Source organism: Anabaena sp. CCY 9613 (assembly GCF_963920895.1).
Lineage (GTDB): Bacteria > Cyanobacteriota > Cyanobacteriia > Cyanobacteriales > Nostocaceae > Cyanocohniella.
On the sequence record NZ_CAWUDE010000015.1, the window covers coordinates 1 to 57,671 of the forward strand.

Annotated in this window: 53 protein-coding genes, 2 tRNA genes and 1 pseudogene (1 of these 56 running past the window's edge); 24 read left to right on the forward strand and 32 right to left on the reverse strand. The window is 39.6% G+C overall.

Features of this window, described 5'->3' with window-relative positions; genetic code table 11:
• Positions 1-70 precede the first annotated feature (70 nt).
• Positions 71-619, reverse strand: a complete 549-nt coding sequence (locus ACM0OT_RS17230) for a transposase (protein ID WP_414565648.1) — start codon at positions 617-619, stop codon at positions 71-73.
• Positions 616-924 (reverse strand): transposase, encoded by a 309-nt coding sequence (locus tag ACM0OT_RS17235; RefSeq protein ID WP_414565649.1) that lies wholly within the window; start codon positions 922-924, stop codon positions 616-618. The genes ACM0OT_RS17230 and ACM0OT_RS17235 overlap by 4 nt, the downstream gene beginning before the upstream one ends.
• 616 nt (positions 925-1,540) lie before the next feature.
• On the opposite strand from ACM0OT_RS17235, the gene ACM0OT_RS17240 reads away from it, so the two are divergent.
• Complete coding sequence (locus ACM0OT_RS17240) at positions 1,541-2,272, forward strand: DUF6817 domain-containing protein (protein ID WP_414565650.1); 732 nt, start codon at positions 1,541-1,543, stop codon at positions 2,270-2,272.
• 88 nt (positions 2,273-2,360) lie between these two features.
• On the opposite strand, the pseudogene ACM0OT_RS17245 reads toward ACM0OT_RS17240, so the two are convergent.
• A pseudogene (locus tag ACM0OT_RS17245) lies at positions 2,361-2,549 on the reverse strand (transposase); the annotation flags it as partial.
• Between ACM0OT_RS17245 and ACM0OT_RS17250 the strand changes: the two are divergent.
• Positions 2,518-3,072, forward strand: a complete 555-nt coding sequence (locus ACM0OT_RS17250) for an RNA-guided endonuclease InsQ/TnpB family protein (RefSeq protein WP_414565651.1) — start codon at positions 2,518-2,520, stop codon at positions 3,070-3,072. The pseudogene ACM0OT_RS17245 and the gene ACM0OT_RS17250 sit on opposite strands and share 32 nt — an antisense overlap.
• 226 nt (positions 3,073-3,298) lie before the next feature.
• Here the strand turns inward: ACM0OT_RS17250 and topA are convergent, their stop codons facing one another.
• The 4 genes from topA to ACM0OT_RS17270 all read right to left on the reverse strand — a co-directional run bounded on the left by topA (position 3,299) and on the right by ACM0OT_RS17270 (position 8,715).
• Positions 3,299-5,473 (reverse strand): type I DNA topoisomerase, encoded by a 2,175-nt coding sequence (topA, locus tag ACM0OT_RS17255; protein ID WP_414565652.1) that lies wholly within the window; start codon positions 5,471-5,473, stop codon positions 3,299-3,301.
• A gap of 63 nt (positions 5,474-5,536) precedes the next feature.
• Positions 5,537-5,758, reverse strand: coding sequence for a hypothetical protein (locus ACM0OT_RS17260; protein ID WP_414565653.1), 222 nt, complete (start codon positions 5,756-5,758; stop codon positions 5,537-5,539).
• Between the two features lie 125 nt (positions 5,759-5,883).
• Positions 5,884-8,148: a GumC family protein gene (locus ACM0OT_RS17265; protein ID WP_414565654.1), complete on the reverse strand. Its 2,265-nt coding sequence runs from the start codon at positions 8,146-8,148 to the stop codon at positions 5,884-5,886.
• 495 nt (positions 8,149-8,643) lie between these two features.
• A tRNA-Gln gene (locus ACM0OT_RS17270) sits at positions 8,644-8,715 on the reverse strand.
• Between the two features lie 570 nt (positions 8,716-9,285).
• On the opposite strand from ACM0OT_RS17270, the gene ACM0OT_RS17275 reads away from it, so the two are divergent.
• From ACM0OT_RS17275 to ACM0OT_RS17315, 9 genes are all read left to right on the forward strand, one after another.
• The gene (locus ACM0OT_RS17275) at positions 9,286-9,600 is read left to right on the forward strand and encodes a PqqD family peptide modification chaperone (protein ID WP_414565655.1); all 315 of its coding nucleotides are present in this window, start codon (positions 9,286-9,288) and stop codon (positions 9,598-9,600) included.
• Entirely contained in the window at positions 9,584-10,027 is a 444-nt protein-coding gene (locus tag ACM0OT_RS17280; protein ID WP_414565656.1) for a lasso peptide biosynthesis B2 protein, read from the forward strand. Before ACM0OT_RS17275 ends, ACM0OT_RS17280 begins: the two co-directional genes overlap by 17 nt.
• A complete protein-coding gene (locus ACM0OT_RS17285; RefSeq protein WP_414565657.1) occupies positions 10,024-11,883 on the forward strand; it encodes a lasso peptide isopeptide bond-forming cyclase in 1,860 nt (619 codons plus the stop codon). Before ACM0OT_RS17280 ends, ACM0OT_RS17285 begins: the two co-directional genes overlap by 4 nt.
• 3 nt (positions 11,884-11,886) lie before the next feature.
• Entirely contained in the window at positions 11,887-12,057 is a 171-nt protein-coding gene (locus tag ACM0OT_RS17290) for a hypothetical protein (RefSeq protein ID WP_414565658.1), read from the forward strand.
• A gap of 107 nt (positions 12,058-12,164) precedes the next feature.
• The gene (locus ACM0OT_RS17295; RefSeq protein ID WP_414565659.1) at positions 12,165-12,335 is read left to right on the forward strand and encodes a lasso peptide; all 171 of its coding nucleotides are present in this window, start codon (positions 12,165-12,167) and stop codon (positions 12,333-12,335) included.
• A 498-nt stretch (positions 12,336-12,833) separates the two neighbouring features.
• The gene (locus tag ACM0OT_RS17300; RefSeq protein ID WP_414565660.1) at positions 12,834-13,724 is read left to right on the forward strand and encodes a hypothetical protein; all 891 of its coding nucleotides are present in this window, start codon (positions 12,834-12,836) and stop codon (positions 13,722-13,724) included.
• A 17-nt stretch (positions 13,725-13,741) separates the two neighbouring features.
• On the forward strand, positions 13,742-15,577 hold the full coding sequence (locus tag ACM0OT_RS17305; protein WP_414565661.1) for an ABC transporter ATP-binding protein: 1,836 nt from the start codon (positions 13,742-13,744) through the stop codon (positions 15,575-15,577).
• A gap of 578 nt (positions 15,578-16,155) precedes the next feature.
• Positions 16,156-17,286: a nucleotidyltransferase family protein gene (locus ACM0OT_RS17310; protein ID WP_414565662.1), complete on the forward strand. Its 1,131-nt coding sequence runs from the start codon at positions 16,156-16,158 to the stop codon at positions 17,284-17,286.
• A gap of 755 nt (positions 17,287-18,041) precedes the next feature.
• Complete coding sequence (locus ACM0OT_RS17315; protein ID WP_414565663.1) at positions 18,042-19,484, forward strand: hypothetical protein; 1,443 nt, start codon at positions 18,042-18,044, stop codon at positions 19,482-19,484.
• Between the two features lie 82 nt (positions 19,485-19,566).
• Here the strand turns inward: ACM0OT_RS17315 and ACM0OT_RS17320 are convergent, their stop codons facing one another.
• The 16 genes from ACM0OT_RS17320 to ACM0OT_RS17395 form a co-directional block, all read right to left on the reverse strand.
• Positions 19,567-20,754: a glycosyltransferase family 4 protein gene (locus ACM0OT_RS17320; protein ID WP_414565664.1), complete on the reverse strand. Its 1,188-nt coding sequence runs from the start codon at positions 20,752-20,754 to the stop codon at positions 19,567-19,569.
• Positions 20,755-20,903: 149 nt separating this feature from the next.
• Positions 20,904-22,142: a glycosyltransferase family 4 protein gene (locus ACM0OT_RS17325; RefSeq protein ID WP_414565665.1), complete on the reverse strand. Its 1,239-nt coding sequence runs from the start codon at positions 22,140-22,142 to the stop codon at positions 20,904-20,906.
• Positions 22,139-23,434: an O-antigen ligase family protein gene (locus ACM0OT_RS17330; protein ID WP_414565666.1), complete on the reverse strand. Its 1,296-nt coding sequence runs from the start codon at positions 23,432-23,434 to the stop codon at positions 22,139-22,141. Before ACM0OT_RS17330 ends, ACM0OT_RS17325 begins: the two co-directional genes overlap by 4 nt.
• A 165-nt stretch (positions 23,435-23,599) precedes the next feature.
• Positions 23,600-24,778 (reverse strand): glycosyltransferase family 4 protein, encoded by a 1,179-nt coding sequence (locus ACM0OT_RS17335; RefSeq protein WP_414565667.1) that lies wholly within the window; start codon positions 24,776-24,778, stop codon positions 23,600-23,602.
• 259 nt (positions 24,779-25,037) lie between these two features.
• A complete protein-coding gene (locus tag ACM0OT_RS17340) occupies positions 25,038-26,177 on the reverse strand; it encodes a glycosyltransferase (RefSeq protein ID WP_414565668.1) in 1,140 nt (379 codons plus the stop codon).
• A gap of 15 nt (positions 26,178-26,192) precedes the next feature.
• Positions 26,193-27,152: a glycosyltransferase family 2 protein gene (locus tag ACM0OT_RS17345; protein ID WP_414565669.1), complete on the reverse strand. Its 960-nt coding sequence runs from the start codon at positions 27,150-27,152 to the stop codon at positions 26,193-26,195.
• A gap of 80 nt (positions 27,153-27,232) precedes the next feature.
• A complete protein-coding gene (locus ACM0OT_RS17350; RefSeq protein WP_414565670.1) occupies positions 27,233-28,141 on the reverse strand; it encodes a glycosyltransferase in 909 nt (302 codons plus the stop codon).
• Positions 28,142-28,238: 97 nt separating this feature from the next.
• Positions 28,239-29,357 (reverse strand): polysaccharide pyruvyl transferase family protein, encoded by a 1,119-nt coding sequence (locus ACM0OT_RS17355; RefSeq protein WP_414565671.1) that lies wholly within the window; start codon positions 29,355-29,357, stop codon positions 28,239-28,241.
• A gap of 32 nt (positions 29,358-29,389) precedes the next feature.
• Positions 29,390-30,871, reverse strand: a complete 1,482-nt coding sequence (locus ACM0OT_RS17360; RefSeq protein WP_414565672.1) for an MOP flippase family protein — start codon at positions 30,869-30,871, stop codon at positions 29,390-29,392.
• A 139-nt stretch (positions 30,872-31,010) separates the two neighbouring features.
• Positions 31,011-31,856: an FAD-binding protein gene (locus ACM0OT_RS17365; RefSeq protein WP_414565673.1), complete on the reverse strand. Its 846-nt coding sequence runs from the start codon at positions 31,854-31,856 to the stop codon at positions 31,011-31,013.
• Between the two features lie 325 nt (positions 31,857-32,181).
• On the reverse strand, positions 32,182-32,979 hold the full coding sequence (locus ACM0OT_RS17370) for a WecB/TagA/CpsF family glycosyltransferase (RefSeq protein ID WP_414565674.1): 798 nt from the start codon (positions 32,977-32,979) through the stop codon (positions 32,182-32,184).
• Positions 32,980-33,789: 810 nt separating this feature from the next.
• Positions 33,790-34,014: a hypothetical protein gene (locus ACM0OT_RS17375; protein ID WP_414565675.1), complete on the reverse strand. Its 225-nt coding sequence runs from the start codon at positions 34,012-34,014 to the stop codon at positions 33,790-33,792.
• Between the two features lie 59 nt (positions 34,015-34,073).
• Positions 34,074-34,157, reverse strand: a tRNA-Leu gene (locus tag ACM0OT_RS17380).
• Positions 34,158-34,308: 151 nt separating this feature from the next.
• The gene (gene obgE, locus ACM0OT_RS17385; RefSeq protein ID WP_414565676.1) at positions 34,309-35,337 is read right to left on the reverse strand and encodes a GTPase ObgE; all 1,029 of its coding nucleotides are present in this window, start codon (positions 35,335-35,337) and stop codon (positions 34,309-34,311) included.
• Between the two features lie 500 nt (positions 35,338-35,837).
• Positions 35,838-36,290, reverse strand: coding sequence for a hypothetical protein (locus ACM0OT_RS17390; RefSeq protein ID WP_414565677.1), 453 nt, complete (start codon positions 36,288-36,290; stop codon positions 35,838-35,840).
• Between the two features lie 282 nt (positions 36,291-36,572).
• Complete coding sequence (locus ACM0OT_RS17395; protein WP_414565678.1) at positions 36,573-37,232, reverse strand: Mo-dependent nitrogenase C-terminal domain-containing protein; 660 nt, start codon at positions 37,230-37,232, stop codon at positions 36,573-36,575.
• Positions 37,233-37,675: 443 nt separating this feature from the next.
• Here ACM0OT_RS17395 and ACM0OT_RS17400 point away from each other — a divergent pair, with 443 nt between their 5' ends.
• The gene (locus ACM0OT_RS17400) at positions 37,676-38,779 is read left to right on the forward strand and encodes a glutamate--cysteine ligase (protein ID WP_414565679.1); all 1,104 of its coding nucleotides are present in this window, start codon (positions 37,676-37,678) and stop codon (positions 38,777-38,779) included.
• Positions 38,780-38,803: 24 nt separating this feature from the next.
• Positions 38,804-39,655, forward strand: coding sequence for a class I SAM-dependent methyltransferase (locus ACM0OT_RS17405; RefSeq protein ID WP_414565680.1), 852 nt, complete (start codon positions 38,804-38,806; stop codon positions 39,653-39,655).
• A gap of 48 nt (positions 39,656-39,703) precedes the next feature.
• Here ACM0OT_RS17405 and ACM0OT_RS17410 read toward each other — a convergent pair whose 3' ends face one another.
• Together ACM0OT_RS17410 and ACM0OT_RS17415 are read right to left on the reverse strand one after the other, a co-directional pair.
• Positions 39,704-41,362: a peptidoglycan D,D-transpeptidase FtsI family protein gene (locus tag ACM0OT_RS17410; protein WP_414565767.1), complete on the reverse strand. Its 1,659-nt coding sequence runs from the start codon at positions 41,360-41,362 to the stop codon at positions 39,704-39,706.
• A 245-nt stretch (positions 41,363-41,607) separates the two neighbouring features.
• Positions 41,608-42,261: a hypothetical protein gene (locus ACM0OT_RS17415; RefSeq protein WP_414565681.1), complete on the reverse strand. Its 654-nt coding sequence runs from the start codon at positions 42,259-42,261 to the stop codon at positions 41,608-41,610.
• Between the two features lie 447 nt (positions 42,262-42,708).
• Here ACM0OT_RS17415 and ACM0OT_RS17420 point away from each other — a divergent pair, with 447 nt between their 5' ends.
• The 7 genes from ACM0OT_RS17420 (at position 42,709) to ACM0OT_RS17450 (ending at position 49,685) form a co-directional block, all read left to right on the forward strand.
• Positions 42,709-42,876 carry a hypothetical protein gene (locus ACM0OT_RS17420; RefSeq protein ID WP_414565682.1) on the forward strand — a complete coding sequence of 56 codons (168 nt, stop codon included), beginning with the start codon at positions 42,709-42,711 and terminating at the stop codon, positions 42,874-42,876.
• A gap of 399 nt (positions 42,877-43,275) precedes the next feature.
• A complete protein-coding gene (locus tag ACM0OT_RS17425) occupies positions 43,276-43,968 on the forward strand; it encodes a glutathione S-transferase family protein (RefSeq protein ID WP_414565683.1) in 693 nt (230 codons plus the stop codon).
• A gap of 10 nt (positions 43,969-43,978) precedes the next feature.
• A complete protein-coding gene (locus ACM0OT_RS17430) occupies positions 43,979-44,305 on the forward strand; it encodes a hypothetical protein (RefSeq protein ID WP_414565684.1) in 327 nt (108 codons plus the stop codon).
• Positions 44,306-44,472: 167 nt separating this feature from the next.
• The gene (gene glgB, locus ACM0OT_RS17435; protein ID WP_414565685.1) at positions 44,473-46,767 is read left to right on the forward strand and encodes a 1,4-alpha-glucan branching enzyme; all 2,295 of its coding nucleotides are present in this window, start codon (positions 44,473-44,475) and stop codon (positions 46,765-46,767) included.
• A gap of 335 nt (positions 46,768-47,102) precedes the next feature.
• The gene (locus ACM0OT_RS17440) at positions 47,103-47,333 is read left to right on the forward strand and encodes an EF-hand domain-containing protein (protein ID WP_414565686.1); all 231 of its coding nucleotides are present in this window, start codon (positions 47,103-47,105) and stop codon (positions 47,331-47,333) included.
• A gap of 595 nt (positions 47,334-47,928) precedes the next feature.
• Positions 47,929-48,765 carry a DUF874 family protein gene (locus ACM0OT_RS17445; RefSeq protein WP_414565687.1) on the forward strand — a complete coding sequence of 279 codons (837 nt, stop codon included), beginning with the start codon at positions 47,929-47,931 and terminating at the stop codon, positions 48,763-48,765.
• Positions 48,766-48,902: 137 nt separating this feature from the next.
• Positions 48,903-49,685: a Uma2 family endonuclease gene (locus tag ACM0OT_RS17450; RefSeq protein ID WP_414565688.1), complete on the forward strand. Its 783-nt coding sequence runs from the start codon at positions 48,903-48,905 to the stop codon at positions 49,683-49,685.
• Here ACM0OT_RS17450 and ACM0OT_RS17455 read toward each other — a convergent pair whose 3' ends face one another.
• On the reverse strand, positions 49,686-50,570 hold the full coding sequence (locus ACM0OT_RS17455) for an alpha/beta fold hydrolase (protein ID WP_414565689.1): 885 nt from the start codon (positions 50,568-50,570) through the stop codon (positions 49,686-49,688).
• 57 nt (positions 50,571-50,627) lie between these two features.
• Entirely contained in the window at positions 50,628-51,122 is a 495-nt protein-coding gene (locus tag ACM0OT_RS17460) for a HugZ family protein (RefSeq protein ID WP_414565690.1), read from the reverse strand.
• Positions 51,123-51,307: 185 nt separating this feature from the next.
• On the opposite strand from ACM0OT_RS17460, the gene ACM0OT_RS17465 reads away from it, so the two are divergent.
• From ACM0OT_RS17465 to ACM0OT_RS17480, 4 genes are read left to right on the forward strand one after another with little or no spacing between them, the layout of a single operon-like run.
• Entirely contained in the window at positions 51,308-52,792 is a 1,485-nt protein-coding gene (locus ACM0OT_RS17465) for a CIA30 family protein (protein ID WP_414565691.1), read from the forward strand.
• Positions 52,793-52,827: 35 nt separating this feature from the next.
• On the forward strand, positions 52,828-53,172 hold the full coding sequence (locus ACM0OT_RS17470; protein WP_414565692.1) for a hypothetical protein: 345 nt from the start codon (positions 52,828-52,830) through the stop codon (positions 53,170-53,172).
• A gap of 25 nt (positions 53,173-53,197) precedes the next feature.
• Positions 53,198-53,761 (forward strand): Uma2 family endonuclease, encoded by a 564-nt coding sequence (locus ACM0OT_RS17475; RefSeq protein WP_414565693.1) that lies wholly within the window; start codon positions 53,198-53,200, stop codon positions 53,759-53,761.
• A 12-nt stretch (positions 53,762-53,773) separates the two neighbouring features.
• Entirely contained in the window at positions 53,774-54,166 is a 393-nt protein-coding gene (locus ACM0OT_RS17480) for a GFA family protein (RefSeq protein WP_414565694.1), read from the forward strand.
• A gap of 182 nt (positions 54,167-54,348) precedes the next feature.
• Here ACM0OT_RS17480 and petE read toward each other — a convergent pair whose 3' ends face one another.
• The 5 genes from petE to ACM0OT_RS17505 all read right to left on the reverse strand — a co-directional run.
• On the reverse strand, positions 54,349-54,765 hold the full coding sequence (gene petE / locus ACM0OT_RS17485; RefSeq protein ID WP_414565695.1) for a plastocyanin: 417 nt from the start codon (positions 54,763-54,765) through the stop codon (positions 54,349-54,351).
• 367 nt (positions 54,766-55,132) lie between these two features.
• Positions 55,133-55,624, reverse strand: a complete 492-nt coding sequence (gene psbV, locus ACM0OT_RS17490) for a photosystem II cytochrome c-550 (protein ID WP_414565696.1) — start codon at positions 55,622-55,624, stop codon at positions 55,133-55,135.
• Positions 55,625-55,755: 131 nt separating this feature from the next.
• Positions 55,756-55,962 (reverse strand): hypothetical protein, encoded by a 207-nt coding sequence (locus ACM0OT_RS17495; RefSeq protein ID WP_414565697.1) that lies wholly within the window; start codon positions 55,960-55,962, stop codon positions 55,756-55,758.
• A gap of 227 nt (positions 55,963-56,189) precedes the next feature.
• Positions 56,190-57,026, reverse strand: a complete 837-nt coding sequence (locus ACM0OT_RS17500; RefSeq protein ID WP_414565698.1) for a carbohydrate ABC transporter permease — start codon at positions 57,024-57,026, stop codon at positions 56,190-56,192.
• Positions 57,023-57,671, reverse strand: partial view of a carbohydrate ABC transporter permease gene (locus ACM0OT_RS17505; protein WP_414565699.1) — the 3' portion only. Its footprint extends 188 nt past the window's final position; 649 of the gene's 837 nt are visible here — the last part of the coding sequence; the start codon falls outside the window, past its right edge — the gene reads right to left on this strand; the stop codon is at positions 57,023-57,025. Before ACM0OT_RS17505 ends, ACM0OT_RS17500 begins: the two co-directional genes overlap by 4 nt.

Consider the following 57,671-nt stretch of genomic DNA (forward strand, 5'->3'; position numbering starts at 1 on the left):
GATGTGGGAATGCTTTGTGCTTATACTTTGGTGAGTTTGGGGCGATATCCTTATAGAACTCATTTGACATCTAAGAAGAGGCTGCAAGCCTCTTAACCATCAACCGAATAAAACAAAGATTAACCTTGGCAGTTGCATTAACTAGAGTTCTCTCAAAGTTCTTGACAAGAATTTTGCATCTCTCCATCCAGGCATTTGAGCGTTCAATTACCCACCTCGCAGCCACCGGAATAAACCCAGACTGCCCTAATTCTTTCTTTTCGTGTTTTGATGGTTTTGGCGAAAGTTCAAACCTGATTTTCGTCATCATCTGGGGATAAACCTTTTCTAACTCCTGCCTGAGATGTTCAGGGTGATAACCGTGGTCTAGCAGAATGGTGATTTTGGCAAGATTAACGGGCTTTGACTGGAAATAATCGATGTTTTTAGTCAACATCTCAATTAAACCCATATCGTCAGACACATTTGCTTTGGTGCAATGAGTAAAGAAGGGAAACCCCAGGGTATCAACAGCTAGATGTCTTTTAATGCCATTAGTCGATTTGTAGAAACAATATCCTTTCGATGTAATACTCGCATTACAGGTATTTTTCACCGCTTGAGAGTCGATAATTATCAACGTTGTCCACTTGGCTTTTTTTTTACCTGTTCACGCACAAGTCCATGTAAAACTCTCATTAGTTCTTCTATCAATCCTTGGGCCCGCCACTGCTTGTAATGCCAATATACAGTTGAGTAAGGGGGCAAGTCCTTGGGTAAGTCTTCCCAATTGCAGCCATTCTTTAGTTGATAGAAGATGCCATCTAGGAGTTCTCTTTTTGTCCAGTTCGAGGGTCTAGTCTGTTTCTTGGCAGGCAATATAGTCGGCAGTAGGGGTTCTAGAATTTCCCATTCTTCATCTGTTAGGCTGCTAGAGTACGGCATGGTTGCTGGATATGGCTTTTGCCGCCACTTTACTTCAATACCCTAAAAGATGTCAAATGGGTTCTATAGCATAAAAGTATTGATGCCGAAGTTCCTTTATCTAATGTTTGTTGCATAATTGATGCATACAGGTATCTTGTTTGATAGCCATTTGCTACTATTTACGATATCGAGCTGATCGCTTATTGAGAAGACAAAATTATTGTTGCACTAAAATTGCATGTGCCTAGCAATTATCTTAAAACTAGCATAAAGTAACTATTAATCGAATCATTTAAGTTATGAGACTTGATGATTTGAAAATTTTCAGTAGTGCATTCAAGAAAGTTTCTCAAAGTAAGGATATGAGCAATAGATCTTGATAAGTGGATTAATCTAAAGTTTGTGAATCATTTTCTAGTCTCTAGGGCTAAATACCAAGAGACTATCCCACTAATAAGATTTAGTTAATGCAGATGTGAATTGTGGCTATACAAAGAAAAGTATTGAAGCAGGCTGCAATTCTTTCCCCTATAACAACGAGTCTGCGATGATTTCGTTGAAATCATGAGGAACAACACTTCTTTTTTTAAACCGTCATTATTCTATCCACACAAACTTCTTTTACACTAGAATTATGCATTTGTGCGCCCAAACGAACATTCAGCTGTATGCTCAAGCGAATAAGCTAGGCTACAAAACTGAGGACATATACCTTATATCTAAAGCATATACCCTGACAATAGAGGCTTTTAGCGGATGGTTTAGACCTTCTGGGAAGACATTTATCTCTCACCTAGTAGGCACAGCTAGTATTCTGATTAATTTGAAAGCTCCAGTGGATTTAGTTTGTGCAGGGCTATTACATGCCATATATGCTCAAGGAAACTTGAGTAGCATTAAGTCACAACATTTAAGGCAAAGGATTTATCTTGCTTTTGGTGCAAAAACTGAAGAGTATATCCATAAGTACACACTGCTAAAATGGAACCATGCAACATTAGCTAGAGTGCATGAGCAGTTTTCTATCTTGGATAACATTGATAAGGATGTGCTACTGATTCGTTTAGTCAACGAGCTAGAGGAGTGTGGTGAATCTAAGTATCTAAAGTACTCTTCCCATGAAATTGCAATGATGGCGAGTATGGCAGAACAGCTAGGGTTTTCAGAATTTGCCTCTGAAATTAGAGTCGCCTTCAGTAAAGAACACAGTGATGATGATTGTTCAACCATAGGGCAAGATTTATATGCTAAAAGGGAATCAGGGTCTTATCTTGTGGTTCCCATAACATGCATGAAAAAGCCTTGGCTTCAAGGTAAAAATTTCCTGTACAGAAAACTTAAGCCTCTACTCAACTTGGGGGTATGACGAAATATGGATGCCGTTGGCGAAATATTTTGAACATATTGCGCTATCCTTCCCCACCCTCAGAAACGCGGGGTGGGGAAGGATAGCGCTATTCGGGACTATCTTGGTTTTGGATATATTGCTTCAACGTTTCAATTGGTGCGCCACCAGCGGAAGCAACATAATAAGAGTTAGACCAAAAAGATACTTGACCCCAATAATATTTTTTCACTTCTTCGGGGAACTCTTTTTTTAACATACGCGCTGTGGAACTTTTTAAGCTTCCTGCAACAGCAGATGTAGCTAAAATTCAATCTAAAGTCGCAAGACAAAGACAAGATTGGCAGCATAAAGTCTCTACACAGATAGTTAGCTGTAATAGCCTGGTAGCGACTGAGAAATTAAACCTTAAGGGGATGATCCGTAAATCTAAAAAAGGCAGTAAAAGAAAACATCAGAAGACAGGACTAAATAGGTCTTTATTAGACGTGGGGATTGGCAATCTCAAAGACTTAATTAAGTACAAAGTCAGTGAGGCTGGAGGGTTTTACATTAAGATTCCAACGACTAAAGTTAAGCCATCTCAAACCTGCCCTAATTGCGGTCATCAAAAGAAAAAATCATTAGCAGATAGAGTTCATCATTGCGAAAAGTGCGAATACCAATGTGATAGAGATGTCGCCGCAGCAATGGTTATGCTTAACTATGCAAGGGGTATGGAACGTGCCTCTACAGATGCAGATGAGTCAGCCTCTACTTGGTGCGGAAGCTTTAAGCAAGTTGCTCAAATGAAGCATCGGAAACGTGCATCTCAGGCGTAGCCGGATGCACGTAGTTCATAAGAATCGGTTTAAGCTCCAATTCTTACTCAGGGGTGTGATTGGAGCAACGCCAAAAAGTGAGATCATCGTGAAATGAGCAGGGGAAGCGGGGGGAAAAATTAGTAAGTTTTGCTACTGAGTAATTACGGTCTAACGGTATAGCTCACCCGCCGCGAGTCAGTGTTGTCAGAGGTCATCAGAAATTCCTTCAAAGTGAACCGTTAATTTACCTCCTTCCTAACTCCCCAAACTTCGGACTCCACCACCCTTTCGCTGTACTAAAATAAGCCACATCCTTGTGTTTTTTATCCTGACGAGACTGAGGATCTGAACACCGGAGCATTGTCTTCTGCTGCCCATCCTTGGTATAGCTGTACTCCTCCAAAGGCTTTTGGCATACAGGGCAAGGATACGAAGTTATCTTAGCGGGTGGTTTTGGTTCGCTGTCTTGAGTGCGAGGGGCTTCCCAGGTCTTAGAGCGATTGCCTCCGGCACTGCGCTCCGCGCAATCGCTCCAAAACAGCACCACATTTTCGCAACCACTGGTACACTTGAGAAAATACTTTTTCTTGACCTTGGTGCTGGGTATTTTGGACATCAAGCTATTGCACTGAGGACAGTGAGTTTTAGAAATTTCAAACTGTCGTGGTGCAGAAGCTGTACCCTTTGATGCACCCGCAACTAGGGTTTTTGCCTTAGAAAGTGCAGGTACAAAGTAGTCCTGATTCCAACCACTAAGATATTGCTGCCAACCTTGTTTACCTTCTGCGATCGCATCTAGGGCATCTTCCATTTTGGCGGTAAATTCAGCCTCCAGTAAATCGGGTAACGCCTTCTGCAAAAACTCATCCACCTCCAACCCCAAAGCTGTTGGTTGTAGATTATCTTTTTTCAACTCCACATAAGCCCGTTTTTTTAGGGTGGCAACAGTGGGAGCATAGGTGCTGGGGCGACCAATGCCTTTGCGTTCCATCAACTGTACAAGTTTAGGTTCGCTGTAACGTGGCGGCGGCTGGGTTTGCTTCTGCTCATTAGCTACATTCGCCACAGTGAGTGCCTGTCCCTGTTGTAACGAAGGTAACACTGAATCCTTGCTGAGATTGTTCCAGTAACGAGCGTACCCGTAGAACTCAATCACCTGACCCCTGGCTTGCCACAGCAGATTTCCTGATTGGGTAATTATCTGAGTTTTTCTCAGTTGAGCAGCTTTACACTGGGATGCAATGGCACGTTTCCAAATCATCACGTACAGGTTAAACTCATCCAGTGGCAATTCTTCCCGTAATTGTGCTGAAGGGCGGAATATATCTGTGGGACGGATAGCCTCATGCGCTTCTTGAGCAGACTTACTACTACGGTGTTTGGCTACTTGCTGGGGTACATTCGAGGGGTCGTTTTGCTCTAACCATTGCCGGGCGCTGGCACAAAATTCAGGACTCAACATCACCGAATCTGTTCGCATATATGTAATCAACCCAGCTTCATACAGTTTTTGGGCAACCTGCATGGTTTTATCGGGAGAAAACCTCAGTTTGGAACCGGCTGCTTGCTGAAGTGTGGAAGTGGTGAATGGCGGAGGTGTTTGACGATTGACGGTTTTCCCTTCGATTTGGATAATTTTGTGAGGATGCTGCTTTGCTTCTTCTACTAATCTTGTAGCCTCAGCTTCAGATAACACACGCTTAGATTCGGGTGATTTTGTAGCATTTGGGTTGGCATCATCATTTGTATCAGTTTCTTCCTGTTGTGCGGAGGAACGAGATTCTGACGTACCTTTGTAAAATGCCCGAAACCCTTCGGCGTAATCAACAAAAACGTTCCAGTAGTCCTGGGGGACAAATGTTTGAATTTCTCTTTCTCGCTGACAAATTAAATGTAATGTGGCGCTTTGGACTCTGCCAACACTTTTAGCCCCGTTGTTCAATGCCCAAACCAAGGGACTACCTTTGTACCCTACCAACTTATCTAAACAATCTCGGCACAGTCCCGCACCCACTAAGTTGAAATCAAGTTTTCTGGAGTTAGCTATTGCATTTCTGACTGCTGCTGCTGTAATTTCTGTGTAGACCACTCGTTTGGGTTCTTTCAATCCCAAAACTTCCTTGAGATGCCAAGCGATCGTTTCACCTTCTCGGTCGGGGTCTGTTGCCAAGACGACTTCATCCACCTGTTTGACAGCAGACTTGAGTTTCTGGATGGTTTCTTTGGCTCGTTGGTCGCGGGGAATGTAATTGCACTTTACACGACCGCCATCTATGCTGAAACCCAGTGAATCATCGCCCTCGTTGCTCAGTTCCCTGATGTGACCACAACTAGCGCGGACGATCCAATCTGCACCCAAGATTTGGCTGAGTTTTTTGACTTTACCGGGGGATTCGACTACAAGAAGACGCTTTGGCATGGCAGATGCGGTGTGATTACTTTATATTGGAATGGCACTAAGAAAAGCGGAAACCCTTATTGATTAAGCAGTCTGCAATTGTTTACGTAATTCTTGCCGGGGTTTGGTCAATCTGGGGTAGGCTTTGGGGCGGCGTTTGGTAACTCGTGGTTCGCTGCGTGCAGGACGGTCGAGGACAACCTTGTGAACGATAATTTTCAGCAAACTACTTATGATGCTGCATTTCCATAGCACAGCAATTAGCTTCTCTACTAGACGCTGCGCCGTCAGCACAGGGCTTTTCATTAGTGCTGAAAGCTTTCGCCTCACCCTTCCCTTCATTGTTCAATAGCTTTAAAAGCTGTAGTCCTTATCCTGCATACCTTTCCGCTTTTCTTAGTGCCATTCGACTAAAGTCCTCTCTACAAACCCTAACGGTGTCCGTTACCTCTCAATGCAGAGGCACGACGTGATTCTACATCTCTACTAGATAGTTGCGCTACCATGTTTTGCTGATAGTACTGGTGATAATAGTTATGAGATACAGGTGTAGCGTCTTTAGATCTATTAGCTATCATTCCTAATAGGGGAGTACCGGAGATCTGAATTTCTTCCAATACTTGCTGTAGTGCAGTACGCTTTAGCTTACCTAAACCAGCTACTAGCACAATACCATCGGTATTAGAAGCCATTAAGTAGGCATCTGCAAACCCTAAAAGTGGCGGAGTGTCATAAATAACTAAATCGAAACTGGCTTGTAGGTTGTCCATCAAATCATGCATTTTTTGAGAAGCCAGCAACCTGACCGAATCAGGGGGAATTGGCCCTGCTGTCATGACAAACAAGTTGTCTTCTAGTGGCGATCGCTCGATGACATTGTGCCAATCTAGATCTTGGGAAATGACATCTGTCAATCCTTGAATATTCATCAGTCCTACTCGATTATGTAGGGTAGGACAACGTAGATTAGCATCTACTAGTAATACTCTTTGCCCCATAGCTGCGGCCGCTTGTGCTAATTGTATAGCAACTGTAGATTTACCATCACCCTGCACGGGTGAACTGATTACTAAAGAACGAATTGGTGTATCTGAACCTAAAAGCAATATGTTGGTGTAAAGCGAACGAAAAACCTCGAAAAATGAGGCGCTATTTGGTTGTTGTATTGCTCTAGATAATTGTGTAGGGTTGGTTGTTTCCAGATCTTTTCTTAAAGGAACTATCCCTAAAAGTGGTAGTCGAGTATTATCTTTCAGTTCTTGGGCACTATAGTATATATTACTGAGCTTATCTACAATTAAGGCTGCTCCTATGCCTAGTAATAGGCCTAAAGCACCACCTACTGCTAAGTTTCTCGTAGCACTATCAGAAATAGCCCCAGGATTATTAACTCTAGATAATTTCGGATCAAGTAATAGCCAAGGTTGTTGCTTTTGAGCTTTATCTATTTGTAAGGCTTGTTGTTTAGCTGTAAACTGATTCAGCCCCTCGGTGGCAATTTGTAATTCCCGCTGAATATTATCGTAATTACGGCTAATGCTAGCCAAAATTCTGACTTGATTATAGAGTTCTTTAATGTTCTCAGTTAAAGAAATTTCCCGAGCTGATAGTGCGCGGATACGGCTTTGAAAATCTCTTTGTACTCGCTCTTCTTCTCCAGCCAGCAAAGGAAGTAAATAAGCTTTCCTCTCTCTTAATGTCACCATTATAGGATTATCATCCGTTAATACGGCTGACTGTCTGGAGAGTTCAATATCCGCAGCTTGCAGTTGATCCAGTATTGCTTGATATCTACTATTTTCACTCAACAAAGAATTACCAGCTCTCTCTCCTGGCTGTTGTGCTAACTCACTTTGTAAGTCCTGATATCTAGCTATAGATTCTTCTAATTGCACCCGGTTTTCTAGTTGTTGTCTAGTCAATGTAGAAATTTGATTTGACAACTCCTGACTTTTTTGGGTGGGGTCAATTAAACTATTTTCTAATCGCAGGTTCCGTAGTTGATTTTGCCAATATTTTACCCGCTCATCTAAAGGCTTTCTTTGTTCGTTGACAAAGTTAATTGCCTGAACTACTTCTGATTGCCTATCCTCCAGACTATACTCCAAATAAGCATCAGCTAGTAAATTGGAAAAATCTCTGACTATTTGTCTATCTGGGTTAATAAATTGAACATTAATGATGTTTGGCTCTTGGGATGTAACGATTAAGTTACTCACAAACATTTCATATAACAAATTGGGAGTAATTTCTGAATGTTGAGCCTTAAGTCTGTCAATAAACTCTGGGTATTGAGCCTGGAGTCTGTCAATAAAGTTCGGGTCTTGAGCCTGAAGTTGAGCAATAATAGGTTCGATGACTCTAGGACTCTGTAAAACCTTAATTGTTGTTTGCAACTGTTGCTGAGGGGTAGCTGTATTTCCTGGAGAATCTATGGATTGAGGGAAATTAGCTACCACTTGACTTTCGCCAGTCCCCCGTCTGGTCAAAATGTCGAACGTCCCTTGATAGACTGGGGGATCTGATTTAGCCTTCAGTACAGATGCGGTTGCTAATACGCCTGTTATGCCCACAATTAACCACAATCGACGACGTAAGACTGCTGCAATTTGACCTAGATTCAATTCATCATCACTATTTGACTGAGCAATCTTAGTTTGTGATAACAGGTAGGGATTTTTCTCTGACTGAAGCATAGTATTTGTAATTGAAACTACTGAAACTTCTTAAACAGACTTGGCGTAGTTTAATTAAACTTGTTCAAAATTGTCTTAGCTTGAACTTTAGCAGAAAAATTACTGAATTAACTGACTAGCTTTATGAAGCAAATAACTTCAGAGGGTATAGGTTTTTTCCACAATGTGGCTATTATACCCAATGATTTTAACTACTCTGTTGAGGATACAACCGAACTGGGGTCAATTTATTTAATATATCTACAGTAACATTGCGTAGACCATATCGGTTGCCTCACTTAGGTATTGAGTCACCAAGAAGAAAAGGGGCAGGGAACAAGGGGGAAAACCGTGACGATGCTTGGACTTTGCCCCATATGAGCGTCCTAGAAAGAAGGGGCTTATACCCTGTTCCGCTCCGCTCCACGCAGGGGTAAAGGGCTTGTTCCCCCTGCACCCCTGCTTCTTCCGGTTAGACAAAAAAAAGAGGAGCAAACTTAATTACTCCTCATTTCACTGGGGCGCTAGGATTCGAACCTAGGAATGGCGGGACCAAAACCCGCTGCCTTACCACTTGGCTACGCCCCATCAGTTGACTAAGACACTATAACATTCACTAACCAGGTTTTGTCAAGTACCGGGAGAAAAATTTAGGGATGCTATTTTCTGTTGCTTTACAAGATTTGGTCAGTTGGTCAAAAATCAACAAAGTTAAATTGGGTGCTTTAAATGCTTAATCGTATTCTTGTTGTATGTTTTGTGACTCTGCAATCGAATATGCCAAGTCTTAGGCAAAATTCGCTATAAAACCACATTTTAAATGTCAATTAGCTGCCATTTATCTAGGAAAAATAACAGTATTGTATTTTTTCATAAACCTGATTTGACAATTAACTACACGTATGTATAGTATTTTGATGAATAATATACGTAAGTATAACTTTGTGTGAATCCTTAATAAATAAAGGATAAGAGATGAAAATACAGTGTTTAATACTAAGAATTAAGGCTGTTTCACTATAAATTTTATTTTAGAAAACTAGACTAAAACTGACACCTAGCATAACTGTCATTTCTCTAAAATAGTCCATAATCAAGAGTATTGAGATGTTTTGCTATGTCTTGGGTGAAAAAGCCACACAAAAGAAGGAAAATAAAATGAAAATTACGGAATTAGATGCTCATATTTGCGATTCTTCGATGGTAGTAGCAGTTCCTGAACAGATTGTTTCCGATATCGGCGGTGAAGCAGTTATTTTGCATTTCAAAACGGGAATTTACCACGGACTGAATGAGGTGGGGGCAAGGATATGGACTTTGATTCAAGAACCAAAAGTGGTAAAAGAGATCAAGCAGGTGATTTTAGAAGAATATGAAGTTGCTTCTGATGAGTGCGATCGCGACCTGATAGCATTGTTGAAAGACTTTCTCACGGCTGAATTAATTGAGGTTAAAAATGAAACGACTGCGTAAGTTTCTGTGTTTAAGTGCAGGCGATCGCAATTTTTTAATCGTCACCTTCTTTTTACTGGCAGCCATCAGGCTAGGACTGGTGTTAATCCAGTTTAATCAATTACTAAAACTCCTAACTAAAATTAGTCACTCCCGTGAACCACTGCCCAGTACCAACCAAGTGTCTGTGGGCAAAATTGTTTGGACTGTCGATAAAGTAACGCCTTATGTCCCCGGCACTAAATGTCTCGCACGTGCCTTGACTACTCAAGTACTGATGCGTCGCTACGGACATTCTGGGGAATTGCGCCTAGGCGTTGCTAAGGCAGAAACAGGAAAGTTAGAAGCTCATGCTTGGATTGAATATCAAGGACTGGTAATTATAGGTAATATCCCAGACCTTTCCCGCTATATACCCCTACCATCTCTGGAAGGAGTGAAATTATGAGCGGGATTGTGGGTGTGCAGTATCTCAACAATCGTGCGGTAGTTCCTCAAGATCTCCAACGAATGGTTGATATTATCGCCCACCGTGGCCCTGATGGTGCAGATACCTGGGTCGAAGAGTCTGTTGGGTTGGGGCACAGAATGTTATGGACAACCCCCGAATCTTTAATAGAGAAACTGCCTTTAGTTAATCAAGCAGCAAAACTGGTAATTACTGCGGATGCCAGGATAGATAATCGTGATGAATTGATGTCGGTGTTGGAATTAGCAGATCGTCCTTTAGAAAAAATTACAGATAGTGAATTTATCTTAGCTGCCTATCAAAAGTGGGGTGAGTCTTGCCCAGAACGTCTTTTAGGGGATTTCGCCTTTGCCATTTGGGATCAAAATAAACAATCTCTTTTTTGTGCGCGGGATCACTTAGGGGTCAAGCCGTTCTATTACTTTTACCAACCAGGCACAATGTTTGTGTTGGCCTCAGAAATCAAAGCCATCTTCAGTTTACCACAAATACCACGCCGACTAAACGAGGTGAGAATTGCCGATTATTTGGCATTGATGATGGAAGATCAAGTCATCACCACTTACCAAGATATTCTGCGACTGCCCCCGGCTCATAGTATGGTCATCAACCAATCTGTCATGAGAATTTGGCCATATTGGCAACTTGACAAACAGCGGGAATTACGGTTATATTCTAACGAAGAGTATGCTAAGGAATTTAAAAATATTTTTACTGAAGCAGTACGCTGTCGTTTACGTAGTGCTTTTGCGATCGCCAGCCACTTGAGCGGCGGATTAGATTCTTCTGCTATTACTTGTGTGGCGCGGCATTTACTTCACCAAGCCGCAAAACCTCAAGAATTACATACTATATCCAATATTTTTGATGAAATTACCGAGTGTGACGAGCGTCCATTCATCAATGCAGTGTTGGAACAAGGAGGTTTAATTCCTCACTATATTCACGGTGATCAGTGTAATCCTTTATCGAACCTAGACAGCATATTTCAGTATGAAGACGAAGCTTTATTAGGCCCGAGTCACTTTTATCCTTGGAACTTAAACCGTGTTGCCAATGAACTAGGAATTAGAATTTGCCTGGACGGGTTTGATGGCGACACTGTGGTTTGCCACGGTTCCGCTAGACTTACCGAACTAGCACGCCAAGGTAAATGGCAAATATTAATATCAGAATTAAAAACTGTTTCTGTCCACTTTAACCTCCCCCCCCTGGGCATATTGCAAAACTATGGTTTGCCTTATCTCCAGGACTTAATTAAGCAATTCCGGTGGGTAGAATTTGCTCAAGCTGTGCAACTAATTCACCAACATTTCGGGATTCCCCGCCAAGTATTAATTATTAAGTTTGGGTTGAAACCTTTAATTCCTCAATCAATGCGACGACTGTGGCGGCGGTTACGAAAAAAACCGATTACTTGTATGACTGCTGCCTCAAAAGCACCCCTAGTTAACAGTAAATTTGCTGAGGATATTCACTTAGAAGAACGAATTCACAAGTTTAATGCCTATCCTCAACCACCCTTAACGGTAAGAGAAGAACATTGGTGTAATCTCACGCAAGGTATATTAGCTTACACTTTTGAGCAGGCGGATCAATATGCAGCCATGTTCTCTTTAGAAGCTCGTCATCCATTTATGGATAAACGATTAGTAGAATTTTGCCTGGCCTTGCCTTCTGAGCAAAAGTTAGATCAAGGATGGGGAAGAGTAGTCATGCGAAGGGCTTTAGCTGGTATACTGCCGGAAAAAATTCAATGGCGTGGCGGAAAAGCAGATATGACGCCAAATTTTAACGATGGACTACTCAACCGTAACCGCGAAATCCTGTCATAAGTAATGACTCATAAACTGGGAAATCTGGAAAAATACGTAGATATAGATTTCCTACAAGCAGCTTATCAACGACTTTTATCAACCGAAAACCAAGTTCAAAAAGGAGACATTATGGCCGTTTGGCAGGCGGTAATTTTAGCTTTGTGGCTTGACTACAAGCAAGTGCAGCCGTAAGTCCAAATTCTTGGCAGGTGAATACAAACCGTAAGTCCAAGTTCTGCGAGCGCTAGCTCAAATTACAACTACGTCCATTAAAAAACCAAAAATTGAGGATATCAATCATGAAAAAGCAATACAACGCACCCAAAATGTCTACTCATGGTAATGTTGAAGCCATCACACAGGCCTTCGGTGCTTCTAGTGCAACCGATACCATTTTCTTCAATGGTGAGCAGTTCGGCGCCGCTACAGGTTCCGTTGATGGAGATATAACACCAGTAGGTCGCCAATAATAGAGAACAGCAATCCATCATCTCAGTAAATTGCCATCATCAGAGCGATACTATTTTTGTCTTCTGTCTCTGTAGCAATTGAACAGAAGAAAATGCTCCAATAAAAGGTTGGGTTAAATATATTTCAAACCCAACCTCAAATAATTTTTCTAAAAATTCAGTAAATTAAATTAATGACTAAAATCCATACCTGTTATGAATGTAAATTATTCATAGCAAAGCAACATCTTAAATCATGCGGTGCGTTAGCCTACGGCATAACACACCCTACTGGACTGACACGCCTAAAATGGTGTGATAGATGATATAACTCTTGTATTGCGGGCATCTTGCCTGCACCGGACGGGCGAGACGCCCATCCTACAAGATAAATTGAATGCAACATTTTAGCCTTGACATGCCACTACAGTTCATTAAAAATCACAGGAAAATATGTAATTAATTTCTAAAAGCAATGCTTATTTAATCACATTTATATCTATAAAATAACTTTAAAATATGAAAGTTTATAAAGCCTTTAATTTATACATTGCTTCAGAAATACTATTACCTGAACTAATAGAAAGCGCAGGTAACCCAGATGTGATTGTGCGGTTAGGGAAATTAGATAATACCACTGGGAAGGAATTTGATCTTGGGAACAATTTCCAAGGCACAGTAGCAGAAGTTGGTGGATTTTTAATTTATCAAGGTCAAGAAATAGTAATTGATCCCATACCAGGCGTAGACGAGAGTTTATTACGTACCATACTACTAGGGCCAATATTATGTGTTTTATTACGGCAGCGAGGACTGTTAGTTCTCCACGCTAGCGCTGTCAGAATTAACAACCAAGCAGTAGCATTTATGGGTGGTTCAGGTTCGGGTAAGTCAACTTTAGCTACAGCCTTTCACACTAAGGGTTATGATGTCTTGACTGATGATGTCATGCCTATTCAAGTTGGTACAGGGAAACCATTGGTATTTCCGGCATATCCTCAATTTAAGTTGTGGCCAGAAGCCGCTACCTCTCTAGGCGAAGATATTAACAACTTGTCGCCAATTTTCCCCAATGGACCAAAATTGTCTTACAAAGTTTCTCAAGGTTTCCAGCAAACCCCCCTACCACTCCAGAAAATTTATGTGCTGGGTAAAGGAGAACGCCACGAAATTACTCAAATTCCAACGCAACAAGCCTTTGTGGAATTAGTACGTCATACACGTGCTATTACCTTAATTACAGATCCCGAATTTCAAGCTTCCCATCTCCGACTTTGTACTGATCTGGTGAAAAATGTTGGCTTTTGTCACTTCATTCGCAAGCCTTCTCTAGCAGATTTACCAGAACTTGTCAAGCTAGTTGAGGAAGACCTAGCCGCTGCAAGTGTAGATAATCTCACTACTGTATAGATTAAATTTGATAGGTTGTGAAAGTTTTGATTAGCAAACTACGCGGTACGAATACCATATTTTCCCACTTATTAAAAACTTTCAGCTTGGTTTGGGCAGCATCTCGCCATTGGACTGTAGCCTGGATGGTATTACTACTAGTTCAAGGATTACTACCAGCCGCTAGTCTTTCTCTGACTCCGCGAGTAGTTAATGCTTTAGTTGCAGTCACGGGAACAGGTATTTCCGCAGCCACTATCCAGACAGTTCTCATCCCAGTAGGATTATTAGTAGGCATTATGCTATTGGCGGAGTTGGTTAACAGTGCGGCGGAATGGATTCGCACAGGCCAATCAGAACTAGTACAAGATTATGTTAGTAGCTTGATTCACAAACAATCAGTTGCGGTGGATTATGGCTTGTATGAATACTCTGAATATAATGACCAACTCGGACGAGCGCGCGAAGGAGCAAGCGGGCGATCGCTTGCTTTATTAGAAAGTACTGGTAGCCTCTTACAAAACAGTATTACTTTAATTGCGATCGCAGCACTTTTACTGCCTTATGGTGTTTGGCTACCTGTAGTTTTAGCCATCAGTGCTTTTCCGGCATTCTGTGTGCTGCTGTATTTAAATAAAGTCCAGTATCAATGGTCACAAAAAACCACCACAGATCGCCGTTGGTTGATGTATTATGACCTGCTACTGACAAACAGTGCCACAGCTGCGGAAGTGCGATTATTTGACTTCGGTAATTACTTTCAATCTGCTTACCAAAATTTGCGCCGTAAACTCAGAAATGAACAGCTACAACTACTGAAACAGCAAACCATAGGACGTTTTATTGCTGGGTTGTTGGGACTGATTGTTTCTGGTCTGGCCTTGGCCTGGATAGGACGACAAGTCTTGTTAGGAATTTTGAATTTAGGTGATTTAGCCTTATTTTTTCAAGCATTCAAACAAGGTCAAGGTGTTGTCAAATCTGTCTTAAGTAACTTGGGGCAAATTTATCGTAATGGCTTGTTTATTGGTAATTTATTTGAGTTTTTAAAGATACAACCTAAAATTGTAGATCCACTTAATCCTGTCCCTGTACCTGCAAAACCCCAACAGGGCATTGAATTCCGCCAAGTATCTTTCAGCTATCCTGGCACTCAAGAACCTGTATTGGAAAACTTCAACTTAACCCTACCTGCTGGTAAAATTGTGGCCATCGTCGGTGATAACGGTGCAGGGAAAAGCACACTCATTAAACTTTTATGTCGGTTCTATGACCCTGACTTTGGTAGTATACAATTAGACGGCATCGATATCCGTGAATTTTCTGTACAACAACTGCGGCGATTAATTACCGTTTTGTTTCAGTCCCCCATTCCCTACTATACCTCCGCGAGTGAAAATATCGCTTTAGGTGACATATCTGCACCCTCAAATCAAGCAGAAATTGAAACATCTGCCAAAGCTTCCGGTATTCACGAAAAGATATCCCAATTACCCTTGGGCTACAACACCATGTTAGGCAAGTTATTTCCCCAAGGAACTGACTTGAGTGGTGGTCAATGGCAACGTTTGGCATTGGCAAGGGCATTTTTTCGCCGCGCCCAAATTATTATCTTAGATGAACCCACCAGTGCAATGGACCCCTGGGCAGAACACGATTGGTTGGAGAGATTTCGCACATTGGCAAGCGATCGCACAGCAGTTGTGATTACTCATCGGTTTACACTGGCAATGCAGGCAGATATTATTCACGTGATGCGTGCTGGTCAGATAGTGGAATCGGGAAATCATGGGCAATTACTAGCCCTAGATGGACTTTATGCCCAGTCCTGGAAAACCCAAATGCAAACTAATTTGACATCCTCCCAAGCCTAAGATTCAAGTCTTGTACTTCCTCGTCCTCACACGTGCAGAGGTCGATTTCTCTATAGGTGATGAACTTTCCCCGTTACCCCTCAAAATCCTTTCTTAAGTATGTTTCTTGCAGCTTTCCAGTCTTGATCCTGAGTATGCCTATAGTGGTAAGCCGCATCATTTAAAGCAGTATTGCTGACTTTACACAACTATCAATAAGAGTAATTCTGGCAAAAAATCATTAAAAATATTAAAAAAAATCCTAATTTTTATCACTTATTCTTATAATTGGCAGATCGATTTTTTATTTGATGGTATATTGAATCCGTTAATCAGGCTCATAAATTGTCACGCAAACCTTATTTAATTGAGTTTTTTGGTTAAAAAGCCTGCTTTTCTAACTATTCACAGCAAGTACTTATGTAATTTCACAAGGTAAATAAATCTCTCAATAGAATATTGCTGTGATTGTAGTATTTCACCGCCTAACTTGGGTGAAATGACATCTTTAACTCCCTAGATACTGAACAACATCTCAAATTAGCCAAATCTGCATTTTTGTTCTGGGCCAAAGTACGCAAACTTAGTCTAATGTTCTGATGAAAACCCAACCCCATAGTGAAAATCAGGAAATCAAAAACAGACTTGAGATTGAGCTACTTCTAAACAGTGTCCGTACTCATCCAGATCCTTCAACTACTGAGCAAATCAAAACCCTGCTTGAGCAAGACCTTGATTGGACATATATCATCCAAACAGCAACCTTCCACAAGGTCATGCCATTGCTTTACCAAAATCTCAATACCATCTGTCCTGAGCTAGTTCCCCAGGATATTTTGGCAGAGCTGCTCTATTATTTCAAAGCCAATGCTAGACGCAACCTGTTTCTCACTAACGAGCTGCTTAAACTGCTGAATCTTTTTGAATCCCACAATCTCACCGTAATTCCCATTAAAGGACCTATTCTTGCGGTCTCAGTTTACAATAATCTCGCACTGCGGCAGTTTGGAGATATTGACATCTTAGTTCGCCCCCAAGATGCCATAATTGCCAGAGATTTGCTGGTTACTCAGGGATTTCAAAACACATACAACCATACGCGAGAGCAAGAAGTTGCCCGACTAAAATCTCCATATTGCAAGGATAATAACTACACACACAAACACACAGGAGTTAATTTAGATCTCCACTGGCAACTTTTGCAGAAATATCTATCTTTTCCCATTGCTCATGAACGGCTGTGGCAGCGTCATGCCTTGGTAACTGTTGCAGGTAAAACAGTAATAAATTTATCACCAGAAGATAATCTGTTGTTTCTCTGCGTCCATGCTTGCAGAGACCGTTGGAACAAGTTAAGCCTAATCAGTGATATTGCTGCACTCATCTGTGTTACACCCGAAATAAATTGGGATTTATTAATCAAGCAAGCTCAAGAATTAGGTTGCTGGAAGAGATTTTTGCTGGGCATTATCCTCGCTAAAAATCTACTGGAGACAGATTTACCCACAGAAATTTTGTCAAAAATAGAGGCTGAACCTGGATTAGTAGCCATGACAACTCAAGTCAGAGAAAGGCTATTCATTCAAACTTACAAGTCGCCTGCACTGTGGACAAGGTATCTCTTCGACCTGAACATTAGGGAACGTCTCCAAGACAAAGTTAAGTATGGTATTTATCAATCAATTCTGGTGACTGCCAGAAGTAACAAGTTATTTCCTTCTTGGATTTAGAAGCGTGTTTGCCAGTTGGTTTTTATCCTTAGGAGTCGCACAAAAATAACTTGAACACTTTTAATTGGAAAGTAAGGTTAACAGCTTACTCCAGATTAAATTTGTACAACTTATTTTTACATGATGCCTTAATAGTGTAGACAAGCCGACAAGTTTGAGGCACAAGAAATTAAGAAACTATTCATACCCTTATTGATGGAATAACAAAAGGGAATGATTGTCATGACTAATTTACTCAATCAACCTCAAAATTATCTGGAGGTCAGCTATAAAATTCTCATTGATTGATATTGAGGTTGTTTAACAATCTCTTAGCCTATCACTTGGATGGATAGATGTGTATTGGTTTGTCATGAAACCTCAGAGTCGTATTTAAATGACAAGATTTTCAATTGCCAAAAACTAATGATTGATGGTGAATATTATGGGGGCGATAGCGCAAACGCTGTTTCTTAGATGCCCGGAGGGCTTTTGTCAGTCGCTAAACAGATTAACGTCTTCAACACTTTCCAGATAAAGGATAGACAATTTTTAACTATCTGTGAAATGTGGACTTTACTGCCAATTTTGTTTTGATATTAATGGCAATTACGTATTTTCTCTCAGACTAATTAGCAAATTATTGAGTTAATCTCAAACACATTGCACTTATCCCTTTGGCTACAGAATTATTTTCAGACAGAGTAATTACACTTTCTCCAAGTTTCCAGCTTTAAGTATTGTCAAATTTAGGTGTTCCCGCAAGGATTTTAATCATGAATAAACGTACTGCTCTTTTGTGTTCAATTCTGACAACTTCTGTTTTTTTAGCTGCACCATCAGGTAATGCCTTAGCAAATACTGCTGTTAATATCACAGTTCGCCAAGGAGCAAGGCAAACATTTCAAGGTTTTGGTGCTAGCCAAACGATTAATGGTGGTTTACGACATGCAGACTTGGCACAATCAGAAAAAAACACATTACAAAAACTGGTTTGTAATGACATAAAATTTAGAATTGTGAGATTGTGGTTTGATCATTCCCACTACGCACCCAAGCCTAGTGTAGAAGATACTTCTAAATTTGTAGATACTTTTGTCAAATCGGGATTTATTTCTGATTCATTAGCTCAGGGTTGTAATAAATTTTTACTTGCTCCCAGAAGCATTCCCAACTACATGGCTTCCGCAATTCAACCGCGCTTAATTGCTGACTCACAGATTAAAAACTATGCCGCAGTCTTAGCAAGTTTTATATTTAAGATTAAGCATGAACATGGAATCAAAATTCATGCTACAGGTGTATTGAATGAACCAAACGCCGCTAAAATCAAGATTTCTAATGCTCAATGGCCAGCTATGATTAAAAATCTCCGTAAAGAGCTGGATAATCGTGGTTTAAAAGATGTCAAAATTGTTGCCCCAGAACATGCAAGTGGTAACGAAGAAGCTGTTCAAGCCATCAGAGCTATAAAAAATGATCCTGAAGCATGGAAAGCTTTGGATGGCATTTCCACCCACTCCTATAACATGGCAGCCACAAATGCAATTGCTAATTTAATTGAGGGTACAAATAAAGAGTATTGGATGACTGAGGCTAGTACTAATGGCCCAGAGAATCCGGGCGATGCTTTAAATGCTGCTTCTGCTGCTTCTCGTTTTCTGAATGACATGAACCATAGAGTCACCCACTGGATATGGTTTATTGGTAATTCGCCAGCAGATTATAGGGATGATGCAACACGACTGATTCGTTATTTCCGCAACCCATTTCGTTATGATATTTTTCAAAAATATTATTACTTTCTCCAACTCAGCAAAACTTTTGATATGGGTGCTGTATTTAGAAAAAGTATCAGTTCCTTAGAAGGCAGTATGACTTGGACTTATGGTAAAAAACCGCGAATTACTGTAGCCAGTGCCAAAAATCCAGATGGTTCGTGGGGAATAGCCGTCAGTAATTTTACAGATGATAGATTTGAATTTGTCTTGCCTAACGGTTACAAATGGTCGAACTCCCAAGGTGGTTATGCAGCAGAAGATTTTTCCGTAACAGTTTTTGTAGAAGAACTTACCCAAGCTAGCGATAAAACTATGAAAATGTATCGCTCAAATAGCAAAATTAATAATGTTTATATAGGTGACGCCGTTATGCGTAAAGGCAAGGTTACCATCCCCAATGTAAAAAGTTTGGATTTAATTACTTTGCGGAGTAAGTAGGTTCTCTGAGGAGATGGGGATAACCTCTCCACTTTTTTCATCCTTAAATCATATAGAGGCGTTTCATGAAACGTCTCTACGATTACTCATTATTTTGTATAACTTGTTGATAAATTTTCATTAATTGCTGATAATTAGTCTTAGAAGTATACTTATTTTCATAGGTATGACGAGCATTCTGTTTCATAGAAATTATATTTTCGGGGTTATCCATAGCCCATTTTATTTTTGCGGCTAAACTTACAGCATCTCCTGCTTGAAAATGTAACCCATTAACACCATTTTCTACAATTTCTGCCATACTACCTAATTTGGGAGCTAACACAGGTAATCCACAGGCAAAGGCTTCTATGATTGTTAAGGGAAAACCTTCATACCAAATTGAAGGAAATATTAAAAAATCGGCATTATACATTAATTGAAAAACTGTTTCTCTTTCCTGAAATCCTAGAAAATCAATCAAAGCTCCATACCCTGTATGCAGAGCTTTTTTCTGCAAAACTTGCTTCAAAGGACCATCACCAACAATTTTTAAAGGAATAGATAAATCATTCTGAATATAAGCATCAATTAACAAGGAAGCTCCTTTTTCTTCTGATAATCTACCAACAAAGAGTAAATAATTATCACGTTTCGTGTATTGTTCATTGTAGTTTTTATCAAAAATAAAATTTGGTTTAATATAAATTTTTGCTGCTGGCAATCCAGCTTGAATCATTTTTTCTTTTTGAAATTGTGTAAAGACAATATAAGCATCTACCTTGTCATTCCAAGTACCTCTCAACCGATGGTAGGTAGTCATTGCTGCTACAACCGAGCTTTGCAGATGAGATTGGCGATAGCATCCATGCAATACACTAGACCAAGGTACTAATGAACCGATGCAATCTTCACAAATTTTGCCATCTCGAAACGGCATTGCTTTAGGACAAGCCAAACGATAGTTGTGTAAAGTTTGGACAACAGGCACTTTAGCCGCATAACAAGCATCATAGACAGCCGGAGAAAGTAGGGGGAAAAAGTTATGCACATGTACTATTTCTGGACAAAAGCGACTTATTTCTGCTTTGACTCTTTTTTTAGCGGCAAAAGAATAAATAGCCCTTCCAGATGTAACAGCTGTATCCCAAATACTATTTATCGTGTGATTGTGTTCTTCTAATAAAATTACTTCGTGTCCGTTGGCCTCTAATAAAGCTTTCTCTTCCTGAACTACCCTATCTTCACCACCCGCAAATCGGTAGCGGTTATGTAAAATTAACAGCTTCATGCTTGTTTCTCTAAGCCGAATTATTAATACTCTACAAGTAAGTAAGGGTGAAATAAAACCTTAAATATACTCATTGTTCGTAGAGAGTACTTTAGCGATCGCAGTCAATATTTTAAGAGCTAAAATCATGACTACAAATTTTATTTAATTTATTCCTGGGTGCAGACTTGTTGATAAATTGTAGAGAGGAAAAGTCCTCTCATTTTCCAACTAAAAACATCTTTTACTCTCTTTTGTCCAGCTTGACCCATACGCAGTCTTAATTCTGGGTCTTTAGCCAACAATAACATTCCTTGAGCAATATCTTTTACTGTTGTCTCAGGTGTATGCGCCGGGATTGTAAATCCAGTTTCTTCTGTCACCTGTACACCTGGTCCTCCTAAATCTAAGCAAATTACTGGGCAACCTGCCGCCATTGCTTCTAAGCAAACCCATCCACCAGAATCATGTAAACTGGGGTGAATTAGTACATTGCACTCGCCCAACTTACTCAAGGTTTCATTCCTTGATAACCTACCCCAAAATTTTACTTGATGAGCAATACCAAGTTCTAAGGCTAAGGTTTGCAGTCGTTTTCGTTCTGGGCCATCACCCACAATCCAGTATTCTGTATCATCAGGTAAGTCTGCTTGAGCAAAGGCTTGCACTCCTAAATGAATTCCCTTCCAATGCAGCAATCTTGCCATACTAATAAACCGAAATGAGGAAGTATGAGGATTAGTAAACTGAGCAAGTTGTTGAATTTCTTCTTCAGATAAACCAGATTCAGGAAAAATTTGCACATTTTTTGCAGCCATATGGCGCAGTCTTTGAGCAGTATCTTTTGTTGTTGCCCAAGCTAACATGCTACGTCTCGCCGTCAGTCGAACAAAGGGGTCATTTTCCCCCAGCCAGCAAGCCATATTTCGCATAAATTCGTAAATTTTGCCCCGCAGACTAAAATTTTGCCCAAAAGCCTTGGGCGTTAGTTCAGCGCCTCCTACGGGGCCCCAAATAAAGGGAATTGGCAAAAGTGATATAAAGCTAGGACTAGAGTATTTGACATAGGTCACATGATGACAGACATCAAAGCAAATATTTTGGTGGAGTGACCTACTAACAAAATATGCCTGAATTTGCCAGAAATAGTAGTGAAAATAAACCCACTTTTGTGTTCGTTTTCCTTTGGGACTCCAATCAATGATCAAACCACAGGGGTCAAGATAAACGAAATGTAGTTTGGGCAATGGGTTGTGTGCTAATTCAGCTTCAAGACCTGGGCGGTGACAATTTGATGTCAAGACCCAAACATGATGATACTTGCTCACTTCCCGAACAATATTCCAACCTACTCCTGGTTCAGAACCTTGACCTGGCTCACAGGCGTATGCAGAAATCAGAATATTCATGTCAGAATTTCCGGATGAGTTTTATGAAGTTTTATTGCTGCTAGACCTACACCATACATTGTCCAAAGCCAAATACCACCTGTGGGCCCTTCAATAATCACTTCAAATGTTGTCACCGTCATCGAGGCTATCCAAAAAGCCAGCAGCGTCAAAAAGACCCCAGCCCATTTTGTTTGACCTTTCATTCTGCTTTGGCGAAATTTTAATAGTATGGTTCCGGCCCAACTCAGTTGCACCAGTAGCCACAATACCAGACCAGGTACACCAGTCCGAGCAAGAACTGATATGTGTCCATTGTGTGGACTGCGAACATTACCATCACCTAAAGGATCAAAGCCAGAATCAACTCCCAAATTTATACCAAATCCTTTCCCAGTCCAGAAATAGTCTCCAAAAATAGTGTAGTTAATAATATAATTCCACCAATCTAAACGATAGTTTTTAGTTCCTTGTCTCTCTTGATTATCAACAAATATACTAGCTATTTTTGAAAATATAGGTTCAAATATTTCTGGATTCATGAATAAAATTAGCAAAATTATAAATATCAGAATAGTTAATATTTTCCAAATTTTGCCACTTTTATATTTACTAATACTAACTAAAGCAAAGGCATTTAAAAAGGCAAGCATTCCAGCTCGATTTGCATTGATAGCAACAACTGCTAAATTGATTAAAAACGTTAATATAAAAAATGTAGTTTGAAATTTTAGTAAATTTGAACCAATAAAAAAGGCTGTAATTGCAGAAAAATGAGTCATAGTATCAGCAGGTTTAAGAGTGATGATTTGCATACTCGAACCTGGAACAATAGGCAATGTTACGTTTTTTGAAATTGCCCACACAAACGGCATGAGAATAACAAAAATCTTACTAAACCGCTCATACTGAGAAACCATAAACAGAAAACGCTGTGGTTTACCAACTAGCAAAGTTGCGATTATTAAAGCAAAAAAACAGTAGTACCATAAAGCGGCATCACGTATAGTGTCTAAGCCATATATTGGAAAATAGGGGATGGTATTAATGCAACACCACAGCATAAACAAGAGTAAAAACCAAGTTTGAGGTAGTTTAAGAATTTTAGGAATTGACTTATTAATACTTAAAGTTACCAATCCAAAAAGGAGGGTAATTTCACCAATATAAGCAGGAGGAATACCGACGTAGGAAAATCCCCTACCACAAATGGCATAACCGAGGAGAACCCAACTATGCCAGCTTAGGAATTTGTCTGCAAAGTTAAATTTTTTAGTAGTACTTTTAGATGCAATACTTGTCTCTCCTAGCATATTCTTTTTTGCCTAATAACTTTATTGTTCAATGAGTTAAGTCTCTGCTACTGTAACAAAACACAGAAAGACAATACTAATTATTTGATTGACGCTTTTAGCATAGTAGATTTATCAGCTATTTGATAATGTAACTATTAGTTTGACTTTTTTGAAAATCTTAAATTAAATGTGTGATATCTGGCGACTAAAAACCAGTTCATAAATAGCCATTATCCGGCTGTAGTTCTGCTGTGCTGTATATTTAGCTTCAAACTCTGCGCGTGCTTCTCGACGCATTTGGGCAATTACAGATGGATTTGCTATGGCCCATTGCACTTTGGCAGCTAGGTCATTGGGGTCTCCAGGAGAGAAATGTAAGCCTGTACGGCCAGATTCTACTAATTCTGCGATCGCTCCAATATTGGCAGCAATTACGGGTGTACCTTTAGCAAAAGCTTCAACTGCCACCCGACCGAAGGTTTCATACCATTTGGAGGGAAAAACGACAAACATTGCTTCTCCCATTAATTTATGTACTTCTGACATTGGTCTACGTCCCAGCCATTCAACTTGGGGTAGTTTTTTTACTGCGTCCATTACTTGAGAAGCAAGAGGGCCATCTCCAACAATCTTTAAAGGAACTTTTCCTTCTAACAGTTGCCAAGCAGCAAGTAAGGTATCTAGTCCCTTTTCTACAGAAAGTCTGCCTACAAAAAGTGCATAGCCACCAGAACCTTGTCCTCTTCCGGGATCTGGATGTACAAAGTTAGGTTTAACGACAATTTTTTCTGCGGGTAGTCCACCTGCAATAAATTTCTGCCGCGCAAACTCAGTAAGGCAAATGTAAATATCTACCATTTCCAGCCAAGTACGCATAGTACGGTGTGCAGTTAGCATGGTTGCTACTACAGTAGTTGCTGAACGATTTTCTCGGTAGCAACTATGCAAAACCCCAGGATAAGGAACGAACTTACCCATACAATCTTCACAGACTTGCCCATCACGGAAAAATAAGCCATTGGGACAAAGAAGGCGGTAATTTCTTAAGGTCTGGACTACAGGAACGCCTTCTGACTTCGCCGCATAGTAAACAGATGGAGAAATTAAAGGGAAAAAATTCTGGATGTGGACTAGATTGCAGTCAGATTGCCTAAGTTTTTGTTTAACTATGTTGTAAGACTCGGTTGACCATATAGTTCTAAGTGCCATCGGTACATAACCAATAGCTGCCACTCGCTCATTGTGTTCTTGGTAAACATCAACTTCATGACCCATTTCCCGTAACAGGCGTTCTTCTGACTCGCAGGATTCGTCTTCACCGCCACGGATTTGATAATTGTTATGAATACTTAAAATTCGCATTGCTCTTGTTAAAACACCTTTAAGCTAAAGCTTTGCTACTGGAATCAATGTCATGAATAATTTTTTCATAGAGATGTGTTAGAGATTAAGTTTTCATAATTTTACATTGACAGCACCTATGAGGTGTAGTTGCTAATCAATATTCTTTTTATCGCTGTATATTTGGAAAATATCTAAGTTACCTAATTAAGCAAGTTTCCTAAATGCTAGTCAGATAATTGGAATAAATGAATTACTAATATTAGAATTATTTGACTACTTAAAGTTCACCTTTTAATACTGCCTCATAAATTCCTTCTAAAACTTTGTTTTGCTGAGATTTGGCAAAGTTGGTTTGCATATTTTCCCGCGCTTTTAAACTAAATTGGTACCATTTTTCTGGATCTTTAAATAACTGCACAATATATTCAGCCAGCAGTTTTGAATCTCTCTCTGGTGCTAAAAAACCTGTTTCTCCATGAATTACTCCTTCTGGAATACCTGCATGAAGGGTACTAATAATAGGGGTTCCCATAGCTTGAGCTTCGAGAATTACTATAGGTAGTCCCTCAGAATCTCCTTGGGTAGCAGTGACGCTGGGTGCAGCCAGTAATCGAGCGCGATTCATCCAACTTTTGACAACATTTGACGGCTGAAATCCCAAAAATTGGTATCGATGAAGTAAATTTGCTGCTAGCGCTTCTAAATTTAAACGCAAAGGACCATCACCAATAACCACTAATTCTACATTAGGAAGAACTGACTGTACTTCAGCCATTGCTCGAATCAAGTATTCACAGCCTTTTTTTTCAACTAAGCGACCAACGAACAGTACCACAGACTCACGATTCACGTTAGTATCTGCTTTAAATAGTTCTGTATCTACACCGATGTAATGTACCAATATCTTATTTGCAGGAAAACCTTTTTTTACCAGTTCTGCTTTAATAAACTCAGACACAGCAATAAACAACCGAGTTTCTTGTTTGAGCGCTTCTCGACGCTTGAGGTAAACTCGACTACTAATAGATTCATGCTGAGCATACTCATCAGTCATTGTGGCATCAAGACCATGAAAGGTGACAATTAGGGGGATTCGCAAATACCTCGCCAATGGCAGAGCTAAAGCTCCACATACGCCAAAATGTGCATGAATTAAAACAGGAGACAACTGCTTGACTTGTTTATAAAGCTTTGGTGCCAAGCCGAATAACTTGAACACAAGTTCTTTAGCTGAACCAATCAAACTACCCTGATTGATTACAATCATACGCTCAGGCGGTAGAGTTAATTCTTTAAGTAACCGCGCACCTAAATAATAAGAAGTAAAATTATGTAAACTTTCTCCTTGAGACAGAATAAAGGTTTCTGATGTAGGTAGAAGGCGCCCAGTAAATACAATCAGATTAGGATTAGGCATAACTGCAAAACGCTATTAAAGCCCCGTAAGTGATTTTAAGCAGTAATATATTCCTCGCAAATAAATATTTAATTTTTCTCTATTAGAAGCCGAGGATAAATAATTATTAAAAGTTTCTTTATTTATCACATCTTTATTACCAGATTCCCATTGAAATCCTATACCAATTGCCATTAATTTATTAGCAAATTTATAAAATTGGGGAAATTCTTGTTTTACCCATAAACCTGTATACATATATTTTCTGGCTTTTTGATCTTGTCTATCTTTTCTTAAGGTTGCTGCATTATTACCGTGAACTTTTTGCAGGGTTAATGCATCACTTAACATAAAACCTTTACTTAATCCCACTGCCATAAATTTTACATAATAATCATTGTTCGTAATTATTTTTGGAGCAGGCATAGGCAGGATTTTCTCTAAAAGTGATCTGCGGAAGCAAAGACCAGAACAAGGAGGAACATGTGGAGGAAGTCTACCTGCATTAATCAGGGTTCGAAAATCACATGCACGAGTTTTATAATTTGGTGTATTTGTTACGGGCAAAAAATTGTTGTTTTCATCAATTAATTGCATACTATGAAAACACCAACCAATTTCTTCTGATGATTTAAATATTTCAACTACTTTTTCTATTTTCTCCGGTACAAATATGTCATCCGAATCTAAAAAACAAATAATTTCTCCTTTACTTTGGGCAAACCCGGCATTGTAATTAGATGGTTGTCCACCATTTTCTTTGAAAATAGGAATTATTTGATTACCATATTGAGTTATGACTTCTCGTGACTTATCTTGGGAACCGTCATCTACGACAATGACCTCAACATTTTCATAAGTTTGTTTGAGCGCACTATCTATTGCTTTTCCAACAAAGCGATCATAGTTATAGTTACCTATAATTATGCTTACTAGAGGAGTATTACTCAGCGTTGATGATTTTTGAATAGTTGCAGATTGATTGAAGTTTATCATTGTCTGTACAGGATTATAGTGTGAAACACGTTGATTAAATTAACTAGCAAAAGAAATAATGACCAAGCTATTAACCAGTACTATCCCCTTGCAGATATTCCACCCAAATAAAGACGAATTTTTTCGGATATTACTATGTATCTTGCAAAAAACATGACTAAAATTAATTGAATCTTTTGTTGATTGCTTGTCAACTCTTTATTTTTCCAAGCACGATATAAACTTCTAAAAGGAGGCTTAAACGTTTCTACTATATCCAGGAAAATTTCCATCAATGAAGGCTTTTGGCTCATCATTCTGTCAAATTTTCCACCAGTAAGACGTGCAACTCGTTTTCGTAGCTGGGAAAATGAGTGTCTTGCAGGATGATTTACACAAGCATCATCAGCATATACCTGCTCATAACCTGCTGCAAAAACTCTCTGTCCCCACTCGCGATCGCCACCTGATTTAAGAGTACTATCAAAATCACCTACATTATCAAAAATATGTCTAAAAGTAAAAATATTTGCAGTCATACCATAGTGTAGTTCCTCCAGTTTTTCTTTCTGGGGAAAATTTAGTTCAATTTTTTCAAATATTTCTACAGATGTTGGCTTATCTGGATTTTGAAAAAAAAGGTCTATCCTCCCAGCAACTAATCCACAATTAGGAGTGCTAATTAGATGTTTGACACCTTTTTCTATCCAATCTAATGCAGGAATACAATCTGAATCGGTAAAGGCAAGTATTTCTCCTTTTGCTGTGGAAATTCCTTGGTTACGAGCGGCATAAGAGCCAGGCTGACTTTCATAACAAAATTTAGTTTGTTTAAATTTAACAGTTATACTCTTAATATCCTCCTCTGAAGCATTATCTACAACAATAACTTCATACAGATGCTTAGGATAAATTTGATTCTCTAGTGCCTCTAAACATAATATTAATTTTCTCGAGTCATTAAAAACTGGGATGATTACCGAAATAAAATAATTGGGATAATGATTCATAATTTATACTCTTACCTATTCAATATAAAACTAAATCAATTTTCCGGACAAATTAAACAACTATTATGCTTTTGAAATGGCAAAACTTTCTTGAATTTTATCTTTTGGTTCCATTTTCATTATCATTATTAATATTATTTTTTTTTGCTTGTGTAATTGCTTCCATTAAGCATTTTTTTGATTCTGCTATTTTTGATTCAATAACTTCTAAATCATAGTCAATATTAAATATCTGATCATTTACTAATTTGTCTCTTACCTCTTTTGAAAATCTTCTGTTTTCTAATCCTAATTCTTTCAGTAGATCACTTACTTTGTACATTTTTTTAGTGTTAACAAATACAGTAAAGGGTTTTTGAAAAATAATAGAAAATATAGTCCCGTGGTAAGTATTCGTGACGACATAAGATGCTTGTGCATATAAACCAATCCATTCTTGAGGACTAGCATGTATCAAGTTGACTTTTGCTAGGCTATTATATTTACCAACAGAGACTATTATTAAGTTTTTAGATTGGGCTACAGATTTTACAAAATCTGCTTCTCTTTGACTTAATTCAGTTTGATTATATATTAAAAGGTAGTTATCTCTAATTGGTGGAGTCTTTTTAATAGCGTCATAATTAATTAAAAAAGTCGGATCGAGTACTTTTATAGCTTCTGTGTGACACTCATTGATAATAATTTTTTGACTATTAGTATCACGAACTAAAATAGTTTGAAATTGATTAATTAATTGATTTATTTCTTCTGTTTGATTACCTAATGTAGTTGTATTTCCAAAACTAGCTGCATAACTTATCTTACAAGTAGTTTGATTGCTCACAAAATCTAAAAAGAAAGATGAATCAAATCCTCTGAAAGAATCCAAGCACCATATTTGGTCACTACCACAGATTACAACATCATATTTTTTGCTAAAATAATGTAACCCTTTTTTTGAATAGAGTTTTTTAGCACTCAATTTCATATTAGAAATTAAAAATCGCCTCATTTTCCATGCTCTTGCAATATTGGCAAAGGCTTCGAGATTAAATCTAAGCTTTTTATTAATTGGAGTTAATGATCTGGTGTAATATCTTATGGCTTTATAAGGGCGATAATCTATAATTTCAACATCATATCCTTGATTTTTAAGGAAACTCCATAAACCATAAGCTTGCAGTGTTGCTCCGTAATTATCTATGTGGTGAAAAGTTATAATTCCAATTTTCATAGTTCTTCTCCGTGAAATATTTATTTAAAAAATTATACTTTTTTTTCTGTCTTTAACTTTATATTTTCAGCTAAAGCCAGTACTGATTTGAAAAGCTTGGGTGATATTATCGAAATAGTAAAAATATAAATAGAGATACCCAGTAATACCGCAATAGCTGTTAATAACCTTATTTCAATAAAATCTTTTAATACAAATTTAATTCCTAACATAGAACTAATCATTACAAATGATGCTACTAAAGGTACTACATATAAACGTAAATATTTCATTAAATTAATATGAGCTAGTTTGCTAATAGCTATTAATGAAATAGGAGATAGTAAGTAAGCACGAATTACATAAGCAGATGCGACAGCGACAATACCCCATTGGACTACCGCAACAAAACTTATGACATTGGTAACGGTATTGATTACTTGTATCCACAGCCTCCACGCAGGTTTTCCCAAAGCCATAATTACAGAACTGTTATAGTAAAGAATTAGGTGAACTGGACCAATTAAAGATAAGATTTGCATTACTGGAATGCTTTGATTCCATTGCTCACCAAACAATATTTTTACTAATTCTGGTGCTAATACGGTTACACCGAGAAACATGGGAAAAGCAATGATACTTGCAAACTGAGTAGCATTATAGAAAGCATTTATTAATCTTTCGGGTTCACCCTGCAATCTAGAAAATATGGGGAATGTGACTTTTGTTGCTGTACTAATTAAAACTTGTGTCATTACTAATAGCAATTTGTAAGCAACTGCATAATAACCTAATGCCACTGGTCCAAGAAAGTAGCCAATAAGTAAGTCATCTGAGCGGCGGTTAAAAAAGTTAATTATATTAAATGCAGAAACATTAATTCCAAAGTTAAACAGTTCTTTGGCATGTATGGTTGAAAATCTAAACCCGGGTCGCCAATTGCTAACTCGCCACAAAACTAATACCTGCATTAAACCATTAGTTAGTTGTTGGCCCACAAGACTCCAAACTCCGAAATCTAGAAAAGCCATCACTACACCCACTATCCCACTGACGAAAACTGCGATTAGTGAACGTATGGCTAAACTTTTGAAAGCAAGCTGACGTTCAAGAATAGCTTGCTGTACGCTGCTCAACCCACTAAATATAAAAGTTATAGATAAGTAATGAATAATTCTTGTTAACTCCGATTGCTTGAAGAAGTCAGCAGCTAATCCAGCACAAGCTATGCTTAAAGATGTCAAAAATAGACTAATTCCTAACGTTGTCCAAAATGCAGTATCTAAATGTTCTGACTCCACTTCTTGACGCTGGACAATTGCTCTAGATAATCCTTGATCAAGAAAAAGCTCCACAAATGCAATAAAAACTGATGCTAAAGCAATTAATCCAAAAGTTTCTGGATTAAGTAGACGAGCTAAGATAAAGAAAACCACTAAAGAGACTGCTTGCCTTCCCCAATTTTCAATAGCAGACCAAGCTAAGCCTTTAACTGCCTTTTGTCGTAAATTTGATAATTTTTCAGGATATTCCATTATATTAAATATAACCAATTAAAAGATTTACAGTTTGGGATCGAATGTTGCAAATCAAATAAATATTAATCAAATTATTTATTTTGATATATAAAATTAATATTGTATTTTTAAGAGTTATTTTTTGAATCCCAATTATCTATTTTACTTGAATTAGTTCAACAGCTATTTTTTGCCTAGTTATAAAATGCAAGGTTTTAGCTATTTTAATTAAGATAAGTATTGAAATATGACTTTGTGATTTGTTTAGTATCCAGTTAGTTGTTTTATCAGAAAACATCGCCTTACCACAAGAAACCCCCCTGAGTATTTTGAGTATTTTAAAATTAGCCATTTTAAATACCGAGCCACAGTTAGGTGCTTTGTTATCTTGATGTTCTTTAGCCCAAGTTTGTCTTAAGTTTATGGGGTTTTCATTAAATTCTGCTTGTTCAAACTGAAAAACTGCACTCAATATCAGCTTTGAGTGTATCCCAGTAAACATTGTTTCTCGATAGTTGCGTGTGATTTGATTATTTTGTAGTGTTTTTATACATCCATCTTCAAAGAAGGTTACACTTTCCACAAAATCGTATATTGTACATCCATATTGTCTTCCTCGACCAGCGTTCATTGCTAACGCTCCTCCAATAGTAGCTGGTACGGATGCAAGATAATAAAATGAATCTAATGAATTTTGATAACAGTATTTGAGTACTTCCATCAGTGAAACTGAAGAAGATACTTCTATTCTCTGCTCAGATAGAGAATTAATATATTTAGGTAGTTTATTTTTCAGTACTAATGTTTGAACATTCTTGCTTGCAAATAGCGTATTAGAGCCGTTACCTATAATATAAATATCTACTTTGTTTTGTTTTGCCCAATCACAGTATTCATTGAGTTCTTCTAAAGTCGTAATTTCTCCAACTCGTTCAAATAGATGTTGGGTTCTATAGTGTGAAAGACTATTAGATGTAAAAGATTCAACTTTTATATTAGACATCTTTACTTTTGCTTTCTACTTTATTTAGGTATCAAGTGCTTACTACCAAATTACTTAAACCAAATAATTTGTTTTCTTCAGTGTGTAATATGCCTAATGTTAAGTTTATTTAAACCAAATTTTTATCCAGGGAGAAATAAATTATTTTCATGGTCAAATCAATAAACTCTCTTATATACATACAAAATTTACTATGAAAGAGCTTGAGGATTTAACCAAGAAAACTAGCAGATTATGTACTGAAGATCTATAAGTTTTGGATGGCACCTTTTTTGCATCTAGACTTCTATATAAATCTGCTTATAAATAATATTAAAGTATCTCATCAATCTCCAGTGCCATTTAGAAAAACTCCGGCAAAACGACTTGAAGACAACAACTGTTTAGTTGCTAACCACAGAAAAGGTGGAATTGTTGTCCCATAACGACGCCAAAGTCGGCGTGGCTCTTGAACCCAGCGATAAAGCCATTCCAGCCCTAGATCTCGAACTAAGCGTGGTGCCCGCTTTTGAATCCCTGCATAAACAGGGAAAACGCCGCCTATGCCAATCATCACTGCCTGAATTTTATCCTGATGCTGAGATATCCAATTTTCTTGCTTGGGACACCCTAGGGATACAAATACTACTCCAGCACCACTAGAGTTAATTTTATTGATTAAAGCTTCGTCTTCCGTCTCAGTCAAAGGACGAAAAGGTAAAGGTTCCATTGCTGCTATTTTCAGCTTGGGAAATTCCTCATCAAGACGTTCTCTCATCCGAGAAAGAATTTCGGTTTGTGAACCCACAAAGAAAACACTAATGTTGTGTGCCTGCGATCGCTTACACAATGCTAAAAACAAATCCATTCCTGCTACACGATCTTGGCAATGCGCTCCCATTTGTCGCATCATCCACACTAGTGGCATCCCATCAGGGGTCACTAGATCTGCATTGTGTAATACATTGGCAAATTCTGGGTGCCAGTGAGCTTCCATCAACATGTGTACATTTGCTACACATACAGCTTTGCTCTCACGAGCGATCGCCCACTTCAGGATTGTTTGTATCTGATCATCAAAGCGCAAGGCAGTAATAGGGAAATCAAGCACCTTTTGAGTAGGCAGAAAGCTTCCTCCTACCATAAATCACTCCTCGTGTCAAGAATAAAAACTAGACATTACCTAAGGTAGTCCTAAAATCGAGCAATGAATCAACAAGCTTCCTCGATTCTTTTTTTAGCTTTATAACATCCTCAAACGTAAACACATGAATATTAAACTGTTTCATCAGTAATCTTACTGTTTACCTACAATTATGGAACTTTCAGTAAACGTATATTATATTACTGTGCAAGTTCACACTTTTTACATATTAGAGGGTAAACTTTATATTTAATTTATATTTTTACATAGATTAATTTACGAAATATTCACAATTGTACCAGAATTTTTTACGTAATCTTATTGATTAGAAAATATTAATTTTCATTATGCTACCAAAATATAGATAGTATAACTACCAAATTTTTAACCACTTTATTTGAGCCTTACAGAGTTTCGCTAGATATAATATTTAAGCAGAAACCCTTTATTTATCAGGCTTTTTGGTTTTAAGAGGAGGCTAAAAAACGTCTAGATAGAGAATTGGAAATTCGATTTCCAAGCCTTTACTCAAAGAAGACAAATGACATTTATTTTAAATAATTTCGGTAATCCTACTCTAAATAAAACGTTATATGGCTATTCAGTAAAAATACTTTCAAAAAATATTGAGAATATGTTAAAAATGTAACAATTAATACAAAATATTTTGTATCATTTTTAGTGAAAGACTTTACCTTTTACTATGGGGATAACTTATTGAAAATGAGTCAAATTTTTCTGAATGCAATATGGTGTAGCTAAAAAATGGTTGAGACGCGGCTGAGATAGGAGGGATTTTTCGCCAAAAAGCTAGAGAATTTGTGAGTTGTGTGTCCAAAATGGATAAAAAAAAAGGGAGAAGATTTTTTCTTCCCCCTGGCGATTATTTTTGCTGTTATTTGTTTTGTTCGATTCTTTTAGTTGTTGTCGCAGCATCTGTCTTTGCTTTTTGAGTTGTCGTTTTCTAGCTGAACCACCTCGGCCTTTATCATTTCTCCCTTCTCTACGGGGAGATTCCCATCTTTTGAGTTGCATAATCTTAGATCCTCCTTAATATGCACAATGCATGTAAAATCGGCTTATACACTTAAAAATGGGCAGGAGGAGAATCGAACTCCTATGACCGCAAGGCCGCCACATTTTGAGTGTGGTGCGTCTACCAATTTCGCCACCCGCCCTTGGGTGCAACTTTACTATTCTATACTCTATTTACTAAATTTGCAACAAGAGAAACGCAAAATTTTTGCTTGGCTCAATTTTGCAAAGTTCCAGTATCTCTGGAACCTTCAAAATATATAGCTGCTAGGTGAATTAGTATAAAACCAGTCTTTACCTCACTGCTTCGAGTTCTTCAGCAGCATTAGTTTCATCAAGCACTCGCCAAATTTCTTGTAATAAAGGCTCTAATCCTGTACGAGTAACTGCTGAAATCAAGAAAACTGGTGAATAAGAAAGATGATTTAGTTGCATAGCTAATGCTTCTAAGTCTACTGTTTCTCTATCAACCGCATCAATTTTGTTCAACGCTACAATTTGCGGGCGCTTTGCTAAACCTCGTCCGTAGGCTTGCAATTCTTGCTGAATCGTCTTGTAATCACCTATTACATCTTCACTTGTAGCATCAAGTAAATGTAATAAAACTCGTGTGCGTTCAATATGGCGTAAGAAATCGTATCCTAAACCCGCACCTTGAGAAGCGCCTTCGATTAAACCGGGAATATCCGCAAAAACTGTACCATCACCAGTGGGTTTTCTCACTACACCCAAATTGGGAATGAGAGTTGTAAAAGGGTAATCGGCAATTTTCGGACGTGCGGCGGATAAAGAAGAAATTAGTGTGGATTTGCCGGCATTTGGTAACCCAATAATCCCGACTTCGGCCAAAAGTTTCAACTCTAGGCGCAGTACTTTCATGTCTCCTGGTAATCCAGGTAAAGCATATTCTGGGGCGCGGTTACGGTTACTCAAAAAATGCTGATTTCCCAATCCGCCTTTTCCGCCTTCAGCAACCCGAAAACGTTGCCCAGGCTCAATTAAATCGCATAATAAAGCACCTGTACTCGCATCATAAACAGACGTACCACAGGGAATTTCGATAATCAAGTCCTTACCATTAGCCCCGGTGCAGTTATTTGGCCCACCACGTCCACCATTATCTGCTTTAAAAAGATGTTTGTATCTGAAGTCTAGTAAAGTTTGCAGGTTAGGATCAACTACAAAAATTACCGAACCACCCCGCCCCCCATTTCCGCCGGAGGGGCCGCCTGCTGGTACGTACTTCTCTCGCCGGAAGGCGACGATACCATCGCCACCTTTACCAGCTTCTACTTCAACTACTGCTTGGTCAATAAATTGCATAATTTAGCTATTTGAGAAAAATTAAATTTATTTATGGACTTACGCAAAAATTGCCAAAAAGCTTAATTTATCGAACCGCCCGCGCGCAGCGATGCCCGTAAGGGCTGTAGACGCCAAGAACGCCAAGAATTCGTAGAGTGTGCGTAAGTCCTATATTTATGGAGACAGGGAGTAGGCCTCCTACTTGACATTATCTTTCCTGATTAATCAATGATCAAAATACCTTTACCAAAAAGAAAGATGAGAGAAGGCTGATGTAGTAGAGTTCTTGTTTTCCACACGCCAACTCAAAAACTACAAACAGCCCATGTTCAAATGTAATTTTATGTTTGAGTAACTTAGATTTGACCTCTGAGCAAATTATCGACTACGACTCAAGTTCAATTTCCCTGATGCAAAATAATTTTCGGTTATGGAGGATTTTATTATCCAGAGGCAAACGGTAGTCACTAATGCGGTAAGTCTTTCATTTTATCAGCGATCGCCTGAAAACTGTCACATTAGTCTAGTCGCGTCTTTAACTCAATAGCCTCTTCTACTTCTAAGTTTGTCAAGACTTCCTGTAATTTTTGCCGAGAGGCTGTAAATTCCATATTGTCCCAGCAATGCCCGTTACCACTTTTCATCATGGGTGAACTGCGTAGCTGACGTAGTACATTCAGGCAAGCAGGACAGTCACAACCAAATAGGGTGACGGCGGCATCACTTTCTGCGGCACTGAAATCGAAGAGAGTATCTTCTCCAGAGCCATCTGAATAGGCAACGAGGATACCACGGTTTCCGTGAGGCAATACTGAAGTTTGAGTCTGAAAATCAGTTGGTAAATCACAGGAGGCTTGAGTTTCATTGGTAGTCCTGACTGTGGCAGATACACCAGGTGTTGGTAACATAGTTAACACTGATGTAGCTAATGTGGAAATTACAACTAAATTAAACCATAGCCTGTATTTCATACTCAAATCTCCTCGACAATTTACAAAACCTTTGAGCAGCTATTTTAATTCATCTCAAGCTAGTAAACCAGTTTATTCAACCTTTGTGAGCAACTTTCTGGAGTGGATACAGCAGCCTCCGTTGAAAATCAACAATATTTAGGTGTAAAAATATACTACTAACTGGCAAAATTGTTTACCGACACTAGTAGTAAAAAGTAATATTTATAACTGGTTTTTAGTCAATTATACGTTGTCACTTTTTTCTGTTTTCAGACTGCAAACTCTACCAATATTCAATAACTAGATATATGCCGAAATATCTTCACCACATTCATCAGCTAGGTAAGAAAGGGCGCGAAAACGTAAACCCACTAGTTGTTCATACAGGGGATTAATTTTACATAAAGGCGGTATGTGGACAATTTTGCGTCCAAATAAAGTGATGTCCCGCTCGAAGGGACACTGGGAGGGAATCATTTTGCACAAAAAACGGGCAACTCTGGGGTCTTTAATCTCTAGTCCGTCTAGCCAGTCACGCAGGGGACAGAGTGCATCTTGTGAAATTGCTCCGGGTGCAGATATCTGTCTTTCGTCGTCTAGAGTATAGCGTAGAGATTCTAGAATATCTTTTGGCTGTCCTAAAGCATCGCACAACTGTTGCATTACTTGATCCTCGCTGGGAGAATATGTACCATTGGCGATCGCTACCATTACGGCTGTACGCACAAAATTATCTGCGGCTGGTGTCTTTTTACCCAAGACTGCGGCTAGTTCTTCTGGTTCAATTACTCCTAAGGAATCCCACTCTAGACTAGGAGCTAATTCACTTTTGGTCAGAGTGGTAATTAATTCCTGTTCTTCGGGATCAAACTTACCATCTGCCCAGGCTATGGTGAGCAGTCCACGTAACCACGCGGTAATTTGTTCGTTGCTATAAGGGGATTGAACGGCAGTTGTCATATACTCACGCCTCAAATTTACCTTGATCAACCTTAGCAATTTCAGGATGGCGACTTGTCAAATTCATGCGATCGCCACACTTATATTAAAACTAGGAGAGTAGTCAAAGCCACCCTTACCTGTGAGTGTAACTTTAGTAAGTATCTCAAATTATCTTGAGAATTTTTATAGTTAAACTAAAAATTATTGTGTCGTTGTGGAGTTTGTCAGGAAAATTTAATTTAACCTCCATCTCTGACAATTAACACGATTAGTGCCAAAATTGCTAACTTCTAGCTACACGGTAGACTTTCAATCTGCCAATTTAACAGAAATTTTTGGTGCAACTGATTTTGACTCTGATAGATTAATTAATGAGAAACTATCTCATATAGTATGCTATTTGCATCTCTTGTAGCGCTAGTCCTACTTTAATCAAATTAAGCAATTGTAATTAAGTATACATGAAGTTTTGTTTTGGTATCGAGCATGAAGTCGCTTTCCTGAACCGGGAAGGAAAGTTTGCTGATTTTTCCCAGACTAAGTTTGCTGATTTTAACCAAATTGTAGAAAAGCTACCCACATACCCCGAAGATTACTCTCAACTACGCGTCGGCGATGCTGGTATTAGACAAAAGAGATGGTACATTGAGGGGTTTGAACGCTTTGCTGATTCTGACAAAGTTATAGACTGTTTACCCAAAGGCATTGAAATTAGAACCACTATACATTCTGATATTCAAGGTGCTTTAACTGAATTATCAGAAAGTTTTCGCTTGCTGCGTGAGGTTGCTTTTAACTACGGTTTTTCACCAGTTTTGACAAGTTTTAATCCCTACAAAACTGTCTTTGAACCACAACCTCCTTTAAATGAATATGAACTCCAGCAGCTACAGACTTACCCAGATGAACGCACGGCTAATATTTACATGGTTACTTATGGCCCAGATTTAAATATTTCCGTGGCAGATTTACCAATTGAAAATGTAATTGATATTGGTAAAAAGTTAACTTATTACAGCCCCTATATCGTGCCTTTTAGTTATAGTTCTCCTTTTTATAATGGGGATTTATGGCCAGGTCTATCAGTACGCACTTTTGTGAGAACTGGAAAAAGATCAGCCGCACTAGTATTTGTTGAGAAACAGGAACAACTAATTAATAGCGTACCTTCATTAACAAAAATTGCCCGAATTCCCGCAGAAGTAGGACGCATTGAATTTAAAGCTTGTGATACTTGTGATGATTTTTTTATTTATGGAGCTTTGTTAGCTTTATTAAAAGGTCTAATTTTAGATAAAACTTTGCCAGGAAGAGCCATCATACCTGATGCAAACTTGCACCAAATTTCTGCCCAGCAAGGCTTTGATAATGCAGACATTTTTACTGATGCTACGCAACTTATAGAAGTAGCAGAAATTGCTCTACACGATGACCCAGATGTTGATTTGTTAATGCCATTAAAAGATATGTTGGCAACCCGCAAAACCAAATCACATGAACTAATTGCAACTTACAAAAAAACAGGTTCAATTGCAGCAGCAATTAAGCAAAGTTATCAGGAATAAATAGCAACCATTCTGGAGATAAAAATGGCTTTTGTCAATCAAGAATCTACAGCAAAAATTACTGGTGTGGCAGAGACTTTGATGATAACCCTGTATGCTCGGTATTTAGAAACCAATCGAGATGATGGTGTAATTAAAGATGAAAAAGCTGTGGAGATAGTAGAAAAAATTGATTACGATTTTACAAAATTCATTTCAGGATGGGCTTCTTTATTAGGAAGTGCAATTAGAGCCAAAAGCTTTGATAAAGCTGTAATTAATTTTATTAAAAATCATCCCAACGCTGTAATAGTTAATTTAGGCTCAGGACTTTGTACTAGGTTTTTTCGAGTAGACAATGGCACAATTAATTGGTATGAAATTGATTTTCCCGAAGTAATTGAACTGCGGCATAAACTAATATCAGAAACAGACAGATACAAATTTATTGCTAAATCCATATTTGATGTTAATTGGATGGATGAAGTTGAGCGATTTCCTGGACAACCTATGTTGATAATTGCGGAAGGAGTATCGATGTATTTGACCAAAGAACAACATCAAAATTTGTTCAAACAAATAGGCGATCGCTTGCACAATGTAGAAATAATTATCGATGTTGTCAGTCCAGCATTTGCCAAAAATACCAAGGGTCATGATACAGTCTCGAAAACCAATGCTGAATTTAAATGGGGAATTAAGAAAATTACAGAATTAGAAACCTGGGGATTAGGAATTAAAGTTTTAGATATCGATTATTATCAAGATAATTTTGCCCGCTATCCTCACCGCTTAAAACCATTTTGGCTCAAGTATTTTACATTTATCTTGGTTCGTATATTCAGAAATTCTAGTCGTATAGTTCGGATGCAAATTACTCCAGAAACTGCCAATTAAAAAAGCTCACCAGAGAGGCAGAGGTCTTTCCCCCTTGCTCCCCACTCCCTACTCCCCACTCCCCTGACTTGGTGAAATACGTTCAATGGGAATCAACGCTTCCATCACCGCTTTCACAACTGGTGCAGCCACCGTAGAACCATACGCATTGGCTCCTTTAGGCTCATCTGCTACTGCCAAAACGACATAGCGGGGAGACTCTACTGGTAAAATACTCACGAAGCTAGTAATTCTAGCATTGGCAATATAGCCACCATTAGGACTAGCTTTTTGCGCTGTACCTGTTTTACCACCAATGCGATAACCCGGAATTTGTGCAGGCTTACCAGTGCCTTTTGAAACCACAGTTTCCATCATTTCCACCACAGTTTGGGCTGTCGCTGGGGAAAAAATTTGGCGTGGTGTGGGGCGTTCTGGTGCATAATGCATCTGCCCATTGGTATCCACCAGTCCTTGGACTACGTGGGGTGTGACCAATTTACCCCCATTAGCTAAAGCTGCGTGCATTTGCACCAACTGTAACGGTGTCAAAGAGAAACCTTGCCCAAAAGAGGTAGTCGCGGCTTCAATGGGTGAACCGAGAAATTTTGTTTGACCTTTAAACTGTCCACGAACTTCAAACGGCAAATCTGTCTCTATAGTTTGCCCTAATCCCAAGCGTTCTAGCCAATTGTAATAAACAGAGGGCTTCATTTGTTGAATGATCCGCACCATGCCAATATTGCTGGAAGTTTGGAGAATTTGAGCAATATTGATGTTCCCATAACTATTGCGTTGAGCATTTCTGATGGTGTGACTACCGATGCGAATCGAACCAGGATCATTAAACACATCATCTGGTTTAATGGCGCCATTTTCCAGAGCGATCGCCACATTCAACGGCTTAAAAGTTGATCCCGGCTCATAAAGATCCGCCACTGTCCAGTTTCTAAATAAAGAAACATCAGATTTGGAATATTCATTGGGGTTATAGGTGGGATAAGACACCAAAGCCAGTAAAGAACCATCCAAGGCATCCATGACAATTACCGCCCCCCGTTTAGCCTGAAACTTGTCCATTTGGTCTTTGAGAGCAGTACGGGCAGCCCTTTGCAAACGACTATCAATAGTCAATTGCAATCGCAAGTCATCAAAATTTAAGAATCCTTCGGGTGCATGATTTGGTAGTAGTCGCCCGTTTCCTGAACGACTTAATCGCACCGTCTGCACAGAACGTTCTAATAATTTCTCTTGACTATATTCCACACCAGCCTGACCACGACGGTCAATATTCACATAGCCCACTACATCAGCAACCAAATCCTGTTGTGGGTAAAATCGAGAGTATTTTTGAGTCAACTCCAAGCCATTTAAGCGCAAAGATCTAATGCGATCGGCAACTACTTCCGGTAGGGAAGAAGCCAATGTAATGCCACTTTTTTGGCTTTGAAAAGTTTTCACCAAATCAGCAGAAGTTTTATCCAGTATGGGGGCCAAGCGTTCTGCTATTTTTTCATTAGACTGACTAAACAACTTGGGATGGGCATACAAAATATAAACAGGACGGTCAACAGCCAACACATCATTGCTGCGGTCTACCACCAGGCGACGCGGAACAAAAGGCCGTAGATTCACCATTTGCTGATTGCGCGCCTTCTGGGTCAACTTTGGCCCCTGGATAATTTGTAGTTGATATAAATTAATAGCCAATCCCAAACTAGCAGCCATTAATATGCCCCATACCACGAACAAGCGGGATTTAGTGCTTTGGATCTGGTCTGGAGTATGAGCGCTAAACCTAGCCATAAATCCTCGTTTAGATGATTTTTGGCGTTTTTTCAACGACGGATTCCGAAAATTTCTGAATTTTAATCTACTTGGTGACTTTTGCATTGACCTGCTCAGTATCAAATGGCTTAGTTATATTGACCGTGCCAATTTTTAAATGGGAATTTAGGATTTTGGATTAACCCTTAATACCCCAGTGGCGAGGAAGTTTGCTGCGGCGTTGCTAGATTTGGCATTGTGGCAGGGGTTGGCAAAGAACTAGCAGATGGAGGGGACGTAGGTAAGAAAAGTGTCCGGGCTGGTGTTGGCGATACAAGACCTGATGTTTGCTTTTCTGCTTCCTCCGCCATTTGATTTTTCAAGGTGGCATTGGTTGTGGTTAACTGTCGCTCATAAAGTTGGAAATCTTGTAGTTTACGATACCCCTGTCCCCACAAATCTTGGGAATATACAGTCAAACCATAAACAACCAAAGTTGCGTTCACCAACAAAAACGCCACAATTGAAGAATAACGATGTGAAGTATACAACCGCAGTAACCAAAAAGGTGCCGCTCCAGAATTTGGCACTACAGGCACGTTTAAGAAGCCCGACTGTGGTCTGACCTGTGCAGCCATTACAGACTCTTTAACGGGTGAGATTGGTTGTTTAGCTAACTCTTGTACTTTAGTAGTAGATAGTGAAGAACGCCGTTTTTTGAGCGTGGGTACTGGCGGAGATTGATCTGCTACTGTAGATTCACTCAAACGCAGGGAGCGCTGCTTTTCTACAGATGGGGTAGAATTTCGTCGGAACCAATTACCTTTCGGGGAAACAGCCGATTTACGAACAGCAGTCATAAATTTTCGGAAATTAAAAATATTGTGTTTTAGATCGTTGACCTGCTTTAGTTAGGGCGAAAATTGTGTTCTGCGTCATCAGCACACTTAACACCCCATACCCCTGTAATGAGGTAACTGCACCAAATCATGGCGTCAACTAGATAAGTAGCAATATTGCATCTAAAGTATGGCAAGACAAGGCAGTAAGGAGCAAGTCCTCAACACCATGACATCCTTGTTTGTTATCAAATGTGGTAAAGTACACCTGCTCATCAAGTCACTATACTCCTCATCCAAAGAAAATAATCGGCTTACTGCATAATAACTACACCCTAAGAAATCAGCCGAAAGTATGGCTTTGAAAAATGTAATATCCAGACATCTTAAAAATCAGCAACAAATAGGTTATCTTATTCAACAGGCGAAATTTTTTTATTGCCAAAATTGGTGAAAGAGGAGTTAATTATGAAAACAAAAATCTTTGGTTTTGCTTTAATGTTGAGTTTAGCTGCGGTTCTTGGAGCTTGTGAAACTGGCACTGACGACCCAGCAGGTACCCCACCCGCAGTTACCCCCGCTCCTGGTGAGCCTACTGACGGTGTTACCCCTGCTCCCACACCAGCTACACCATAAATAAAATGTCATCTTAGAGACGGCGCCCAAAACAGGTTAGTGATAGTGCTGCTCACTACACAACTGACAATCATTAGTTTTGGGCGAATACATAACCACTTTTCTGAGAAAAATTCCTGTAGCGGTCAACTGTTCTCTAAAAAATGTTGTTTTGAAGTCAAGTAAAATCTAGAAAATTTAACTTTCTGTTGTAAGTAAATAACTTTACATACTTAATACTAAGTATGTAATAAATTACTAAAAATATGACAACTAAGTTACTGGCAACTGCTATTGAGCATTATCTATAGTTTTTTTTATGGTGAGAAAACGATTGAGGTAGATTTGCTTGGCATTGCCAAATTTTTGTAGGAAGAATTTTGTCAACGTGTTTTTTAGCTAATCTGCTAAAGTAGCTGTATGTTGCTACTGCAATTTAGTACCTCGCATTATTGTCGTAAAGCCCGCCTAGGGCTAGGTTACAAGCAAATTGATTATCAAAAGGAAAATTTAACTCCTGGGTTGCATATTCTGCGAGTTAAGCCATTAACTGGTTTAAAGACTCTGCCAGTGTTGCTACCGCAAATAGACGGACAACCGCAAGCGATCGCTGATTCCACACAAGTTTTAAAATATTTAGAAACTTACCAAAAAGCACCATCGTTTTTTTTACCCAACCATGAACAGCAGACAGAAGCCTTGATGCTAGAAGATTGGTTGGATGAAAGCATTGGTACAGCCACCAGGTTTGTGTATTATCAGTTTCGTGCTGGAGAAGGTAAGCAAATCGACCCCTCACTATCTAGCCAGATGGTAATCAAAGTAGTGAGAAAACAATATGGAATCAACGATGCTAGTGTAAAACTAGCTACCAATAGACTGACAATTGCCTTAGAAGAGTTATCTATTCGCTGGCAAAGAAGTGACTATTTGGTAGGTGACAGGTTGAGTGTAGCCGATATTGCCGCAGCTGCCTTGATGAGTCCTTTAGCACTCATACCCCACTACCGTAAGGGTTATCCCTGGTTATTTGAACGCATTATGCACATTCATCAACTGTGTAATGAACCATTACCGCCGGGGTTGAGTGAAAGAGTGGGGAGTAGGGAGTAGGGAGTAGGGAATGGGAAAGAGAAAAAAAATATTTTTATTTGGGGTTTTGAGTATCAGTACTAGTGTTTTGGTGTGGTTGTTGGGTCATTGGGGGAAACCTGTAATGGCATTACCACCGCCAGAGGATATACCAGAAGAAATATTGCGGACAGAAATTATTATAGACGCGCGATCGCCTGTGGATGGCAAACCTCTAAATGCTGCTGAATACGCACAATTACAAGAGCAACTACAAGTGAGTCCTCCACCCAAACTCAGTGCTGAGGTCAGACAAACTCTTTACCTCATACGTTTGCGTAGAGCTTTACTGCAAATTTTCCCATTTCTAGATATTTAACAATAATTACTCTTCACCAATCCCCAATCCCTAATCCCCAAAAATACTGTTGCCTCATTCTGATGTACGATAACGGTGGCGACAAAATTGCAAATAAATGTAAAGAATATATATAGATATTAGAACAGTAGATTTACTCAATCACTTTATTATACGTAGGTAGCTTCATGTCCATGACCACGATTGCCCCTGAACAGGTTAACCGTATAGTTTGGAATCAGCATCATGATCCCTTTGAAATACTAGGTTCTCACCCCATCGAACAAAATGGTAAAAATGTCTGGGCTGTGCGAGCCTACCTACCAAATGCGAGTGCCGCATGGGTAGTTCTTCCTGAACAACGTCAGGAATACCAAATGCAGACGGTACATGATCCTCACTTTTTTGAATGCACCATTGAAGTAGCAGAACTGACAAATTACCAATTAAAGATTAAAGAAGGTGAGCATGAGCGTGTCACTTATGACCCTTATGCCTTCCGTTCTCCCCGGTTGACAGACTTTGACTTACATTTATTTTCTGAAGGTAACCATCACCGCATATACGAAAAACTGGGAGCGCACCCTACAGAGATAGATGGTGTCAAGGGCGTCTATTTTGCTGTTTGGGCGCCTAATGCCCGTAATGTTTCGTTACTGGGAGATTTCAACCTCTGGGACGGTCGTAAACACCAAATGCGGAAAGGGCCTACTGGAGTTTGGGAATTATTTATTCCCGAAATCGGGGTTGGAGAACATTACAAATATGAAATCAAAAATTTTGAAGGACATATTTACGAAAAATCCGACCCCTACGGTTTCCAGCAGGAACCTCGTCCCAAAACGGCATCCATTGTTACCGATTTAAATACTTACAGTTGGGATGACGAAGAGTGGATGGAAAAACGCCGTCACACTGACCCCCTCACCCAACCTGTATCAGTCTACGAAGTGCATTTAGGCTCTTGGTTACATGGTTCTAGTTCAGAACCAGCTAAATTGCCTAACGGTGAAACAGAACCTGTAGTTATCGTTTCGGAACTCAAACCAGGCGCACGCTTTCTTACCTACAGAGAATTAGCAGATAGGCTGATTCCCTACGTCAAAGAACTAGGATACACCCATTTAGAATTGTTACCCATTGCCGAGCATCCCTTTGATGGGTCTTGGGGTTATCAAGTAACAGGGTACTATGCTCCTACTTCCCGTTTTGGTACCGCCGAAGATTTCATGTATTTTGTTGACAAATGTCACCAAAACGACATCGGCGTAATTGTGGATTGGGTTCCTGGTCACTTTCCTAAGGATGGACATGGTTTAGCTTTCTTCGATGGTAGTCATCTTTACGAACACTCTGACCCCCGCAAAGGTGAACATAAAGAATGGGGGACATTAGTATTCAACTACAATCGCCATGAAGTCAGAAATTTCTTGGTGGCAAATGCCCTCTTCTGGTTTGATAAGTATCACATCGATGGAATTCGGGTTGATGCTGTGGCTTCCATGCTTTACTTGGACTATTGTCGTAAACCAGGAGAATGGCTACCTAACCAGTACGGTGGTAGAGAAAACTTAGAAGCAGCAGAGTTTCTCCGTCAGGTAAATCACATTATCTTCAGTTATTTCCCTGGTATTCTCTCAATTGCCGAAGAATCTACTTCTTGGCCGATGGTATCTTGGCCTACCTATACAGGTGGACTGGGCTTTAACTTGAAGTGGAATATGGGCTGGATGCACGATATGCTGGATTACTTCAGCATGGACCCTTGGTTCCGCCAGTTCCATCAAAATAACATCACCTTTAGTATGTGGTACAACCACAGTGAAAACTTCATGCTGGCGTTGTCTCATGACGAAGTAGTGCATGGCAAGAGCAACATCATCGGCAAAATGCCAGGGGATAGATGGCAAAAGTTAGCTAATGTGCGTTGTTTATTTAGCTACATGTTCGCCCACCCAGGCAAGAAAACCATGTTTATGAGCATGGAGATTGGACAGTGGAGTGAGTGGAACGTCTGGGCAGACTTAGAGTGGCAATTATTGCAGTATGAAGACCACCAACAGTTAAAACAGTTTTTCCAAGATGTTAACCAACTGTACCGTTCTGAACCTGCTTTATATACCCAAGATTTTGCTCAGGATGGGTTTGAGTGGATTGATTGTAGCGATAACCGCCACAGTGTTGTTTCCTTTATGCGCCGCGATAAAGAATCTGATGACTTCGTTGTCGTAGTTTGTAACTTTACACCCCAACCCCATTCTCACTACCGCATCGGTGTACCAGAAAAGGGATTTTATACTGAGTTGTTTAATAGTGATGCTCGTCCCTACGGCGGTAGCAATATGGGCAATTTAGGCGGTAAGTGGACAGATGATTGGTCATTGCACAGTCATCCTTACTCCCTTGATTTATGTCTGCCACCTTTGGGTGTGTTGATTCTCAAGTTGGATAGGATGAAGACTGCTAAGGCATTGGAATCTTAATTGTTTCGGGGTGGGTATCGTCCATTGGTGTCAAGTTAAGGCCGATGCCCAGATGTCAACAGAGCGCGCCGCCGTTCGTCGGTGACGTTCTGTTGACAACCGCCGCATCATCTTCTGCAATGCCACAGCCTAACCATCTGGCACATACACAACCTCGCCCGATATTACTAGTACAATTTGCTGTCGCCTCACCCATTAGTAATAGAGCAATCACCCAATTTAAGCCCCAGCGATAGCCGTTTTTCCGTCTAAAGATACAAGTTTATTTAATTTTGAGAAATTAATCAGATATTAATGAGATATTAAATTGAAAAACGTTCTTCAGATAAAAACTTATGGCAACCGAGCAAGAGCTTCAATCTCTTTTTAATAATTTAGATCGCGATCAAGATGGCAAAATCTCGATTAATGAGCTTTTTTTAAGCCCTGGGTTAAGTGCAATCATTTTAGCAGAAACAGGTGTTAGTAGCCCCCAGGAATTGCTAGCGATGTATGGAGATAAAGGCGGTAGTATCACCTTTGAAGAGTTGAAACAAGTTGTTGAGAAAGCAGGAAATTTAAACTAGCAACCCAATCCCTAAAACCCAATACCAAAAAATCCCTCTCTAGCTCACGCTTTGAGGGATTTGCAATTTCTACTAGTTGACATACCTCCTCGTCTTAAAGTCCGAGGATTCCTTAACGCTTCATTGGGTTGTGCTATATTTTGTCGCGACGCGATGTTCACATATCTTGTTCCGTCTAAGTCTAAGGAAAAACTAATCCACAACCAACCCAAATCCTCAGCGTGAGAACGATCGCAATTTGGGAAGATTGAACGAATGCTCCTTGCGATAAGCCCGGAGGGTATGGCTAGCAGCCCAAGGCATGCTACCGCGGTAAGCGCAGCTATGCCCGCTAGGGCTTTACGCCTATCGCTTATTTGAAGGAGGCACTGCGAACTGGGAAGGGAGTCAAGTCAATTTTACCCACTGTACGATTATTATTCTTATATAGATATATTTATACTTAAAGACGTATTTACAAAATTCGCTCACTTTGAACTTGTGACCAATGGGTATCGTCCCACCCTTGCTAGGCGTTAATGTAGCTTACCGTAGGCGATCGCCCAAAACGGATAACATAAAAATACCTGCAATACTTTCCCACAGGTGAAAAGCTATGTCAGAAACTACTTTAGCTGCACCAGATCTTCAACTGCCACCCACCCAAGCAGAATTACCCTATGACGACGGGATACCAATGGAAAGCGCACGTCATAAAGCCCAGATGGATTTGCTAATTGATGCTTTATTCCCGTGGTTGGCAGAACGAGAGGATGGGTTTGTCGGCGGGAATATGTTTGTTTACTACAGTCTGGCCCAGGTACGCAACAAAGACTTTAAAGGGCCAGATTTTTTTGTAGTGTTGGGAGTTCCTCAAGGTGAACGTCGTAGTTGGGTAGTGTGGGAAGAAGGTAAAGCACCAGATGTAGTCATTGAGTTGCTTTCTGACAGTACAGCCTCAACAGACAAAAATGAAAAAAAACTGATTTATCAAAATCAGATGCGTGTACCAGAATATTTCTGGTTTGATCCTTTTAACCCTGATGATTTAGCTGGGTTTTCTATCCACGAAAGAGGTTATCAACCTATTCTTCCTAATGCTCAAAATCAATTAGTCACTTCATCGTTAGGTTTAGCATTACAACTGTGGGCAGGAAATTATCAAGGTATTAATGCTACTTGGTTACGCTGGGCAACTTTAGATGGGGAATTATTGCCAACTACCGCAGAAATCGCAGAACAAGAACGCCAACGTGCAGAACAAGAACACCAACGCGCAGAACAAGAACGCCAACGTGCAGAACAAGAACACCAACGGGCAAACACGGCAGAATTGCAATTACTACAAACTGCACGTAATTTACTTGAGACTGGGATGACAGTAGAACAGGTAGCTAGGTTAACAGGTTTAAATCAATCGGCAATAGAATCGCTTAACTTACCCGTTGACTAAAATCTTGCTCCTGTTGATGTTTGGACACAGTACCAGAGGCGACGTACCGAGTGCAGTAACGGAGTTAATCGCACATCCTTAAAGCAATCGAGTAATATAAAGTATGTCAGTAATGGCTACCCCATATTGAAAAAGCCATGTCAGAAATTTTTGCCGCACCAACTGTGAACCCACCCCCAAACCAAGCAGAATTACCTGACGATGACTGTATGTCGATGGAAAGCCAACGGCATAAATTACAAATGGATTTGTTGATTAATGCCTTAGTTCCTTGGTTGGCCCAGCGAGAAGATGGATATATGGGCGGCAATATGTTTGTCTACTTCAGTTTGGCGCAGTTGAACAATGAGGATTTTCGCGGCCCAGACTTTTTTGCTGTGCTAGGAGTCCCCAAGGGAGAACGTCGTAGTTGGGTTGTCTGGGAAGAGGGTAAAGGGCCAGATATTGTGATTGAATTATTATCTAAAAGTACTGCCCAAGCTGATAAAAATGGGAAAAAGCTAATTTATCAAAATCAGCTGCGCGTACCGGAATATTTCTGGTTTGATCCTTTTAACCCTGATGATTGGGCTGGTTTTTCTTTACAAAATGGGGTTTATCAACCATTATTACCAAATACGAATAATTATTTAGTTAGCCAAGTATTAGGTTTATCATTGCTACTTTGGCAAGGTATTTATCAAGGCGTTGATGCTACTTGGTTGCGCTGGGCAGATTTAGCAGGAAAGTTGCTGCCAGTTCCTGAAGAAAGCGTGTATCAAGAACAACAACGGGTAGAGCAAGAACGTCAACGAGCAGACAGAGCAGAATTTCAGTTACATCAAACAGCACGCAACTTACTTTATTCGGGGATGACAGTAGAGCAGGTAGCTAATATTACTGGTTTGTCAGAATTGGAGATAGAAGCACTGAGTATGTAGCTACAAATAGGGCTGTAATAACCCAATGAAAATTTCGGGTATTTCTAGATGGGGTAAGACTCCGGCATCAGCGATCGCCTGAAACTTTTCAATTACACTGGGATTTAAATTTGCTAAACGTCGTCCTAGTTTGATGCTAGTAAATTGTGCTTTCTCTCCCCAAAAAAGCACAGTGGGAATTTTTAATTGCTGAATATACAAACTCAAGTCAAAGTAAAGGTTTCCCCGTAAAAATGCCAAGGCGGAAAACTTGGCGTTGGGCTGTTGTGCAGAAGTTAAATAAGCTGCCACCATTTCTGGAGAAACTCTTTCTGGTTTGGCAAACAGAAAACTTTGCAGAAAATTTCTCACAGCCAATTCATTTTCCGCACCCAGGGCATAAATTAAATTGTCCAATAAAGGCGTATTAATCACTGACAGTGGTAACCTGCGTCCAGCACCTTGGCCAAAGTCATCAAATCCAGAGGGACATACCAGATATAGTTTTTGAAATAACTCAGGTTGACTAATAGCTAGGCGGATAGTCAAAGCCGCTGTTAAAGAAGAAGCCACCACCTGCACCGGCTGTTGACAAGTTTGGGTAATTAATTCGGCGATCGCGCTCAGATAATCTCTAATTTGATAATCCCGCACTGGATGAGCAGATTCACCCCAGCCAATTAAATCCGGGGCTATTATATGGTGCGTAGCCGCAAAAGCCGGGTAAACTTTAGACCATTCATACCCAGATGCCCCACCACCAAAATTGTGCAGAAACAATAAAGGCGGTAACTTTTCAATATCGGTATTTAACCAGGGCGCAGTCGTTTGAGTATAGTAAACCATTGCCCCTAAAGAGGTATGAATGACTTTATGCCCAAAGCCAGGAGGTTGAAACTGAAGCATAAAATTATACTCTTATAAAGTTTGTAATGAGGACTTTAGTCCTCTGTTGCATCCGCCCTATTTATCTCTGGTAATGTGAACCAATTGATCAAGTTGATCCCCATGAATGTGATAAGCTGTGCCGAAACCAACCACAAAACGACCAGCACTGGGAGTTAACTGGAAAATCCGAAAATCGGGTAAACCGCGCAAAACCTCAATCAATTCACCAAAACGCCCTTGAAATTGCTCAACAATATGATTCCAGGCTTCAGTATCACGCTCAATTAAAGTCGCTGTGCAATCAAAACTCAACCGACGACGCGCAAAAATTTGTTCAGTTTTAGATTCATCATCGATAAATAAGACACTGACACAAGGGTTAGCATGAAGGTTTTGCGTGTGGGTTGCCAGACCACTGACATAAATGTAAATGTTTTTGGCTGCATCCATCACAAAAGGAGTGTAACTAGCATTGGGTATTCCTTGCTTATTTACCGTGCTAATAATTACACTCTGAAATTCTTGAGGAAAATTTTTGTACTCAGCTTGAGCTTTTTCAAGTTGGTTCATCAGTAAATATTAGTTTTATTAGTAACACTTAAGTAAGTATCCTAACGCATTTGCCCCATAAGATAAAATACCAAATATTTAGCTTAATTTTAGCCAGAAATCATCTCACTCCCCGCATCAGTTAAGCGCTAGCAACTGTTTAGTTATCATGTATGTAACAAGCAGAAAATTATGAGGACGCAGTAATGGCTGACAAAAACCGTTCTCAATGGGACTTAGGCAGGTTTATTGAAACCCTAACCTATTTCGAGGTAATTCCTTTCCTTAACTGGGTGCAACAGTTAATCCAAGGTCGTCCTCAAGATCAGCAAAATCTACCCAAAGGAGGAAGATACATGGGTGTAATACTAGTTGCGGGTGCAACAGGTGGTGTGGGTAAACGAGTGGTAAGGCGACTAGTAGAACAAGGTTACAAAGTCCGGGCGCTGGTGCGAGATATTGAAAAAGCTAGGTCAATTCTTGGTAATGATATTGACATAGTGGTTGCGGATATTACTAAGCCAGAAACGTTAAATTCTGTAGTAATGTCTAACATTCAAGCGGTAATTTGTTGTACAGCAGTGCGTGTGCAGCCAGTGGAAGGAGATACACCCGATAGAGCTAAATATAATCAAGGTATTAAATTTTATCTGCCAGAAATTGTGGGTGACACCCCAGAAAACGTAGAATATCAAGGTGTGAAAAACTTGGTACAAGCTGCAGCCAAATATTTACCCCCAGCGAATGAACAATTAATATTTGATTTCACCAATCCTTCAGCGGAATTAAAAGCGGTTTGGGGTGCAGTGGATGATGTGGTTATGGGTGGTGTGAGTTCCAGCAATATGCAATTAGCGGGAAATAAAGCCGTGTTTACTGGTAACGTTTCCACTGCTAACTCAGGAGGATTTGCTTCGGTAAGAACCAAGAATTTTGAGCCACCTTTTGACTTATCGGGTTATGCAGGAGTCGAATTACGCGTCCAAGGTGACGGACAGCGTTATAAATTATTTTTACGGACAGATACTAAATGGGATGGCGTTGGTTACAGTTATTCTTTTGATACTGTAGCTGATACCTGGATGAATGTTCGCATTCCCTTTAGTGAATTGACTCCAGTTTTTCGGGCCAAAGTTGTTTCCGACTGTCCCCCAATTGATGTTAATCGGATTTCTTCTTTTCAATTGATGTTAAGTAAGTTTGAATATGATGGTGCTTTAAATCCCAAATTTACACCAGGTAATTTTGCCTTACAAGTCGAATCAATTAAAGCTTATGGCGGGGAAAAATTCCCACAGTTTGTCCTTGTGAGTTCAGCCGGGGTAACTCGTCCGGGAAGACCGGGAATTAATTTAGATGAAGAACCACCAGCGGTGCGCTTAAATGACCAATTAGGCGGCATTTTAACATGGAAGTTGAAAGGGGAAGATAGTTTAAGAGAAAGTGGTATTCCTTACACGATTATTAGACCTTGTGCATTAACTGAGGAACCAGGTGGTAAAGAATTAATTTTTGAACAAGGTGATAATATTCGGGGTAAAATCAGCCGCGAAGATGTAGCGGAACTTTGTGTGCGATCGCTCCATGAATCCCCAGCATCTAATATCACATTAGAAGTCAAATCAAGCGAAAATACTGTAAATTCCATCGATTGGCATCAGCTATTTTCTCAATTACAACCGGATAAATAAATGTAATCAAAACCTCCGATAAAGGAGTAAATTTCATGTTTCGCAGATTAATTTTTGCTGGGGTTGTGGTCATAGTTATTTGGCTGGGTTTATTATCAAATCCAGTCTCATCTCAACAAGTGGAATCCCGTTTTAATAACCTACAAGCCGACTTTAACCGTGTAGAGGCGCGCTTGAGAAGAGTTGAGTCGCAACTCAATCAACTGGGTAAATCACCCTCAGCCAGAACTACACTTACCCCACCGCAGTCAAATAATGCTAGACGTAACTTATCGCCACAAGACCAAATGTTTGATAATTTAGCTACGTTAGTTGTGGAATTAAAACAACAAGTAAATAAATTAGAAGATAGGGTTACTCAATTAGAATCTTCTCGATAAAACGAAAAATTATCGGCACACTTAAATGGTAAAAACATCTACTCAAGTTCTGACACTAGAAGACTTTTTACAATTACCAGAAACAAAACCAGCCAGCGAATATATTGATGGGCGTATTGTCCAAAAACCAATGCCGCAAGGAGAACATAGCGTCATTCAAACTGAGTTAGCCCCTGCTATCAATTTAATCTTGAAACCTAAGAAGATGGCACGGGCTTTTTGTGAACTGCGCTGTACTTTTGGCGTTCGCTCAATTGTACCGGATATTTCTGTCTTTACTTGGAGTAGAATTCCTCGCCAAGAAAATGGTGCAATTGCCAATCTTTTTCCTATTGCTCCAGATTGGACAATTGAAATACTTTCACCCAATCAAAGTCAAACTAAAGTCACGAAAAATGTTCTGTATTGTCTAAAGTATGGCGCTCAAATGGGATGGCTGATTGACCCAGAGGAAAAAGCTGTGTTTGTATATTTACCAGACCAGCCGACTGCTATTTACGATGAACCACAAGCTCAATTACCTGTACCAGTTTTTGCTAAAGATTTTAGTCTGACAGTAGAAGATTTATTTAGCTGGTTGATCGATTAAGGGGAGTGTTAAATGAAAAAGAGTTCTATTCCATCAATTACTTACGAAGGCGGATGTCATTGTGGTGCGGTGCGCTTTCGAGTAATTGTTGAAAATCATCAAGTGGAGGATTGCAATTGTTCGATTTGTAGAAAAAAGGGTTTCTTACATTTAATTGTGCCGCGAGAGCAGTTTACTTTACTGCAAGGTGAAGATAATCTGGCAACTTATACGTTTAATACTGGAATTGCCCAGCATAAGTTTTGTCAGACTTGTGGAATGCATCCTTTTTATATTCCCCGGAGTCATCCCGATGGTGTCGATGTGAATGTGCGTTGTTTAGATGGGGATGTGATGGGAAATTTTGAGATTATACCTTTTGATGGAGCGAATTGGGAAGCGAATATTCACAAGTTGGTTAAGTGAAATACAGATTTTTGAGGACTAAAGTCCTGACTACGAACTTTTATTTTTGATTAAGATTAGCGGTGATGAGTTCATTTCTCTCTTGGCGGAAATATAACTCGTCACCGCCTATCTATCATGCAGGCCACATTATGGGTACGGCGTGCTACTTTTCGTCAATTCACTAAAAAAGTGACCAAAGATTATTCAACAACTAATTTACCAACCATGCCAGCACCACGGTGGGGTTCGCAGTAGAAGGTGTATTCACCAGCAGGCGCATCTGCGGGAATGGTGGTTGTTTGAGTTTGACCAGGACTCATTAGCAATTGCTTGTGAGACAGTTCTTTGGCTAAATCAGCACTCTTAGCAGGGTTTAAAGCTGCATCAAACACAACGTTATGGGGAGGGACTTTGTTGTTTACCCACTCAACGGTGTCGCCTGGTTTAACTGTCAATTTTTTGGGTTCAAATGCCAGCATACCTTTGTCGCTACCCAATTTTACCTGGAAGGTTTCAGCTGAAGCACTGGGAGTGAAAATAGCAAAGCTGCTAACAACTAAAAGAACTGTTAATACAGTTAAAGTAAAGCGCCGCAAGCTTGCTGAAATCAATTTCATGGCTTTCTCCTAATTAAAGTTTTTATTTTCCCTTTCTCATTTTAGATAAAATCAACGCCAAAGTATGACAATCTGTCGTAGATAAAAATTTTTTTTTTAATGGCGACTAAATCCATAGCAAAATTTTGGCAATCAGCGAAGATTTCTAGGATTGCATTACACCCAAAAAATTTTGGGTAAATTTATAAAATTCCCACAGCCAAATTTTTCTAGACTATGAGTGTATGGTGAGCGATCGCCTAAATCCTATCCCAAAAAAATTCTGAGCCTAAGTCCTGAGTTTTGAGTAGTCTGGGGATAAACTTCATCTATCCCCGCACCCAGCACCCAGCACCCAGTACCCAGAAATCAGCATTCAATTAGGACTTTAGTAATAAATCTTACCACCGCCCCACTTGTCGCCCACAATTTTGGGTTGTAGGAGAATATGTCCAGCGATCGCCACTAAATCATCCTCTGTGAGATTTCTCATTTCTGTGAAAATATCTGCACTCTTGATGCTGGGATGTAATTCAGAAATTTCCTCTTCTCCGTCATAGGTGGTGGGATTTTTCATGTAGTCTACCAAGCCTTCAATATTATTCCGGTTTGGTGATGCTAAAGCTAGCGCTTCTGGTTCTAATCCCACGTTTTGGTTAGTCTTGGTAACGCCTCCAACATGACATTGGGCGCAAGCGTATTGAAATAAACGTTTGCCTTCTTTGACTTGTTTTAGGCTGAGTACAACGGTATCACCCTGAGTATTTAATGGCACTGTTCTGATAGCTTCGTCCAGTTCCACTGCTGTCGCGCCACCGACCATTAACTGAAACGTCAGCAAAACGGTAGCAACAACAACGCCAATTAGTCTTCTAAACATGTTTCCCCTTAAAGATTTTGACGCTCAACACAGCTAATAAAGCGATACTCAATCTCCATGTTGTCCAGACTAATAGCTGGTTCTTTGCCATTAGCCAATTAGCTAAAGTCCGAAATAGCATCTCTGGTAATTTAGATCTCACCCACCGAGTTCCTAGTTACCTTTGGGCGTATTCCCGACAAAATTTGGAAAATCATTGCCTTTATATCCTCTAACGCCAAACGGGTCTTTTGGTGTTTATCGGCAATTCCCAGTTGTTTAGGCAGAGAAAACAATCTTTCTACAGGGACACTGTAGTCTGCTGCTATCTCTGCAATCAGTAGGTCTGCAAAACCCATAACACTTGTTAACTGAACAGATGAGAGATTAAGTCGCTGTAATACCAATATCATGTTCAGAGCGCAATTTGTCGCCGAAAATACTGTTGCTTCTCAAGTGGGGATCAAGGGTTAATAAGTCAATAAAAATAGATATTAATTAACGTGGGGACTGGAGAACCCCTATGAGGAAGTCAAAAGTCAAAAACATTTAATTATTTCCCCCTGCTGCCTCTCATCCAACACTCTTAACCCTTCCCACCGGTAAAAGTTGCGCCTTGAATAAAGTAGCGGTTGAAAAAAGCATAAATTCCTAAGGCCGGCAGAGTGAAAATCATAGAAGCAGCCATAATATAGTTCCAATAGCTGATATATTGCCCTTTGAAGCTGTTCAGCCCCAGGGGGAGGGTAAACATTTCTGGGTCAAACAAAATAACTATGGGGAGCAAAAAATTATTCCAACTACCCATGAACACAAAAACCGCCTGGGCTGCTAAGGCTGGTTTCGCTAGAGGTAAGACAATATGCCGAAATATGCCTACAGTATTTAAACCATCTAGTTGACCGGCTTCTTCCAGTTCCTTGGGAAAATTCACAAAGAATTGCCGCATCATAAAAATAAATGTGGCATTCACCATACCAGGTACAATCATCCCTTGGTAAGAATTTAGCCAGCCCATAGCCTTCAAAATCAAAAAAGTGGGAATCAAGGTGATTTGTGCAGGGACTGCTAAAAGTGCCAAAATCAGAAAAAACCAAAAGTGTTTGCCCACAAAATTTAGTCTGGCTAAGGCATATCCCGCCATTGAATTAAATAGTAAATTCAATAATGTCACACTGACAGCAATTACCACACTATTTAAAACCCACCGCCAAAATAGAGGTTCCTGTATAAAGATTTGCCTGTAATTATCCAGGGTGAAATTCTGGGGAAAAAAATTTAATTCCCCGCTGATAATTTCCGAAAGTGGCTTAAAGGATGCGGAAATTGCCCACAAAAAGGGAATGAGAGTGAGAATTGCATACAGTGTTAAAATTATGTATAAAAGCACTTTTAGCCAAGGAAAGCGAGAAATTCCCATCATATTTTTTCGCCCCCAAAAATTCGCCGTTGAATCAAAGTTACAGCAATAATTATCCCTGCCAGCAAAAAGGCGATCGCAGCTGCATATCCCATCTGTAAGTTACGAAATACAGCTTGGTATATCAGTAAAACTACTGTTAAAGTAGCATTGTTGGGCCCACCAGTACCACCAGAGAAAATATAAGACTGGTCAAACAGTTGAAACGTACCAATTACGCCAACAGCCAGCACAAAAAACGTCACAGGTTTGAGCAAAGGAATAGTAATGTAAATAAACTGTTGCCACCAATTTGCCCCATCAAGTTCTGCCGCTTCGTAAAGCTTTTGGGGGATATCCTGCAACGCCGCTAAGTAAATCACCATATAAAACGGTGCAGTTGACCAAATATTCATAATCATGATGCCTTTGAGGGCAACGGACGGGTCACCTAACCAGTTATAGGTAGGTAGCCCGATAAAAGCGAGAACATGGTTTAATAACCCATCGGTGTTATAAATCCACATAAATATCAGGGTTAGCACCGCGGAAGATGTCACCGTGGGCAAAAAGAAGAGAATCCGCCATGAGTTTTTACCACGAATCCCAGAATTGAGAGTTACAGCCAGCAATAAAGCCAGAATTGTTTGCGTAGGCACAACAATTGCC

What these genes read in the sequence shown, in the direction of transcription:
- ACM0OT_RS17235 (WP_414565649.1), bottom strand. Translation starts at nt 924, where the DNA reads ATGCCGTACTCTAGCAGCCTAACAGATGAAGAATGGGAAATTCTAGAA.
- ACM0OT_RS17240 (WP_414565650.1), top strand. Translation starts at nt 1,541, where the DNA reads ATGCATTTGTGCGCCCAAACGAACATTCAGCTGTATGCTCAAGCGAAT.
- topA (WP_414565652.1), bottom strand. Translation starts at nt 5,473, where the DNA reads ATGCCAAAGCGTCTTCTTGTAGTCGAATCCCCCGGTAAAGTCAAAAAA.
- ACM0OT_RS17260 (WP_414565653.1), bottom strand. Translation starts at nt 5,758, where the DNA reads ATGAAAAGCCCTGTGCTGACGGCGCAGCGTCTAGTAGAGAAGCTAATT.
- ACM0OT_RS17265 (WP_414565654.1), bottom strand. Translation starts at nt 8,148, where the DNA reads ATGCTTCAGTCAGAGAAAAATCCCTACCTGTTATCACAAACTAAGATT.
- ACM0OT_RS17275 (WP_414565655.1), top strand. Translation starts at nt 9,286, where the DNA reads ATGAAAATTACGGAATTAGATGCTCATATTTGCGATTCTTCGATGGTA.
- ACM0OT_RS17280 (WP_414565656.1), top strand. Translation starts at nt 9,584, where the DNA reads ATGAAACGACTGCGTAAGTTTCTGTGTTTAAGTGCAGGCGATCGCAAT.
- ACM0OT_RS17285 (WP_414565657.1), top strand. Translation starts at nt 10,024, where the DNA reads ATGAGCGGGATTGTGGGTGTGCAGTATCTCAACAATCGTGCGGTAGTT.
- ACM0OT_RS17290 (WP_414565658.1), top strand. Translation starts at nt 11,887, where the DNA reads ATGACTCATAAACTGGGAAATCTGGAAAAATACGTAGATATAGATTTC.
- ACM0OT_RS17295 (WP_414565659.1), top strand. Translation starts at nt 12,165, where the DNA reads ATGAAAAAGCAATACAACGCACCCAAAATGTCTACTCATGGTAATGTT.
- ACM0OT_RS17300 (WP_414565660.1), top strand. Translation starts at nt 12,834, where the DNA reads ATGAAAGTTTATAAAGCCTTTAATTTATACATTGCTTCAGAAATACTA.
- ACM0OT_RS17310 (WP_414565662.1), top strand. Translation starts at nt 16,156, where the DNA reads ATGAAAACCCAACCCCATAGTGAAAATCAGGAAATCAAAAACAGACTT.
- ACM0OT_RS17315 (WP_414565663.1), top strand. Translation starts at nt 18,042, where the DNA reads ATGAATAAACGTACTGCTCTTTTGTGTTCAATTCTGACAACTTCTGTT.
- ACM0OT_RS17320 (WP_414565664.1), bottom strand. Translation starts at nt 20,754, where the DNA reads ATGAAGCTGTTAATTTTACATAACCGCTACCGATTTGCGGGTGGTGAA.
- ACM0OT_RS17325 (WP_414565665.1), bottom strand. Translation starts at nt 22,142, where the DNA reads ATGAATATTCTGATTTCTGCATACGCCTGTGAGCCAGGTCAAGGTTCT.
- ACM0OT_RS17330 (WP_414565666.1), bottom strand. Translation starts at nt 23,434, where the DNA reads ATGCTAGGAGAGACAAGTATTGCATCTAAAAGTACTACTAAAAAATTT.
- ACM0OT_RS17335 (WP_414565667.1), bottom strand. Translation starts at nt 24,778, where the DNA reads ATGCGAATTTTAAGTATTCATAACAATTATCAAATCCGTGGCGGTGAA.
- ACM0OT_RS17340 (WP_414565668.1), bottom strand. Translation starts at nt 26,177, where the DNA reads ATGCCTAATCCTAATCTGATTGTATTTACTGGGCGCCTTCTACCTACA.
- ACM0OT_RS17345 (WP_414565669.1), bottom strand. Translation starts at nt 27,152, where the DNA reads ATGATAAACTTCAATCAATCTGCAACTATTCAAAAATCATCAACGCTG.
- ACM0OT_RS17350 (WP_414565670.1), bottom strand. Translation starts at nt 28,141, where the DNA reads ATGAATCATTATCCCAATTATTTTATTTCGGTAATCATCCCAGTTTTT.
- ACM0OT_RS17355 (WP_414565671.1), bottom strand. Translation starts at nt 29,357, where the DNA reads ATGAAAATTGGAATTATAACTTTTCACCACATAGATAATTACGGAGCA.
- ACM0OT_RS17360 (WP_414565672.1), bottom strand. Translation starts at nt 30,871, where the DNA reads ATGGAATATCCTGAAAAATTATCAAATTTACGACAAAAGGCAGTTAAA.
- ACM0OT_RS17365 (WP_414565673.1), bottom strand. Translation starts at nt 31,856, where the DNA reads ATGTCTAATATAAAAGTTGAATCTTTTACATCTAATAGTCTTTCACAC.
- ACM0OT_RS17370 (WP_414565674.1), bottom strand. Translation starts at nt 32,979, where the DNA reads ATGGTAGGAGGAAGCTTTCTGCCTACTCAAAAGGTGCTTGATTTCCCT.
- ACM0OT_RS17375 (WP_414565675.1), bottom strand. Translation starts at nt 34,014, where the DNA reads ATGCAACTCAAAAGATGGGAATCTCCCCGTAGAGAAGGGAGAAATGAT.
- obgE (WP_414565676.1), bottom strand. Translation starts at nt 35,337, where the DNA reads ATGCAATTTATTGACCAAGCAGTAGTTGAAGTAGAAGCTGGTAAAGGT.
- ACM0OT_RS17390 (WP_414565677.1), bottom strand. Translation starts at nt 36,290, where the DNA reads ATGAAATACAGGCTATGGTTTAATTTAGTTGTAATTTCCACATTAGCT.
- ACM0OT_RS17395 (WP_414565678.1), bottom strand. Translation starts at nt 37,232, where the DNA reads ATGACAACTGCCGTTCAATCCCCTTATAGCAACGAACAAATTACCGCG.
- ACM0OT_RS17400 (WP_414565679.1), top strand. Translation starts at nt 37,676, where the DNA reads ATGAAGTTTTGTTTTGGTATCGAGCATGAAGTCGCTTTCCTGAACCGG.
- ACM0OT_RS17405 (WP_414565680.1), top strand. Translation starts at nt 38,804, where the DNA reads ATGGCTTTTGTCAATCAAGAATCTACAGCAAAAATTACTGGTGTGGCA.
- ACM0OT_RS17410 (WP_414565767.1), bottom strand. Translation starts at nt 41,362, where the DNA reads ATGGCTGCTAGTTTGGGATTGGCTATTAATTTATATCAACTACAAATT.
- ACM0OT_RS17415 (WP_414565681.1), bottom strand. Translation starts at nt 42,261, where the DNA reads ATGACTGCTGTTCGTAAATCGGCTGTTTCCCCGAAAGGTAATTGGTTC.
- ACM0OT_RS17420 (WP_414565682.1), top strand. Translation starts at nt 42,709, where the DNA reads ATGAAAACAAAAATCTTTGGTTTTGCTTTAATGTTGAGTTTAGCTGCG.
- ACM0OT_RS17425 (WP_414565683.1), top strand. Translation starts at nt 43,276, where the DNA reads ATGTTGCTACTGCAATTTAGTACCTCGCATTATTGTCGTAAAGCCCGC.
- ACM0OT_RS17430 (WP_414565684.1), top strand. Translation starts at nt 43,979, where the DNA reads ATGGGAAAGAGAAAAAAAATATTTTTATTTGGGGTTTTGAGTATCAGT.
- glgB (WP_414565685.1), top strand. Translation starts at nt 44,473, where the DNA reads ATGTCCATGACCACGATTGCCCCTGAACAGGTTAACCGTATAGTTTGG.
- ACM0OT_RS17440 (WP_414565686.1), top strand. Translation starts at nt 47,103, where the DNA reads ATGGCAACCGAGCAAGAGCTTCAATCTCTTTTTAATAATTTAGATCGC.
- ACM0OT_RS17445 (WP_414565687.1), top strand. Translation starts at nt 47,929, where the DNA reads ATGTCAGAAACTACTTTAGCTGCACCAGATCTTCAACTGCCACCCACC.
- ACM0OT_RS17450 (WP_414565688.1), top strand. Translation starts at nt 48,903, where the DNA reads ATGTCAGAAATTTTTGCCGCACCAACTGTGAACCCACCCCCAAACCAA.
- ACM0OT_RS17455 (WP_414565689.1), bottom strand. Translation starts at nt 50,570, where the DNA reads ATGCTTCAGTTTCAACCTCCTGGCTTTGGGCATAAAGTCATTCATACC.
- ACM0OT_RS17460 (WP_414565690.1), bottom strand. Translation starts at nt 51,122, where the DNA reads ATGAACCAACTTGAAAAAGCTCAAGCTGAGTACAAAAATTTTCCTCAA.
- ACM0OT_RS17465 (WP_414565691.1), top strand. Translation starts at nt 51,308, where the DNA reads ATGGCTGACAAAAACCGTTCTCAATGGGACTTAGGCAGGTTTATTGAA.
- ACM0OT_RS17470 (WP_414565692.1), top strand. Translation starts at nt 52,828, where the DNA reads ATGTTTCGCAGATTAATTTTTGCTGGGGTTGTGGTCATAGTTATTTGG.
- ACM0OT_RS17475 (WP_414565693.1), top strand. Translation starts at nt 53,198, where the DNA reads ATGGTAAAAACATCTACTCAAGTTCTGACACTAGAAGACTTTTTACAA.
- ACM0OT_RS17480 (WP_414565694.1), top strand. Translation starts at nt 53,774, where the DNA reads ATGAAAAAGAGTTCTATTCCATCAATTACTTACGAAGGCGGATGTCAT.
- petE (WP_414565695.1), bottom strand. Translation starts at nt 54,765, where the DNA reads ATGAAATTGATTTCAGCAAGCTTGCGGCGCTTTACTTTAACTGTATTA.
- psbV (WP_414565696.1), bottom strand. Translation starts at nt 55,624, where the DNA reads ATGTTTAGAAGACTAATTGGCGTTGTTGTTGCTACCGTTTTGCTGACG.
- ACM0OT_RS17495 (WP_414565697.1), bottom strand. Translation starts at nt 55,962, where the DNA reads ATGGGTTTTGCAGACCTACTGATTGCAGAGATAGCAGCAGACTACAGT.
- ACM0OT_RS17500 (WP_414565698.1), bottom strand. Translation starts at nt 57,026, where the DNA reads ATGATGGGAATTTCTCGCTTTCCTTGGCTAAAAGTGCTTTTATACATA.